Raw genomic sequence first — 55069 nt, forward strand, 5'->3', positions numbered from 1 at the left:
GTGCTGCCGGTTGCCGGCGCCCCGGCCCTGCGGGGCCGGGGTACCGCGCGGTAACATCGCTCCGCCATGGAAATGAATGCCTCTTACACCAGGTTCGTCGCGGTCGGCGACTCCTTCACCGAAGGCATGTCCGACCTGCTGCCCGACGGCTCTTACCGGGGCTGGGCCGATCTGCTGGCCGCCCGCCTCGCGGCGCGCGAGCCGGGGTTCCGGTACGCGAACCTCGCGGTCCGCGGGAAGCTGATCGGGCAGATAGCCGAGGACCAGGTCCCGGCCGCGGCGGCGATGCGCGCCGATGTGGTGACCCTGGTGGGAGGCCTCAACGACGCGCTGCGTCCGAAGGTCGACATGGGCCGGGTGCGCGGGCACCTCGAGGAGGCCGTGGGGCTGCTGGCGCCCACCTGCAAGACGCTGGTGCTGATGCGCTCCCCGGGGCGCAACGGGCCGGTGATGGACCGTTTCCGGCCGCGCATGGAGGAGCTCTTCGCCCTCATCGAGGAGCTCGCCGCCCGGCACGGAGCCCTGGTGGTGGACCTGTACGGGGCCGCCGTACTCGCCGACCCCCGCATGTGGGACGTCGACCGGCTGCACCTGACGCCCGAGGGCCACCGCCGGGTGGCCGAGGCGGTCTGGCAGACGCTGGGCCTGCCGCCCGAGCAGGACTGGCGCGCCGCCCTCCCGCCCGCGGTGCCCCCGGGCTGGGCCGTGCGCCGCTCGCAGGACCTGAGCTTCGCGCGGCAGCACCTGCTGCCCTGGGTAGGCCGCCGGCTGACGGGCCGCTCCTCGGGGGACGGCCGCCCGGCCAAGCGCCCGGAGCTGCTGCCGTACGAGGCCGTCGCGGGCGAGCGGCTCTCGTAGCAAGACACAATCCGGGGCGGGGTCCCTACCTGCGTAAACGCACAGCTGCGGCCCAAGTAGAATCCCTACACGTGACAGCCAAGCCCCGCATCCCCAATGTCCTGGCCGGCCGCTACGCCTCCGCGGAGCTCGCCGTCCTGTGGTCCCCCGAGTACAAGGTGACGCTGGAGCGGCGGCTGTGGCTCGCCGTCCTCCGCGCCCAGAAGGACCTCGGCATCGACGTCCCGGACGCCGCCCTCGCCGACTACGAGCGTGTCCTGGAGACGGTCGACCTCGCCTCCATCGCCGAGCGCGAGAAGGTCACCCGGCACGACGTGAAGGCCCGCATCGAGGAGTTCAACGCCCTCGCCGGCCACGAGCACGTCCACAAGGGCATGACTTCCCGCGACCTCACCGAGAACGTCGAGCAGCTGCAGATCCGGCTCTCGCTGGAGCTGGCCCGCGACCGCACGGTCGCCGTCCTGGCGCGTCTCGGCAAGCTGGCCGGCGAGCACGCCGAGCTGGTCATGGCCGGCCGCTCCCACAACGTCGCCGCGCAGGCGACGACCCTGGGCAAGCGCTTCGCCACCGCGGCCGACGAGCTGCTGGTCGCCTACGACCGCCTGGAGGACCTGCTCGGCCGCTACCCGCTGCGCGGGATCAAGGGCCCGGTCGGCACCGCCCAGGACATGCTCGACTTGCTCGGCGGCGACGCCGCCAAGCTCGCCGACCTGGAGCAGCGGATCGCCGCCCACCTCGGCTTCGCCCAGGCCTTCACCTCGGTCGGCCAGGTCTACCCCCGCTCGCTCGACTACGACGTGGTCACCGCGCTGGTGCAGCTGGCCGCCGCCCCCTCGTCGATCGCGAAGACGATCCGCCTGATGGCCGGCCACGAGCTGGTCACCGAGGGCTTCAAGCCCGGCCAGGTCGGCTCCTCCGCGATGCCGCACAAGATGAACACCCGCTCCTGCGAGCGCGTCAACGGCCTGATGGTCATCCTGCGCGGCTACGCCTCGATGACCGGCGAGCTGGCGGGCGACCAGTGGAACGAGGGCGACGTCTCCTGCTCCGTGGTCCGCCGGGTGGCCCTGCCCGACGCGTTCTTCGCGTTCGACGGCCTGCTCGAGACCTTCCTGACCGTCCTCGACGAATTCGGCGCCTTCCCGGCGGTCGTGGCCCGCGAGCTGGACCGCTACCTGCCGTTCCTCGCGACCACCAAGGTCCTGATGGGCGCGGTGCGGGCGGGTGTCGGCCGCGAGGCCGCGCACGAGGTCATCAAGGAGCACGCGGTGGCCTCCGCGCTCGCCATGCGCGAGCAGGGCGCCGAGCGCAACGAGTTGCTGGACAAGCTGGCCGCCGACGAGCGCATGCCGCTCGACCGGGCCCAGCTCGACGCCCTGATGGCCGACAAGCTGTCCTTCACGGGCGCCGCCGGTGACCAGGTCGCCGCGGTGGTCTCCCGTATCGAGGCGATCGCCAAGCAGCACCCGGAGGCAGCCGGGTACACGCCGGGGTCGATCCTCTGACCCCCGAGGAGCTGAGCGCCGCCCGTGACCGCGTCATCCCGGACGTGGTCGCGGGCGGTCTGCGCGTGCTGTTCTGCGGGATCAACCCGGGTCTCCTCTCCGCCGCGACGGGCCATCACTTCGCCCGCCCCGGCAATCGTTTCTGGCCCGTCCTGCACCTGTCCGGTTTCACTCCGCGACGCTTCGCCCCCGCGGAGCAGGAGGAGCTGCTGGCCTACCGACTCGGCATCACCAACGTCGTGGCCCGCGCCACGGCCCGGGCCGACGAGCTGAGCGCCGAGGAGTTCCGCGAGGGCGGCCGCATCCTGACCGCCAAGGTGGAACAGCTGCGCCCGCAATGGCTGGCGGTCGTCGGTGTCACCGCGTACCGCACGGCTTTTGGCGAGCGCAAGGCCCAGATCGGCCCCCAGGACCGGACCATCGGCTCCACCCGCATCTGGGCGCTCCCCAACCCCAGCGGCCTCAACGCCCACTGGACGGCAGAATCCATGGCCCAGGAGTACGCCCGCCTCCGCGCGGCCGCCGAGGCAACCCCCTAGGGCGGGTCGATCACCGTCACCGCGGCCATGAGCTGCGGTGAGTGGTCGGCCCCCCACCGGGCCTCGTAGATGGCGACCCAGCGGTCCCCGGCCCGCCACAGGTGCAGGTGGTCGCTCGTGTCGCCGATCTCCTGCCACGGCTGCGCCACCTCCCCGGACTCCGCCCGCAGCTTCAGGCTGCCGAGCGTGAACCGGTCGGGCTTGCCCCACCGCTCCTCGAGCCGCTGGGTCAGGGCCTCGTACTCTGCGGACACCTGGTCCTCGTGCGCCAGGCGGTCGGCCGCGTCCTCGTCCCCGTACCACCGGCTCCCGCCCAGCTCGGCGAGGTGGTAGCCGGGCCCGCTGATGCCCACTTCGGACCTGCTCCGGACATCAGGGAAGTCACGTGTCCGGAGCCGGTCGATCGTGTCGAGATGCTCTGCCGTGGTCATGCCGTCAGTATCCAGGGATGCACTGACAACTGGCTCCGCGTCACGCGTCCCGTCGGCGTACCGCCGTCCAGCCGCCGGCGAGCGCGGCCAGCGCCCACAGCGCCAGCACCCCGAGGCCGCTCCAGGGACCGAGCCGACCGGTGGAGTCCAGGTGCATGACGAGCTGCCCGGCCTGGTCCGGCAGGAACTCGGCCGCACCGCCGGCAGCCTGGCCGATGATGAACGGAACCATGACGACGAAGGGTATGAGCACACTCAGCACGACCGCAGCACTGCGCAGCACCGCCGTCAGCCCGGCCGCGAACAGGGCCATGAGCGTGAGGTACGCACCGCTGCCGAACACGGCGCGGAGAGACCCCGGGTCCCCCAGCGAGAGCGCGTGCCCACCCATCGGCACCTGGCCCAGGACGAAGGTGAGAAGGCCGGTGACCTCGCCGACCACGAAGGCGAGTGCACCCACCACGGCGATCTTCGACAGGTAGAAGCGGGTACGGTTCGGCACCGCGGTCAGCGAGGTACCGAGGGCGCCGTTGTGGAATTCGGCGGACAGCGCGCTCGCCCCGAAGGCGAAGGCCGCTATCTGGCCGAAGTTGATGCCGTAGAAGGCCCCGAGGAGCGGATCGTCCCCCATGGTGCCGGCTCCGGCCTCGCCTATCGCCGCGGCCGCGAGCACCTGGATCCCCACCGTCGCGACGAGGACGGCGATCAGCGCCCCGAAGGTGCCGCGAAGGGACCGTATCTTGATCCATTCCGAGTGCAGGACGGGGACGGTGGGCAGGGCAGAGCTCATGGCGAAGCCTCCTGAGTGAGAGGGATGGTCAGTGGGTGGCGGCGAACTGGGCGTGGTCGGCGGTGAGGTCGAGATAGGCCTGCTCCAGCGAGGCGCGTTCGTCGGAGAGTTCCAGTACGGGGATGCCCTCGCGGGCTGCCATGCCGCCGAGCTGCTCGGCCCGTATGCCGTCCACGGTCCAGCGCCCGTCGTCGGCGCTCGCCATTTCGAAACCGTCCCGGGCCAGGGCGGCCCGGAGCCGGACCGGGTCGGAGGTGCGCAGGCGTACCTTCGGGGTGCTGCGGGCTTCGATGAACTCCTCCATCGAGGAGTCGGCCAGCAGCCGACCCCGCCCGAGCACGACCAAGTGGTCGGCGAGCGCCGCGGTCTCGGACATCAGATGGCTGGAGACGAGCACCGTGCGGCCCTCGGCGGCGAGGCTCCGCATCAGCTCCCGGATCCAGATGATGCCTTCGGGGTCGAGGCCGTTGGTCGGCTCGTCCAGCAGCAGCACCGCGGGATCACCCAGCAGCGCGGCCGCGATGCCGAGACGTTGCCGCATGCCGAGCGAGAAGGTCTTGATCCGGCGCCTGCCCGCCGAGGCGATTCCGGCCTGCTCCAGTACTTCTTCGACCCGGCGCACCGGGATGCGATGGGCGGCGGCGAGGAGGCACAGGTGGTCCCGCGCGGTGCGCCCGCCGTGGGCCGCCTGTGCGTCCAGGAGCGCGCCCACCCGGTGGAGCGGGTCGGGGAGGTCGGTGAACCGCGCGCCACCGATGGTGGCCGTCCCGGAGGTGACCCGGTCCAGGCCCAGCAGCAGGCGCATCGTGGTGGACTTCCCGGCGCCGTTGGGCCCGAGGAATCCGGTGACCCGCCCGGGCATTACGTCGAAGGTGAGGTGGTCCACGGCCCGGGTCCGGCCGTATTCCTTGGTCAGTTCTCGGATCTCGATGCTGTTCATGACTCAAGACTCGCCGCCCGTCCCACACCCTTCCCTCCCCCATGCGAGGGTGCCGTCTCCCCCACGTGGGGGAGACGCGGCCAGGTCGCACACTGCAACGATGGGGGCATGTACCGACTGCTCCGTGCCCCGCTCCAACCGGTGACCTACTCACGCTGGTTGCATCTGTGCGTGCCCGTGCTGCTGCTGGCCCTGTGGATGTTCATAGAGCCTGCGTGGCCGTGGATGCCGTTGGTCATCGTCATACCGTTCGGCCTGGTGCCGTGGGTGCGGCTGGCGGAAGGACTGCAGGCGCAGTTCCTGCTCACGCCGCACGACCGCGACACCCCTGACAGCGGCATCAGTGCTGCGCCGTCGGCGCGGTGGGGTGACCGGTGGCGGACGCTGTTGTGGCTCGAGGCACGGCTCGTCATCGCGCTCGCCGCCATGGCCGCGACCGTATGGCTCCCGACGGTGACGGTCGAACTGATCGCGGCGGCGCTCGGACACCCGCTCGGCTCGGACCTCATGATCCCCTTCGCTCCGCCGCGTTGGGCCGCCGCGCTCCTCGTTCCGGTGCCGTTGGTCCTTCTCATCGTCATAGTGGTGCTGCTCGGCGAGCTGGTCACCGCGGTCGCGCGCCGGCTGCTGGGGCCTTCGGCCGCCGAGCGGCTCACCGCTCTGGAGGCCCGCACCGAGCAGCTGTTGGAGCGCACTCGCATCGCGCGGGAGCTGCACGATTCGATCGGGCACGCTCTGACGGTGGCCGTGGTGCAGGCGGGGGCGGCCCGGGCAGCCGGCGACCCGGAGTTCACCGACCGGGCGCTGAGTGCGATCGAGGAGACGGGCCGGACCGCGCTGGAGGACCTGGAACGGGTGCTGCTGGTCCTGCGGGAGTCGGCGCAGCCCGTCTCGCAGCGGCCGACGCTGGCGGAGGCCGACCGGCTGCTGGAGTCGGCCCGGGCCTCAGGGGCGGAGGTGGACGCTCAACTGACGGGACAACTGGAGCAGTTGCCGGGCCCGGTCACCCGGGAGGGCTATCGGATCCTGCAGGAGGCGCTCACGAACGTGTTGCGGCACTGCGGTCCGGTGCCGGTCCGGGTCCGGGTGGAGATGGCCGTCGGCAGGCTGGACATGGAGGTCACGAACCCGCTGCCGGACGGGCCCGCCTTCATCCCCGGCAGGGGGAGCGGGCTGCGCGGGATGCGGGAGCGGGCCGCACTGCTCGGCGGCGAGGCCGAGACCGGGCCGTTCGAGGGCGGTTGGAGAGTGCGCGCCCGACTACCGCTGGAGCGAATACGCTGACCGGATGCCGGTCACCGTTCTGCTCGTCGATGACGAACCCCTGGTGCGCGCGGGTCTGCGTGCCGTCCTGGATGCCCAGCCCGACATCGAAGTGGTGGGTGAGGCGGCCGACGGAGCCTCCGTCGTCCCGCTCGTGCGGCAGCTGAGGCCGGACGTGGTGGCCATGGACGTGCGGATGCCGCTGCTCGACGGGATCGAGGCGACGCGGGCCGTGCTGCGGACCGTGGACTCCCCTCCGAAGATCCTCGTGGTGACCACGTTCGAGAACGACGAGTACGTGTACCAGGCGCTGCGGGCCGGGGCGGACGGGTTCCTGCTGAAGCGGGCCCGCCCCTCCGAGATCGTGCACGCGGTACGGCTGGTGGCTGAGGGCGAGACGCTGCTGTTCCCGGCGGCCGTGCGGGCGCTGGCCGCCGAGTACGGGAACCGGCAGGCGCGGGCGGTGCTGGAGCGGGCCGCGCTGACCGAGCGGGAGGAGGCGGTGCTGCGGCTGATGGCACGCGGGCTGACGAACGTCGAGATCGCCAAGGAGCTGATCGTCGGCACGGAAACGGTGAAGTCCCATGTGAGCGCGATTCTGGGCAAGCTGGGGGCGCGGGACCGGACCCAGGCCGTGATCGCGGCGTACGAGTCGGGATTCGTCGCCCCGGCTTGAGCCGCCGCGGCCTGAGTCGCGCCGACCAGGGGGAAAAGCGGTTCCGGCCGATGGGGGGGGCTGGTTCTCGCCCCGGCCCCGGGGGCGCAGTACCATCCGGCAGACAAGCTCGCTAGCTGGGAGGACACACGTTGGGGCAGCTGACCGGCGGGGATCCCTCTCTGCTCCGGCGGATCAATTCGGCCGTGGTGCTGCGTGCACTGCGGGCGGCGGAATCGCCGACGCTCACCGACCTCACCCGGGTGACCGGGCTGTCCCGGCCGACCGTCGAAGGCGTGGTGGAAGGGCTGATCGGGACCGGGCTCGTCGTCGAGGCGGGCGCGGAGGAGGGTGCACGGCGCCAGGGGCGGCCGGCCAGGCGCTACCGGTTCCGGGCCGAGGCGGGGCACCTCCTCGGCATCGAGATCGGCTCGCACCGGGTCGCGGTGCTGCTGTCCGGGCTGGACGGGCGGGTGATCGGCGCCGGCACCAAGGAGGTCGCCGAGACGGCGTCCGCCGACGAGCGGCTGGAGCGGGTGCGGGCCGCGGTGGCCGATCTGCTGCGGCGGGCCGGCGTACCGCGCGATTCCCTGCGGGCGGTCGGCGTCGGCAGCCCCGGCATCGTGGAGGCGGACGGCACCGTACGCCTCGGCACGGCTCTGCCCGGCTGGACGGGACTGCCGCTCGGCGAGCGGCTGCGGCGCTCGTTCCGCTGCCCGGTGCAGGTGGAGAACGACGCCAATGCGGCCGCGGTCGCCGAGCACTGGAAGGGCGCGGCGCGGGACACCGACGACATGGTGTTCGTGATGGCGGGGCTCAGCCCCGGGGCGGGTTCGCTGATCGGAGGCCGCCTGCACCGGGGGTTCGGCGGGGCGGCCGGAGAGATCGGTGCGCTGCACCTGCTGGGCCGTGACGTCACGCCCGAGAAGCTGCTGTCGACGACCGGCGAGCCGCTTCATCCGCTGGACGAACAGGCAGTGGCCGAGGTGTTCGCCATGGCCAAGCGGGGCGACGAGCAGGCCGTGGCCGCGGTGGAGCGCTTCATCCAGCGGCTGGTCCACGATGTGGCGGCGCTGGTCCTGGCCATGGATCCGGAGCTGGTTGTGGTCGGTGGCTGGGCGGCCGGCCTCAACGGGGTGCTGGATCCCCTGCGCCGGGAGCTGGAGCGCTACTGCCTGCGCCCCCCGCGCGTGGCGCAGTCCCTGCTCGGCGAGGCCGCGGTGGCCACCGGAGCCCTGCGCCTGGCGCTGGACCATGTCGAGGAAGAGCTCTTCGCGGTGGAAAAAACGGTCACCACCCGCCGCCGCTGACGGCATCCCGGCGGCCACCTGCGATCCGTCTTCGGCCCGAGCTCGCCGCGGACGCGGTCCCAGCCCGTCTCGGCCACCACCGCCGAAAGGTTCTGGGCTCCGGCCCGGTGCCGGTCGGCGGGCTCGGGGCCCGGAGCCACCGTCGGGAGAGCCCGGCTCCCCCCGGCCCGGCCTGCCGCGGGGCGACCGGCCCTCGGGCGTCGGCCCGCCGGGGGTCGGAGAACGCGGTGAGCCCCGGGAACGCCGAACGGCCCTGGTCCGGAGGTGCCGGAGTCGGGCCGTTCAGGGGCAGGGGGTTACGAGGCGACGCGGGCCTGGTGCGAGATCTCCACCTCTCCCGTGTCTCCGAAGGTCAGGCGGCAGGTGTCCGCGCGGTATGTGGCAACCGAGACGGCTGCGGTTCCCGCGGCGGTGAAGTAGCGGGTCGTGACCACCAGCACCGGAGCGCCCGGCAGCCGGTCCAGCTCCTTGGCGTCGTCGGCACGCGCCGAGCCGAGTTCCACCGAGCGGTCCTGGCCCTCCAGGGCGAGCCGCTGGAGCTCGCGCAGCACGGCGCGGGCCCGGGCGGGTCCGGCCGGGGAATCGATGGCGGAGAGGCCGGGCACGGAGGAGGCCGGCACGTACAGCAGCTCGGCGGCAACGGCCTGGCCGTGGGAGACCCGGGTCCGGCGCACGGTGTGCACGGGCTGGCCGGGGGCGCCACCGAGGAGCTTCAGGACGGCCGCGGACGGCAGGGCGGCCTCGGCCGCGTCCACGATCTCCCAGCCGTCGGCGCTCTCGCCGGGCCAGCTGTGCCCGGTGCTGCCGACGGCCACGCCGACCCGCGGCGGGGCGACGGTGGTGCCGACGCCACGGCGGCGCTGCAGGCGGCCTTCGAGTTCGAGCTGTTCCAGGGCCTGCCGCAGGGTCGCGCGGGCGACTCCGAACCGGGCGGCGAGCTCACGCTCGTTCGGCAGGACCTCGCCCACGGAGAAGTCGCGGTCGAGCGCCTCGCTGAGGACGGTCTTGAGGTGCCAGTACTTCGGCTCCGGCACCGTTTCGAGCTGCGTGGTCCCCACCCTGACTCCTCCTGCCATCGCTGCAATCGCCGTGTTCCAGCGGCAGTTCCGCGCCTTTGTTTATTAAAGGTTCTTGCACTATCCCTGCCGACCATAGGACGGCACACCCCCTTGGTCAAGACCAATCCTCACCCCTTTACCGGGCAGATCGGGCATACGTATCAAGCCGTTCACGCGATGTTCTCGCTCACCGACGGCTCACTTTGACCGCCCACTCCGACGGCCCGCCCCGACACGCGCCGGAGGCTTGTCCCGCCGGGCTACCGGGCGGTAATCATGGCCTTAGTCATTACTGACAGCCTGTCTCACACGCGTCCACCCGACGAGGAGCAGCATGACCGCAACGGTCTCCTTCCCGATCGAATCGCCGCTGGGCCCCCGCACCGCCACCGTCGCCTACGAACGCAAGGGCGCCGGCGCGCCGCTTCTCCTGCTCCACGGCATCGGCCACCACCTCCAGGCCTGGCACCCGGTGACCGACATCCTGGCCGCCGAGCACGACGTCATCGCCGTCGACCTGCCCGGCTTCGGCGCCTCGGGGCCCCTGCCCCAGGGGGTTCCGTACGACCTCGGAACCTTCGTCCCCGCGCTCGGCGCGCTCTGTTCGGCCCTCGGGGTCGAACGCCCGCACGTCGTCGGCAACTCCCTCGGCGGGCTCCTCGCCCTCGAGATGGGCCGGAGCAACCTGGTCCGCTCGGTCACCGCGCTCTCCCCCGCCGGCTTCTGGACCGAGGCCGAGCGCAAGTACGCCTTCGCCACCCTCCGCGCGATGCGCGTCGGCGCCCTCACGCTGCCCCACTCCACTCTGGAGCGGCTCTCGCGCAGCGCCGCAGGCCGGGCCGCGCTGACCGGCACCATCTACGCCCGTCCGGCCCGGCGTTCGCCGGAGGCCGTGGTCGCCGAGACGCTCGCCCTGCGCGAGGCCACCGGCTTCGACGAGACCCTGGCCGCGGGCCGCTCCGTACGGTTCACCTCGGACGTGCCCGGCCTGCCGGTCACCATCGCCTGGGGCTCCCGCGACCGGCTGCTCCTGCCGCGCCAGGGCGTCCGCGCCAAGCGCACGGTCCCCGACGCCCGGCTGATCCGGCTCCGCGGATGCGGTCACGTCCCGATGAACGACGACCCGGCGCTGGTCTCCCGTGTGGTACTGGACACGGTGCGCGCCACAACCGGCCAGGTCGGCTGAGCGGCTGACGGCTGTTCATCCGCGGTTCGGTTGCGCGACGCGGGCGGGCCGGTGTGCGGCGGCACACTGGTCCGACCCGTCCCCGCCGGCCCCTGGAGACGCTCCGATGGCACCGATTCCGCACACCCGACGGTCCCTGCTCGGCGGTTCGCTCGCCGTGCCGGTGGGCCTCGCCCTGTCCGGCGCGCCGGCCGCGCCCGCGCTCGCCGCGCCCGTCAGCGCCCCGGCGTTCACCCGCTCCGGGCGTCCGAGCGCGCCATGGGGCGTCCAGTCCGGTGAGATCACCGCGCACTCGGCCACCGTCTGGACGCGCTCCGACCGGCCGGCGCGGATGTACGTCGAGACGTCCCCGAGCGAGTCGTTCCGCTACGGCGTCCGGCGGCACGGCGGTCCGTTCCTCGGCCCCGCCACCGACTTCACAGGCACCACCACCCTGCGCGACCTCCCACCCGGGCAGCAGATCCACTACCGGGTGCTCCTGGCCGACCCGGACGACCCGCGCCGCACCGGCGAGCCGGTCCGCGGCACGTTCCGGACCACCCCCGTCTCCCGCCGCCAGTACGTGCGCTTCGTGTGGTCGGGGGACCTCGCGGGCCAGGGCTGGGGCATCAACCCGGACCTCGGCGGCTACCGCGTCTTCGACGAGATGCGGCAGCGCGACCCCGACTTCTTCCTCTTCAGCGGGGACACGATCTACGCCGACGGGCCGATCCAGGCCTCCGTCCCCCTGCGCGACGGCAGCCTCTGGCGCAACATCACGACCGAGGAGAAGGCGAAGGTCGCCGAAACCCTCGACGAGTTCCGCGGGAACTTCCGCTACAACCTGCTCGATCGCAACCTGCGCGATTTCAACGCCCAGGTGCCGGTCCTCGCCCAGTGGGACGACCACGAGGTGCGCAACAACTGGTACCCCGGCCAGGTGATCGACGACCCCCGCTACACCGTGCGGGACGTCGACACGCTCGCCGGCCGCGCCCGCCGGGCCTTCGGCGAGTACTTCCCCGTCACCGACCTCCGCGGCGGCCGCGCCGAGGGCCGGATGTACCGGGTGATGCGGTACGGGCCGCTGCTCGACGTCTTCGTCCTCGACATGCGCACCTACCGCGACGCCAACTCCCCCGGCCGCCGGACCGTGGACCCGATCGGCATCCTCGGCCAGGAGCAGCTGGCCTGGGCCAAGCGCGAGCTGTCGCGCTCGCGCGCCACGTGGAAGGTCATCGCCGCCGACATGCCGCTGGGCATCGTCGTACCCGACGGGGCCGCGAACTTCGAAGCCGTCGCCCAGGGCGACCCGGGTGCCCCGCTCGGCCGCGAGCTGCAGATCGCCGAACTCCTGCGCCACATCAAGCACCAGCGCATCACGGGCACCCTCTGGCTCACCGCCGACGTCCACTACACCGCCGCGAACCACTACGCCCCCGAACGGGCCGCCTTCACCGACTTCGCGCCGTTCTGGGAGTTCGTCTCGGGTCCCGTCGGCGCGGGCGGGTTCCCCGCAGGGAAGCTGGACGCCACGTTCGGGCCCGGGACCGCGTACGTCCAGTCGGCCCCGTCTGCCAACATGTCGCCGTCCGAGAACCCCCCGTACTACGGGGAGGTCGACATCGACGGCGAGTGCGGGGAGCTCACCGTCCGGCTGCGGCGCCAGGGCGGCGGCGTACTCTTCACCACGACGCTCCAGCCCGGCCGGGTGGGCCAGTAGGGCTGCGGGCAGGACCGCTCCGGCGTCGGCGGGATCCCGGGTCTCAGATCCGGAGCCCGGAGTCCCGCCCGGAAAACAGGGCGAAATCGGCCAGACGGACACTTAACCAGTCGGTCACAGACCGTTCGTGATCACGCAACACCCCTGCGCCACAGTGACATGCATGACTGAACGCATCCACACCCCCGCACACCGCCACCACCGCCACCACTGGCGCCGCGACATCGTCGAACTGGCAGCGCTGTTCTGCGCCGTCGCGGTCGCCGACGGCATCGCCAATCTCGTCGTGCACGGCCCGAAGGGCCCGGCCCTGCTCGTCGCCTCGGCCGTCGCACTCCTGGTCACGGCGGCGTTCCACACCTGGTGGGCACGCCGCCACAGCCATGCACCGCCGCCGCTGAGCACGGCTCCCTCCGATACGGCCCCCGGCGCGGTCCGGGCCGGGTCGCCGCCCGGGGGCGCGCCCGGGTCCACGTCCGAGTCCGCAGCGGAGACCCCCGCCACCTGCTCCCTGTGGCGGATGCGGACGACCGTGCGGGACGAGCCCGGCAGCCTCGCCGCCGTGTGCACCGCGCTCGCCCGCCACGGCGTCGACATCCTGACCCTGCAGACCCACCCGCTCCCCGAGGGCGGCACCGTCGACGAGTTCCTGCTGCGCTCCCCGCAGCAGCTGGCCTCCACCGACCTCACCCGCGCCATCGCCGGCGCCGGCGGCCACAGCACGTGGATCGAGCGCGCCGACGCGCACGACCTGGTCGACACCCCGACCCGCGTCCTGGGCCTGGCCACCCGCACCGCCCTGGACGCCGCCGAGCTGCCCCTGGCGCTGCGCCAGCTGCTCGGCCGCTGCACCATCCACTCGATCCCGGCCACCACCCTCTCCGGCCGCCCCAACGCGGCCGCCGACGCCCCGGTCGAGGGCGTCCTGGAAGCGACCGTGATGCGGCTGCGCGACCCCTCGGGCGGTGCCATCACCGTGGAGCGCCCCTACCTGCCCTTCACCCCGACCGAGTTCGCCCGGGCCCGCGCCCTCGTCGAGCTCGACACCCGGCTCGGCCCGCGCGTCCCGCGCAGCCAGGACGTGCTGACCCTGCCCGAGGGCAACGAGATCACCGTGCGCCGCGCCGACCCCTCCGACCTCCCCGCCGCCCGCGCGATGCACGACCGCTGCTCCGAGCGCACCCTGGGCCTGCGCTACCACGGGCCCGTCTCCGACGCCGACCGCTACCTCGGCCACCTGCTGAGCCCCCGCTTCGGCCGCACCCTCGCCGCCACCACGGCCTCGGGCAAGCTCGTCGCCCTCGGCCACCTGCTGTGGGACGGGGACGAGACCGAGGTCGCGCTCCTGATCGAGGACGACTGGCAGCGCCGCGGCATCGGCTCCGAGCTGCTGCGCCGCCTGATCGCGATGGCCGTCGAGACCGGCTGCGACAGCGTGTACGCCGTCACCCAGGCCGCCAACACCGGCATGGTCGCGGCCATGCGCGGCCTCGGCCTCCCGCTCGACTACCAGATCGAGGAGGGCACCCTCGTGATCACGGCCCGGCTGGACGCCACGCCGGTCGTCTCCCGCGTCCCGTACGAGCTGCCCCGCGCGCAGCACCCGTACGGGCAGCAGAGCCACCCGCACTGAACCCGGCCCGGCGGGCGGGATACGGCCGGGCGGCGTGAAATCGCCCCCGGGCGGACCCGCTTGACGGTGCGGGAGCGGCGGCCCGGTCCACCGCTCCCGCGCACGTCAGGAGGCTGACAGCGAACGGTGATGACGCGGGGCGGTCCGCCGTACGAAGATGGCCGCATGTCAGAGACCCTTCGCAGCGACAGCGCCTCCCGGCTGCCCCGCCAGGTCGCCGACGCATATGTCGACGACCTCATCGCCATCGATCCGATCACGGGCACCTATCTCGGTGTCGCCGCGAGCTCCAGCCGGCTCCCGGACTTCTCCCCGGCCGGCCGCGCGGCCGCCGCCGACCTGTCCCGCTCCACCCTCGCCCGCCTCGACGCCGCCGAGCGGCTGCCCGGCGCGGACAGCGACGCCGAGCGCCGCTGCGCCCGCCTGCTGCGCGAGCGCCTCACCGCCGAACTCGCCGTGTACGAGGCCGACGAGGGCCTGCGGGCCGTCAGCAACATCCACTCGCCCGCGCACTCCGTCCGCGACGTCTTCACCTTGACCCCGGCCGACACGGACGAGGACTGGGCGGCGATCACCGAGCGGCTGCGGGCGGTCCCCGCCGCCCTCGCCGGCTACCGCGAGAGCCTCGGACTCGGCCTGGACCGCGGCCTGTACGGGGGCCCGCGCGCCACCGGGACCTTCATCGGCCAGCTCACCACCTGGGTGGGCGAGGACGGCGACGGCGAGGCATTCTTCGGCGAATTCGCGTCCCGCGGCCCGGAGTCGCTGCGCTCCGGGCTGGAGGAGGCGGCCGCCGGGGCGACCGCGGCCCTCGCCGAGCTCCGCGACTGGATGCGCGACGTGTACGCACCCGCCGTCGCCGGCGCCTGCGACCCGGTGGGCCGCGAGCGTTACGCCCGCTGGTCGCGGTACTTCAACGGCACGGACCTGGACCTGGACGAGGCGTACGCCTACGGCTGGTCGGAGTACCACCGCCTGCTCGCCGAGATGAAGGCCGAGGCGGCCAAGATCCTGCCGGGCGCGGGCCCTTGGGAGGCGCTGAAGCACCTCGACGAGCAAGGCACCCACATCGAGGGCGTCGAGGAGGTCCAGGCCTGGCTGCAGGGCATCATGGACGAGGCCATCCGGAACCTCGACGGCACGCACTTCGAGCTCGCCGAGCGCGTGAAGCGGGTGGAGTCCATGATCGCCCCGCCGGGTGGCGCGGCGGCCCCGTACTACACCAACCCGTCGGAGGACTTCTCCCGCCCGGGGCGCACCTGGCTGCCGACGATGGGCCAGACCCGCTTCCCGGTGTACGACCTGGTCTCCACCTGGTACCACGAGGGCGTTCCGGGCCACCACCTCCAGCTCGCGCAGTGGACGCACGTCGCGGACCGGCTCTCCCGCTACCAGGCCAGCGTCGGCCTCGTCAGCGCCAACGTCGAGGGCTGGGCGCTGTACGCGGAGCGCCTGATGGACGAACTGGGCTACCTCAAGGACGCCGAGCAGCGCCTGGGCTACCTGGACTGCCAGATGATGCGCGCCGCGCGGGTCATCGTGGACATCGGCATGCACCTGGGCCTGGAGATCCCGGCGGATTCGCCGTTCCACCCGGGCGAGCGCTGGACGGTGGAGCTGGCGCAGGAGTTCTTCGGCCTGCACAGCGGCCGGCCTGCGGACTTCATCGAGAGCGAGGTCACCCGCTACCTGTCGATGCCGGGACAGGCGATCGGCTACAAGCTGGGCGAGCGGGCCTGGCTGCTCGGCCGGGACAACGCCCGCGCCGCGCACGGCGCCTCCTTCGACCTGAAGGCGTGGCACATGGCGGCGCTGTCGCAGGGCTCGCTGGGCCTGGACGACCTGGTGGACGAGCTGTCGAAGCTCTGACACCGGCGCCGGAACGCCGTACGGGCCGCCCGCTCCCCCGGTGAGGGAGCGGGCGGCCCGTACGGCGTTCCGGCGAGGAACAGCAGGCTCAGCAGCCGCAGTCGTCGGAGTCGGTCGGCGCGGTCAGGGGGTCCGCCTCGGCGCGCTGCTGGCCGCCCTGCCAGGTCTCGACCTCGAAGCCCTCACGGATCCAGTACTCGATGCCGCCGAGCATCTCCTTGACCTGGAAGCCGAGCTGGGCCAGGGCGAGGGCGGAGCGGGTGCCTCCGTTGCAGCCGGGGCCCCAGCAGTACGTGACCACGGGAAGGCTCTTGTCGAGGAGCTGCTCCGCCTGCTCGGGGATCAGGGCGGTCGGCAGGTGGACCGCGCCGGGCACGTGGGCCTGGTCCCAGGCGGGGGTGGAGCGGGAGTCGACCAGCTGGAAGCCGAGCTCGGCGCCCTGCTCGCGGTGGGCCTTGAAGGCGGCGGCGACATCGGACACGTCCGCGTGGAAGGCGAGGCTCGCGGCGAAGTACGCGGCCGCCGCGGCCGGGGTCGCCGGGGGCACCCGGAGCACGGGGTTGGTGGCGGGAGCGGGGGCGGCGGCCGGGGCGGCGGTGTTCTGTGTCGTCGTCATGGCTCAGAATCTACGAGCCGCTGATCATCTCGGGAAGTTCCTTTCCCCGGCCTTCCCCTTGTTCGGCCGGGGATTCCCCTGCTACATCTCCTTCATGACCGACTATTCCCCTGACGCCACCGACTGGCGCATCCTGACCGCCCTCCAGGAGGACGGCCGGGCCAGCTTCGCCGAGCTCGCGCGCGCCGTCTCCATGTCCGCGAGTGCGGTCACCGAGCGGGTGCGCCGCCTCGAGGAGGCGGGAGTGATCACCGGGTACACCGCCGTGGTGGACCCGGAGAAGCTGGGCAAGTCCATCCTGGCGCTGGTCCGGCTGCGCTATCCGCACGGCAACTACAAGCCGTTCCATGACCTGTTGGAGGCCACGCCGGAGATCCTGGAGGCCCACCACGTCACGGGCGACGACTGTTTCGTGCTCAAGGTCGCCGCCCGCTCGATGGGGAATCTGGAGGAGGTCGCGGGCCGGATCGCGGGCCTCGGAGCCGTCACCACCAGCATCGTGTACTCCTCGCCGTTGTCCCGCCGCCCGCTCAGCCCGTGAGAACTGCTGTGCAGAGGCGGCGCTCAGTCCGTGAGCGACGCCGTGCGGTGGCGCACCGCGGAGCCGCCGCGCTGTTTGACGATCTCCAGCTGTGCCTGCACCCGGGTCCGCAGGTCGGCGACGTGGCTCACGATGCCGACGCTGCGGTCCCGTTCGCGCAGCGAGTCCAGGACGTCGAGCACCTCGTCCAGCGCCTGGTCGTCCAGGCTGCCGAAGCCCTCGTCGATGAAGAGGGTGTCCAGGCGCATGCCGCCCGCCTCGTCGGTGACCACGTCGGCCAGGCCGAGGGCCAGGGCGAGCGAGGCGAAGAAGGTCTCGCCGCCCGACAGCGTGGCGGTGTCCCGCTCGCTGCCGGTCCAGGCGTCCACCACGTGCAGCCCGAGGCCGGAGCGCCCGCGGCCGCTCGCCTTGGCGTCGGAGTGGACGAGCGTGTAGCGGCCGCCTGACATCCGCAGCAGCCTTACCGTCGCGGCGGCAGCGACCTGCTCCAGCCGGGCGGCCAGGACGTACGCCTCCAGCCGCATCTTGCGCTCGTTGTCGGCGGAGGTGCCGGCGGTGAGCCCGGCCAGCCGGGCCACCCGTTCGTACGCCTCGCGCAGCGGGCCGAGCGCCCGCAGTTCCTGCTCCGCCTGCCGGGAGAGCCGGTCCAGCTCCGCGCAGCGCACCCGGGCCGCGTCCACGGCAGACCCTGCCGTACGAAGCTTCGCCGCGGCCCGGGCTTCGTACGCCTCGGCGGCATCCGGCGCGGCCGGGGGCAGCGTCGCGGCGGCGACGGTGTCGGTCTCGCCGCGCCGGTCCGCGAGCATGGCCTCCTCCGCCTGCCAGGCGTCCAGCCTCCTTTGGAGCGCGGTGCGTTCGTAGTCCGGAAGGACCGCGTCGGCGGCGGCCTCGACGGTGTCGAACCCGGCCTTGAAGGCGGCGTCGGCGAGTTGCGCGTCGGCCTCCTTCAGCCGGGCCGCGGTGTCCTCGGCCCGGCGCAGCGTGGCGGCCGCCCGGGTGACCATCCGTACCCGCTCCTCCAGGAGCCTGGCGCGTGCGGCGACCGTGGGCGCATCCCCCCGGACGAGGGCCAGTTCGGCCTCCAGCTTGGCCCGTTCCTGGTCCAGGGAGTCGCGCAGGGTGGCCCGGGCGGCGGAACGGCGCTCTGCGTCGAGCCGGTCGGAGCTGCGCACGGCGTGCTCGCGCTCTGCGCGGGCCAGCCGCTCCCGGGCGGAGTGCAGTCCGGCGGCCGCGGCATGGGCGGCGGCGTGCCGGGAGCTGAGGTCGGAGGTCAGCGCGAGGAGTTCCCCGGTGGTGGCCTCCCCGGCGGCGGCCGCGGCCTCGGCCCGGGCTTCCCGGACGGCGGCAAGGTTCCGCTCGACGGCGGCCCTGCGCTCCTCGGCCTGCTCGTAGCGGGCGTGGGCGGCGTCCTCGGCGGCCCGGTCCACGTGCCCGGGGGCCGGGCGCGCCGGAGCGGGATGCTCCGCCGATCCGCACACCGCGCACGCCTCCCCCGCCACCAGCGCCTCGGCGAGCTCGGCTGCGATACCGCGCAGCCGGGTCTCCTTGAGCTCCAGCCAGCGCTCCCGGGCGGCGGTCGACTCCTCGCGCACGGAGAGCAGTTCGCCCTCGAAGCGCTGCGCATCACCGTCCAGCGCGTCCCGGCGCTGGGACGCCGTCAGCTGCATCCGGGCCGGCTCCAGCCGTCCCGCGAGCTGCTCTGCCAGCGTCGCGGCCTGTTGTGCGGCGTCCACCCGCTCCACCAGCGCGGTCCGGGTGGCCTCCCAGCGGGCCAGCCAGTCCGCGGACTCCCGCAGCTGCTCCTCGGCGTCGCGGGCCTCGCGTTCCAGGGTGGCCCGCTCGCGGCCGATCTCGGCGCTGCGCTGCTCGGACCGCTGGGCGGCGCCGAGCGCGCCGAGGTCCTCGCGCAGCCGCTGCTCGACGGCGGACAGCTGCTCCGTGCCCGCCTCGGCGAGGGCCGCCGGCAGCTCCGCCCGGGCGGCCGCCTCCGCGTGGGCGGCGGACAGGTGGGCTGCGGACGCGGCTCCGCGCAGCTCCAGGGCTGGGGCCACCAGGGCGCCCCGGCGGGCCCGGTCCAGCAGGGCGCGGACCCGGTCCCGCTCGGGCTCCGCCTCGGCGAGCAGGGCGGCGCGGCGGGCCGTCTCGGCGTGCCGGCGCTGGAGGCGGTCGAGCTCCCGCGCCTCCTCGGCGGCCCGCCGGGCGGCGGCGTGCCGGCCTTCGACGGCGGCCAGCGCGTACTCGGCGACGGTCAGCCGCTCCCGGGCCGCGCAGCGGGCGACGGCCGCCCAGGCCCGGATCGCCCCGGCCAGCCCGGGGTCACCGGGCTGGTGCCCGGGCAGCGGCCAGGCCCGCAGGTCGGCGCTGTCCCCGGCGGCCTGGGCGAGGCGCTGGGCGGTGCCGAGCACCTTCTCGTCGCCGGCGCGCACCTTGGCCTCGGCGGCGCGGCGGCGCTCGGCGAGCAGCTGCTCGACGGCGGCGAAGCGGCGGGTGTCGAAGAGCCGGCCCAGCAGCCGGCCCCGCGCCACCTCGTCGGCCCGCAGGAACTTGGCGAACTCGCCCTGCGGCAACAGCACGACCTGGCAGAACTGCTCGCGGCTCATGCCGAGCAGCTGCTCGATCTCCTCGCCGATCTCCTGATGGGAACGGCTCAGCGCCTGCCACCGTTCCCCGTCGTACTCGCGCAGCCAGCTCTGCGCCTTGTCCTTGGTGGTGCCGGTGCCGCGCTTCTTCGGCCGGTCCTGCTCGGGACGCCGGGTGATCTCCAGGCGCCGCCCGCCCGCGGTGAGTTCGAGGGTGACCTCGGTCGGCGTCCCGGCGTCGGCGTGGTCGCTGCGCAGGCTGGTGCCCGGGGCCTGGCGGGGGCCGGGCACCGATCCGTACAGGGCGTAGCAGACGGCGTCGAGGACGGAGGTCTTGCCAGCGCCGGTGGGACCGTGCAGCAGGAAGATCCCGGCGCCGGAGAGCGCGTCGAAGTCGATCTCCTGGGGTTCGGCAAAGGGCCCGAAGGCGGTGATCCTGAGCCGGTGCAGCCTCATCGGTGGGTCTCCTGCCGGCCGTCGCCCGCCCGTACGTCCTCGAAGGCGTCCTGCAGCACGGCCCGTTCCGCCTCGTCGGCGACACCCCCGCGCACGTGGGCGACGAAGTCCTCGGCGATCTCCTGGTCGCTGCGCCCCTTGAGGCGCTGGGCGTACGAGGTCCCGCCGTCCTCCTCGCGGCCCTCGGGGTCGAAGGCGAGGCTGAGGGTGTGCGGGAAGCGGGCGGCGAGCCGGGCCATGGGGTCCTCGGGCCGGACCGGGTCGGTGAGGGTGGCCTCGATCCAGGAGTCCTCGTACGCGGCGTACGACACCTCCTCGAGCAGCTCGTCGAGTCGCCCCCGGATCCGGGCGAGCGGCCGCGGCACGGGGGTGTCGATGCGCTCGGCGGTGATCTCTCCGGCCGCGCCGAGTTCGACCAGCCACATGCTCTTGCGGTGGTCGGCCTCGGAGAAGGAGTAGGCGAGCGGGGAACCGGAGTAGCGCACCCGTTCGTTGATCGTCTGGCAGCCGTGGAGGTGGCCGAGGGCTGCGTAGTCGACGCCGTCGAAGACGGCGGCGGGCACGGCCTCGACCCCGCCGACGGCGATGTCGCGCTCGCTGTCACTGGCCTGCCCGCCGGTGACGAACGCATGGGCGAGGACGACGGAGCGGGTGCCGGGGGCGCGCGCGGCGAGATCGGCCCGGACCAGGTCCATGGCCGCGCCCAGCACGGCCTCGTGGCTCACCTTCTCCGCGCCGAACCGGTCCTTCACCAGGGCGGGCTCCAGGTACGGCAGTCCGTACAGCGCCACCTCACCGTGTACGTCGGCCAGCACCACGGGATCGGCGCAGCCCCCGGGGTCGGTCCGCAGGTGGATCCCGGCCCGGCCGATGAGCCCTGCGCCGACGCCGAGCCGGCGGGCGGAGTCGTGGTTCCCGGAGATCATCACCGTGGGCACGCCCAGGTCGGCGAGCCGGTGCAGGGCCCGGTCGTACAGCTCGACGGCGGGCAGCGGGGGCACGGCCCGGTCGTAGACGTCACCGGCGACGAGGACGGCGTCGACCTCGTGCTCGCGGACGGTCTCGACCAGGTGGTCGATGAAGTGGGCCTGGGCCCCGAGCAGGTTCACGCGGTGGAAGGACCGGCCGAGATGCCAGTCGGAGGTGTGCAGGAGCCTCACTCGCCGGTCCCGCCGGACGTCTCGCCGCACATGTTTCTTCCGTCCCCCTGGTCGTCCCGGTCGTCTCCCGCTCGCTGAGCCCCTCTACGCTAACGCGTCGCCGGAGCCCCCAGGACTCGTCCGCGCAGGCTCGTCCTCAGGACGCGTACGTCTCCCCGCCGAGGGTGAGGGTGGCGCTGCCCGCCGTACTGTCGGCGAGCCAGGCCTCGAAGGCGGGCAGGTCCGCCTCCGGGAGGGCGACCTCGATCTCGACCGCGGCCCCGTAGCGCAGGTCCACCACGGTCCGGCCGGTGGAGCGCAGGTCGTTCTGGGTCTTGCCGGCCCGCTGGTGGTCCACGGTGACGGTGGCCAGCCGGTAGCGCCGGCGGGTGAGGGTGCCGAGCTCGTCGAGGGCCTCGCCGACGACGCCGCCGTAGGCCCGGATCAGGCCGCCGGCGCCGAGCTTGACGCCGCCGTAGTAGCGGGTGACGACGGCCACCGCGTACCGGATGTCGCGGCGCATCAGCATCTGCAGCATGGGCACCCCGGCGGTGCCGCCGGGCTCGCCGTCGTCGCTGGCCTTCTGGACGGAGGCGTCGGCCCCGATGACGTACGCGAAGCAGTTGTGCGTGGCGGTGGCGTGCTCCTTGCGGATGCGCGCGATGAACTCCTGCGCCTCCTGCTCGGTCGCGGCGGGCGCGAGCGAGCACAGGAAGCGCGAGCGGTTGATCTCCGACTCGTGCACGCCCTCACGGGCCACCGTCACGTACTGGTCCGACTTCACCGCTCCACCCTACGGGGAATCGGACACGTGTCCTTTCGGTTGATCACGAGTGCGGCCCGGAGCACCGGACTGCGCCCGGAAGGCAACAGGAGGCGGCACCCGTGTACGGCGACCCGGCAACCATCCGCAAGATCCTCACCGAGCTCGGCGACACCTGGGCCGTGGTGGGCCTGTCCAACAACCGGGACCGGGCGGCCTACGGAGTGGCGCGCACGCTCCAGCGGTTCGGCAAGCGGGTGGTCCCCGTGCACCCGAAGGCGGAGACGGTCCACGGCGAGCAGGGCTACGCGTCGCTCGAGGAGATCCCGTTCAAGGTGGACGTGGTGGACGTCTTCGTGAACAGCTCGCTCGCCGGGGCGGTCGCCGACGAGGCCGTGGCCGTCGGCGCGCAGGCCGTCTGGTTCCAGCTGGGCGTGATCGACGAAGAGGCGTTCGCGCGCACCCGCGAGGCCGGCCTGGACATGGTGATGGACCGCTGCCCGGCCATCGAGATCCCGGCGCTGTAGCCGGCCGCTGCGCGCCGTCGAAGGGCGGGACCGGGACGGCCGGGGTGGGCTCGGCAGCGTGGTGATGCTCACAGCCGGGGCATCGCCCGGTGGTGATGCTCACAGCCGGGGCGTCGCCCGGGCTTGAACCACCGTGCGCGGTGCTCCACGCTGCACTCCACCGTTCACTGCACCGTACTGCGAGGCCCTGCCGTCATGACCGCCCTCTTCGCCTTGGCCTCGGCCGCGCTGTGGGGTCTCGCCGATTTCCGGGGCGGGCTGCTGACCCGCCGGCTGCCGGCGCTCACGGTGGTCGTGGTCTCGCAGTTCCTCGCCGCCGTCGCGCTCGGCGCGGTCGTCGCGGGCACCGGGGCCTGGCGGGAGGCGGGGCCGCAGCTGTGGTTCGCGGCCGCCGCGGGTCTGGTCGGCCCGGTCGCCATGCTCAGCTTCTACAAGGCGCTGGCCCTCGGGCCGATGGGCGTGGTGTCGCCGCTCGGCTCGCTCGGGGTGGTCGTGCCCGTCGCGGCGGGGCTGGCCCTGGGTGAACGGCCCGGGCTCGGCCAGTTCGCGGGGATCGCGGTGGCCGTCGTGGGCATCGTCCTCGCGGGCGGCCCGGAGCTGCGCGGTGCGCCCGTACAGCGGCAGGCGGTGGTGCTCACCCTGGTCGCGGCGTTCGGGTTCGGCTCGGTGATGGCGCTGATCGCGCACGCCTCCGGCAGCATCGCCGGGCTGTTCCTCGCCCTGTTCGTCCAACGGGTCACCAACGTGGCCGCGGGCGGTACCGCCCTGTGGGTGCAGACCCGGCACGGCGCCCCGGCCCTCCCGGCCGGCGTGGGCCCGCGGATCCTGTGGGGGCTGGTGCCGGTGCTGGCCTTCGTCGGCCTCGCGGACGTCGCGGCGAACGGCACGTACTCCCTCGCCGCCCGGCACGGTCCGGTGACCGTGGCCGCCGTGCTCTCCTCCCTCTACCCCGTGATCACGGCGCTCGCCGCCTTCGTCGTGCTGAAGGAACGGCTGCGGACCGTCCAGGCGGCAGGCGCCGGCCTGGCCCTTGCCGGAGCGGTCCTGCTGGCCGCCGGCTAGCCGTTTGCGGCTCGGGGCCGGGGGACAGGATCAGGCGGGTTCCGCGGCCGCGTCGGCGGAGCGCTGTTCCGCCTCCGCCAGCTGCGCCACTGCGCGCAGCTGCTCCGGCGTCACCCCGTCCGGGATCGGTACGGGCGCCGGGGTCCGCAGCGGCGGCTGCCAGCCCGTCTCCGGCTGCCACCGGCGGACGATCCGCGCGGGCGCCCCGGCCACCACGGCGTGGTCCGGCACCTCTCCCCGTACGACGGCCCCCGCGGCCACCACCACGTTGCGGCCCAGCCGCGCCCCCGGGAGGATCACCGCGCCCGTGCCGAGCCAGCAGCCGGGCCCTATCTCCACCGGTGCGCTGCGCGGCCACTGCTTGCCGACGGGCTCGTGCGGATCGTCGTAGCTGTGGTTGGTGGAGGTGATGTAGACCCCGGGCCCGCAGAAGGTGTCGTCCCCGATGGTGATCCGGGTGTCCGCGATGACGTGCGTGTCCCGGCCGAGCACCACGCCGTTGCCGAGGACCAGTACCGGCTCGGTGCCGAGGTCCAGGCCGGGCATCATCCCGGCGGTCAGCGTGACCTGCTCGGCGATGATGCAGTGCTCGCCGAGCCGGATCCACGGCTCGCCGAAGACCGTGCCCTGGGGGAAGGCGAGGCGCGTGCCGTGCCCGATCGCGCCGAAGCGCAGCCGCCCGGGGGTCTGCGCGGTGACCGCACCGGCCTGCTGCATCCAGCGCCAGCCGGCGTGGACCGCGCGGTTGGCGAGTCTGCGGCGCAGGGCCGTCAGGGATGAGAACGTGTTCTGGTTCTTCGGCACCGGGCCACCGTAACGCGCCGGGCACCCGGAGCGCGCCGTGATCTTCACCCCATCGCCGGTCGGGCCGGGCCCGTGCCCTACCGTGCCGGTAGCGCGACACGCAGGGCACTCCAGCACACAGGACTGAGGAAGAGAACATGACGTATCAGGCGGACCGGGGCCGGGCACTCGTCGCGGGCGTGGGCGGCAAGAGCCCGCAGATCGACCCCACGGCCTTCACCGCGCCCACCTCGGTCGTGATCGGCGACGTCACGATGGCCCCGGGGGCGAGCATCTGGTACTCGGCGGTGCTGCGCGCCGATTGCGGCCCGATCACGCTCGGCGCGGACAGCAACGTGCAGGACAACTGCACGCTGCACGTCGACCCCGGGTTCCCGGTCTCGATCGGCGAGCGCGTCTCCATCGGCCACAACGCCGTGGTGCACGGCTGCACCGTCGAGGACGACTGCCTCATCGGCATGGGCGCCACCGTCCTCAACGGTGCCGTGATCGGTGCCGGTTCACTGGTGGCCGCGCAGGCGCTGGTCCCGCAGGGCATGGTGGTCCCGCCCGGTTCGCTGGTCGCGGGCGTGCCGGCCAAGGTGCGGCGCGAGCTGACCGACGAGGAGCGCGAGGGCATCAAGGTCAACGCCCTGATGTACGCGGACCTGGCCGAGCAGCACCGCGCCGCCGTCCAGCCCCCGCAGTAGCCGTACGCCCGTACCTGCGCCCCGCGGCCGGCTACTCGGCCGCGGCGGCCGCCGTCTCCGAGGCGGCCGCAGCCGCCTTCTTCATGCGGCTGCGGAGCACCAGCGTCACGGTGAGGCCGATGACCAGCGCCAACACCAGCGCGACCCAGGAGAAACCCTTCAGCCAGGGCTCCGCGACGATGCCGATCGAGTAGATGACGGCCGTGGTGCCGCCCGCCCAGAGGATGCCGCCGAGGATGTTCGCCACCAGGAACCGCCAGTAGGGCATGTGCAGCACGCCGGCCAGCGGACCGGCGAAGATCCGCAGAAGCGCGACGAACCGCCCGAAGAAGACGGCCCACATCCCCCACCTGTCGAAGGCGCGCTCCGCCTGGGCCACGTGGTCCGGGCCGAAGTGCCTGGGGAAGCGCCGGCCGAGCCGGTCCAGCAGCGGCTTGCCGCCCCTGCGCCCGATCGCGTAGCCGATCGAGTCGCCGACGATCGCCCCGGTGGACGCGCAGATCCCCAGGACCACGGGGTCGATCTCGCCGTGCTGCGAGGCCAGCAGGGCCGAGCTGACCAGGATGATCTCCCCCGGCAGCGGGATGCCGAGGCTCTCGAGCCCGATGACCAGACCCACCAGGAGATAGATGCTGACCGCCGGAATCGTCTCCAGCCATTCCTGGATGTGCACCGGTACGTCCTCCCGTATCGCGGCGGCGCGTCCCCTGTGACACGCCGAACGGGCAGCCTATCTGCTCTTGACCACAGCCTTTGCCGTCAGGTGGAGTTCGCGGGAGGAACGGCCCGCGAACACTTCACGACGGCCTGAACCCAGCACCCAGGCGTGCCGTTCGGGATCCCAGGACGACAGCGTGCGGGCGTCGACGTCGAGGACCACCTGCTGCGCCTCGCCCGGCCCCAGGGTGAGCCGCCGGTAGCCGGCCAGCGCGCGCACCGGCTGGTCGAGCTTCAGCTCCGCGGAGGGGCCGACGTACACCTGGGCCACCTCGGTGCCCTTGCGGCGCCCGGTGTTGCGGACCGTGAACGCCACGCGCAGCCCGTCGCGCCCCGGCCGGACGCTCAGCTTCTCGTACTCCCACGTCGTGTACGAGAGCCCGTGCCCGAAGGGGAACAGCGGGACCACCTGCTGCGCGTCGTACCAGCGGTGGCCGACGTGGATGCCCTCGGTGTACTCCTGCCGGCCGCCCACCCCCGGGTAGCGCAGCGGGTCGCCTGCGACCGGGGTCGCGTGCTCGTCGGCCGGGAAGGTCTGGGTGAGCCGGCCGCCCGGGTCCACGTCCCCGAAGAGGATGTCGGCGGTGGCCGCGGCCCCCTCCTGGCCCGGGTAGTACATCTGGAGGACCGCTCCGGTACGGGAGAGCCACGGCATGGTCGTACTGGAGGAGGTGTTGAGCACGACCGTGGTACGGGGGTTCGCGGCGGCGACCGCCTCGATCAGCCGCGCCTGCCCGCCCGGCAGGCCCAGCGAGGTCCGGTCGCTGCCCTCGGTGGCGTCCTCGTAGGCGAACAGCACGACGCTGCGCGCCGCCGCGGCGGTCTTCACGGCCTCGGCGAGATCGGCGGCCCGGGTCGCCTTCGTGGTGTGCCGCAGCCGGAACCGCCCGCCCTTGTCCCCGCCCTCGGCGAAGACGGCGAGCCGGTGGGTGCCCGCCGTCAGGGCGAGGGTGCGGCGGCGGACGGCAAGCCCGTCGGGTGACCTGCCGAGGAGTCCGCCCGCGAAGTTCTCGGCCACGCCCTGCCGGACGGGGAACAACTCCTCGCCGTCGAGACGCACGCCCGGCCGCTTCCCGGTGTAGTGGACGAGCAGCGTCCACTCGTCGTCCGCGGCGAGCGTGAACTCGCCCTCGTGGCTCCAGTTCCGCCCGGCCTCCACCCGCCGGTCGTCGAGCTCGGCCGCCGGGGTGAGCAGGTTCGCCGGGAGCGGGCGGCCGTACACGTCCTCGCCGAGGGCGTGGCGCACCGTACTGCCGTTCCCGGCGCGCTGCCGGATCGCGTCGAGCGGGGAGAGCGCCTTGGCGGGGACCACGTGCGCGCTGCCGCCGCCGCTGACGAAGGGCACCTGCCCGGTGGGTCCGATCACGGCGATGGAGCGGGCCGCGGCGCCGGTCAGCGGCAGGGTGGCGTGCTCGTTGTACAGCAGCACCGCGCCCGCGGTGGCGACCCGGCGGGCGAACCGGGCCCCGGCGGCTGCGTCCCGGGCGGGCCGGGCCGGCTGATGCGCCGCCAGCAGCCCGAAGCGGTCCATGGTGGCCAGGATCCGGCGTACCGCCAGGTCCACGGCGTCCACGCGGACGGAGCCGCCGCGCACGGCCTCCTGCAGCGGGCCGCCGAAGTGCGTGCCGCCGGGCATCTCCATGTCGAGGCCCGCGCCGATGGCGGCGACGGTGCTGTGGGCCGCGTTCCAGTCGGACATCACCCAGCCGCCGAACCCCCAGCTCCCGCGCAGCAGTTCGTCGAGCAGCGGCTTGTTCTCGCAGGCGTACGTGCCGTTGACCTTGTTGTACGCGCCCATCACCGCGCCCGCGCCGGCGCCGACGGCCGCCTCGAAGCCGCGCAGCTCCGTCTCGTGCAGGGTCTGTTCGGCGGCCACGACGTCGACGGTGTCGCGGCCCTGCTCCTGGTTGCCCAGGGCGAAGTGCTTGACGGTGGCGATGAGCCCTTCGTCCTGGATGCCGCGGACCATCTCCGCGACGAGGTCCGCCGTGAGGCGCGGGTCCTCTGCGAAGGTCTCGAAGTTCCGCCCGGCGTAGGGGGTGCGGATCAGGTTGGCCATGGGGGACAGCAGCACGTCCTGGCCGAGCGCCCGGCCCTCGCGGCCGACGACCCTGCCGTACTCGCGGGCCAGCGCCGGGTCGAAGGCGGAGGCCAGCATCACGGGCGCGGGCAGTGCGGTGGCCGGCTCGGCGACCCGTACCCCGGCGGGCCCGTGGGCGAGCCGCAGCGCCGGGATGCCGAGGCGCGGTACGCCGGGCAGGTAACCGGCCTGGCCGAGCGGGGCCGGATCCCGGCCGCCGTGCAGCAGCGTGGTCTTCTCCTCGAGGGTGAGCCGCTCCAGGAGGGCGTCGATCCGGGCGGCGGCGCCGGGCGGGGCCTCGGCCGGGCCGGCTGCTGCGGCCGCCGGGGCCGTACGGGGCACCCCGCCGGGCGGCACCGCGGCCATGCAGCCGCCCGTTCCCAGGGCGACCCCCATGGCCCCGAGCAGCCGCATCGCGCAGCGTCTGGACACGGCCTCGCTCATGGCGCTCCCTGCGGCTCCGGTCGGCGGGAGCGGCCCGCGCCGGACCGCTCCCGCGCCCACTGTGCGCCGCCGCCCCGCCCGCGTCCGCCCAGACGCGCCAGCGCTGCGCCGAGGTTCAGCCCTGCGGCGGCGGCTCCAGGGCGTCGGCTTCGCGGCGGGGCCCGTCGTGCGCCTGGACGCGCGCCTCGGTGCGGTGCCCGCGCGCGATGTAGTCCCGTACGACGGCTTCCACGGCGTCCTGGGGCGAACCGATCCCGGCGAGGACCATCACCTCCACCACGAGCTCGGCGTCGAGACTGATGTCGACCTTGGCCACGGGCACCTCCTGATCGTCGGACGGGGACTCTAGCCTCCCCCGCCCCCGACCGCAGCCGCGGCCGCGGCCGCGGCCGCGGCCGGAGGCAACTTCCCGTGTCCGCCCCGATGTCGGCGGCCCACCCGGCCGCCCAGGAACACCGCGACGCACCGCCCACCGCACCCGGCGCCGCCGGAAAACGCGGAACCCGCCCGGGACGAGGGTTCTCCCTCGTCCCGGGCGGGTCCACGACCGGCGGCTCGGCCACACGGGCGGCTCGGGCGCGCACCGGCCGCCGGCGTGACCGGGGGGCGGCGTCGCCCGGCTACGCGGCCCGGCTACGCGTTCGGGCGCAGTGTCCAGACGACCGTCATCTCGCCCGTCACGGCCTCGTCCTCGCGCTGGATGGCGATGGTGACGGGGAACTCCGGGCGGCCGCCCGCGTCGAGTTCGGCGACGACCTCGGCGGCCGGGCGGCCGAGGGTGGCGGTGGCCGTCACGACGCCCTTGGCGAGCTTCTTGTAGCCGATCTCGGCCTTGACCGCGAGGGGCACGGCGCGCGAGAGCTGGTCGCCGAAGGCGGCCAGGACGATCGCGCCGCTCGCGGACTCGGCGAGGGTGAACATGGCTCCGGCGTGCGGGCCGCCCACGTGGTTGTGGTAGTCGGGCTGGTCCGGCAGCCGGACGACCGCACGCTCGGGGGTGGTCTCCAGGAACTGGAGGTTCAGGGTCCGGGCCATCGGCACCGTAGCGGCGAGCAGTTCGCCCACGTTCATCTGGTCTGCGCTCATGGAACGCGATGTTACCCGCGAGTAGACACCCTTGGCCAGACCTTCACACGGGGCGGACGTGCCTCCCGACACCGACTCCCACTATCGTTACTGGCCATGTGGCCAGGACAGCAGCAGCCGCCCGGGGGAGAGCAGAACCCTCAGGACGCGCATCAGAACCCGTACCAGCAGCAGCCGGGACAGCCGGGGCAGCAGCAGAACCCCTACCAGCAGCAGCCCGGCTACGGATACCCGCAGGCGGGCTACCAGACGCCCCCGCCGGTCCAGCCGTGGGGCCAGCCCCAGCAGGCCGTGCCGCCGCAGAGCGGCGGCAGCCCGTACGCGACCAAGACCGTGGCCATCGTCGCGGCGGCCGCGGTCGTCGTGGTGGCGGCCGCCACCGGCGCGTTCGTCCTGACCCGGGACGACAAGAAGAACGACGAGGCCGACAACAAGCCCGCCACCGCCTCCTCGGCCCCCGCCACCTCCGAGGCCCCCGCCTCGCCCGGCGCCAACCCGCGCGCGGGCGGCGACGTCAAGCCGGTGATCCCGGGCTGGAAGGTCGTCGTCAACCCCAAGTACGGCACCGCCTTCGACGTCCCGCCGGAGTGGGAGGTGTCGAGCGCCGGCGTCATCGCCGGCTTCGAGGACTCGGTCAAGAACGACGGCAAGCCGATCGTCAGCTTCTCGGCGCCCGCCTTCCTCAAGCCGGACTGGTGCAAGATCGACTCCAACAAGGACGGCCATGAGGAGTCGAGCGAGCTCGCCGGCACCGGCACCAAGGGCGGCCAGGGCGCCAAGGACACTGCCGAGGCCGTGAAGAACGAGGCCGGCAACTGGGCGTTCGCGGCGTTCGCACAGAAGGCGCCGAAGGGCACCGTCAAGGTCTCGGACCCCAAGGAGTACACCACCTCCTCCGGCCTCAAGGGCCACATGGCGACCGCCACGGCCACCGGCGTGCCCAAGGAGAACAAGTGCTCCTCGGACGGAAAGTCGATCGCGTTCAGCTTCAAGACCGCGAACGGTGACTTCTCCAGCTGGGTCCTCTTCGCCGCCGCGGGCGTCCAGGGAGAGGTCCCCCAGGAGACGATGGACAAGATCCTCAGCTCGGTGCGCCTGAACGGCACCGCAAGCAACAGCTGACGCACAGGTCCCACGTCACGGATCCGCCCGACCGCGATCCGCCTGTTCGCACCATCCGTTCCACCCCGCGCCCCGGGCCGTAATCCGTTTGGATTCCCGGCCCGGGGCGTGGATAGTCCGGGGGTGAGTCCTCCCCCCACCGCCCCGTCCCGTACGACCGCACACCGCCGCCGGCCCGCCTGGGCCGGCCGCAACTACACCCTGCTGACGGGTGCCGCGGTCGTGACGAACCTCGGCAGCCACGGAGCGCTCATCGCGTCGGCCTTCGCCGTCCTGGAGGCGGGTGGATCCGGCGGCGACGTCGGCCTGGTGGCCGCGGCCCGCACGCTCCCGCTCGTCCTCTTCCTGCTCATCGGCGGCGCCCTCGCCGACCGGCTGCCCCGGCACCGCGTGATGGTGGCGGCCAACGCCCTCAACTGCGTCTCGCAGGCGGCCTTCGCCGTGCTCGTCCTGACCGGGCATCCGCAGCTGTGGCAGATGATGCTGCTCACCGCGCTCTGCGGCACCGGTACGGCCTTCTTCAACCCGGCCGCCGAGGGCATGCTGCTCTCCAGCGTCTCCGGCGAGCACGCCAACCGCGCCTTCGCGCTCTTCCGGATGGCCATGAACGGCGCCGGCATCGGCGGGGCGGCCCTCGGCGGGGCCATGATCGCCGCGATCGGCCCCGGCTGGGTCCTGGCCGTGGACGCCGCCGCGTTCGCACTGGCCGGAGCCCTCCGCGCCTTCCTGGACGTCGGCCACGTCCCCGACCGGGCTCCCGGGGGCGGCCTGCTGGCCGACCTGCGCGAGGGCTGGGTGGAGTTCCGGACCCGGCCCTGGCTGTGGAGCATCGTGCTCCAGTTCTCCGTGGTCGTCGCCGTCGTCGGTGCGGCCGAGGCGGTCTACGGTCCGCTCGTCGCCCGCGACCAGCTGGGCGGGCCCGCCCCCTGGGGGCTGGCGCTGGCCTTCTTCGGCATCGGCACCATCGCCGGAGCCCTCCTGATGATGGTGTGGAAACCGCGCCGGCTGCTGCTGGTCGGCACCCTGTGCGTGTTCCCGCTGGCGCTGCCGTCGGCAGGGCTGGCGGTCCCGCTGCCGGTGTGGGGCCTGTGCGCGGTGATGTTCGTCAGCGGCACGGCCATCGAGGTGTTCGGCGTGAACTGGATGACGACCATGCACCAGGAGATCCCGGAGGAGAAGTTCTCCCGGGTCTCCGCGTACGACTGGTTCGGCTCGGTGTCGATGCTCCCGGTGGCCACCGCCGTCGCGGGCCCGGCCGAGTCGGCCTTCGGCCGCACCAACGCCCTGTGGGGCTGCGCCACGCTGGTCGTACTGGGCACCGCGGCGGTCCTCTTCGTCCCGGACGTGCGCCGGCTGACCCGCAAGCCCTCGCCCCCGAAGGCCTCCTCGGTCCCGGCCGCCGCCACTCCCGACCCGGCGGCCGCGTCCACCAAGGTCAGCCCAGGCTGAACGCGCCCTCCGGCGGCTCCGGCGAGGCAACGGCGTCCGCGTCCCCGACCGGCACCGCCCCCTTCATGAGCCGGGCCAGCGCCGCCCCCTCCTCGACCCGCGCGGGGAACGCGTCCGCCGCGCACAGCCGCGACAGCGCGGCCACCGGCAGCTCAGCGTCCGAAGCCAGCAGCACCGCGTTCCCGAACCGCCGCCCGCGCAGCACACCCGGCTCCGCGACGAGCGCGAGCTGCCCGAACGCGGCACCGAAGTTGGCGAGCTGGGACCGCAGGAAACCGAACGGCGCCCCGTCGGCCAGATTCGCCGCGTAGACCCCGCCCGGCCGCAGCACCCGGGCCGCCTCCCGCGCGTACTCCACGGAGGTCAGGTGCGCCGGTACCCGCGAGCCGCCGAACACGTCGGCGACCAGGACGTCCGCACTGTCGGCGGCCGCGCCCTCCAACCAGGCCCGCGCATCGGCGGCGTGCACCGTGACACCCGACCCGGCCGGCAGCGGCAGGTGCTCCGCGACCAGCTCCGCCAGCCCTGCGTCGAACTCCACGACCGCCTGCCGGGAGCCCGGCCGGGTCGCCGCCACGTACCGGGGCAGCGTCAGCGCGCCCCCGCCGAGGTGCAGCGCGTCCAGCGCGGTCCCGGGCTGCGCCACGCAGTCCAGGACGTGCGCGAGCCGGCGTACGTACTCGAATTCCAGGTGCTCGGGATCGTCGAGGTCCACGTACGACTGCGGTGCGCCGTCGACGGTCAGCAGCCAGGCCCGCTCCCGGTCCACGTCCGGCATCAGCTTGGCGGTGCCCTGGCCCACGACCCGGACGACCGGGATCTGTTCGTCGCTCACCGCACCATTGTCCGGCAAGCAGTACGTCAGGCCGCCCAGACGGCGGCCGCCTCGGCGGCGTGCTCCGCCGCCTGCGCGAGCCCGGCCCGCGCCGCCGGGGCCCGCCGCGCCGGGTCCAGGACGTTGCGCCCGAAGGCCTTGCGGGCCTGCGCGGACGGGGTGATCAGCAGGACCCGCGCCCCCGCCTGCCGCAGCCGCGCCGCCTGGGCGGCCGGTGAGGGGACGAGCCCGGATCCGAGCGCCAGCGGCGCGAGGATCACCACCCGTGCGCAGCCGGAGGCCAGGTCGGCGTTGGTCGCCGACCTGACCCCGCCGTCGATGAACCGGCGTCCCCCCACGGTGACCGGCGGCCACACCCCGGGCACCGCGCAGCTCGCCGAGACCGCGTCGACCAGCCCCGCCCCGCCCTTCCGGTCAAAGGCCGCGAGCTCGCCGGTGAGCGCGTCGACGGCGGTGACGACGAGCCTGCGCTCGGGCCACTCGTGCGAGACGAGCCGGGCCTCCAGCACCTTGCGCCGCTCCGCCTCCCCGCCGGTGTCGGCGGCCAGCGCGAGGGCGCCGACCCGCTTGCGGTAGCTCTCCGGGTCCCGCGAGCGCGCCATCGCTACGGCGTAGCGGGCGAAGAGCCCCGCCCCGAACCGGGCCACGGCCTCGCCGGCGGGGTCGCCGAGCTGGCGCTCGTACAGCTCCTGCGGGGTGAGCAGGCCGGAGGTGAGCTGGGCGCCCACCACCGAGCCCGCCGAGGTGCCGACGACGAGGTCGGCGGCGGTCAGGTCCACGCCCGCCTGCGCGAGCCCGTACAGGATCCCGGACTCCCAGCCGATGCCGGTGAGTCCTCCGCCGCCCAGCACCAGTGCCGTACCGTCGCCGCCCATCCCGGCCCACCCCTTCTTCGCACGCCCGTGGTGACGGCAGTCTGGCGCAACCGGACCGCCGCCACCACGGCAGGGTCGCCGCCGCGGGCGGCGGTTCAGTCGAGGACGGCCGTGACCGTCCCCGCGCCGACGGTCCGCCCGCCCTCACGGATCGCGAAGCCGAGCCCCGCCTCCAGCGGCACGTCGCGGCCGAGCTCGACGGTCATCACGACCGTCTGGCCCGGCCGGGCGAGCCCCGCCTCGCCCAGGTCCACGTCCCCCACCACGTCGGCGGTGCGGATGTAGAACTGCGGCCGGTACCCCGACGCCACCGGTGTCGTACGCCCGCCCTCCCGCGCGGACAGCACGTACACCTGCGCGGTGAAGCGGCGCCTGGGCACGACGCTCCCGGGCGCGGCGACCACCTGCCCGCGGCGTACGCCGTCCCGCGGCACCCCGCGCAGCAGCAGTGCGACGTTGTCCCCGGCCTCGGCGGAGTCCATCGGCTTCCCGAAGGTCTCCAGGCCGGTCACCACGGTCTCGACGGACTCGCCGTCGCCGCCGAGGACGCTCACGCGGTCGCCCGTGCGGACGCTCCCGCGCTCGACGGCGCCGGTCACGACCGTCCCGCGTCCGGTGATGGTCAGGACGTTCTCCACCGGCAGCAGGAACGGCGCGTCCGTGTACCGCACCGGCATCGGCACGTACGTGTCCACGGCGTCGAGCAGCGCCTCGATCGCTCCGGTCCAGCGCGGGTCGCCCTCCAGCGCGCCGAGTCCGGAGACCCGTACGACCGGAGCGGCGTCCCCGCCGTATCCGTTGGCGGTGAGCAGCTCGCGGACCTCGAGCTCGACCAGGTCGGTGAGCTCGGGGTCCCCGGCGTCGGCCTTGTTGAGCGCGACGACGATGTGGTCGACGCCGACTTGCCGGGCGAGGAGCACGTGCTCGGCGGTCTGTGGCATGACCCCGTCGAGCGCGGAGACGACGAGGATCGCCCCGTCGAGCTGCGCGGCGCCGGTGACCATGTTCTTGACGTAGTCGGCGTGCCCGGGCATGTCCACGTGGGCGTAGTGGCGGGTGTCGGTCTCGTACTCGACGTGCGTGAGGTTGATGGTGATGCCGCGCCGGGCCTCCTCGGGGGCCCGGTCGATGCGGTCGAAGGGCACGAAGGAGGCGCCGCCGCGCTCGGCCAGGACCTTGGTGATGGCAGCGGTGAGGGTGGTCTTGCCGTGGTCGACGTGACCCATGGTGCCGATGTTGAGGTGCGGCTTGGTACGCACGAAGGCCGTCTTGGCCATGATGTCTTCCCGAGTGCTTCCGAAGCTGGAGACGGGACCCCTGGAACGAACCGACCCTCCCCCTGTGGGGTCCGCCGGACGATCCGGGAAGGGTCAGCTTCGTGCGCCGTCGAATGCGGCGAAGGTGGTTGCCTCGAAGAGGAAAGCGGCAGCCTTCGGCGCGTCCGCGACTGCGGACGGCGCTGCGGGGAAGGCGTACCGGGACATGCCCCTGATCCTGCCGGACCGCTCCGGCCGCGTCGAACGAATTACCGCGCTCCTAAGGGCTGTCCCGCAATCCCCGGCGGGCGCACGACGCCGGCTACGCCGCCTCGCCGCGTTGTCGGAGCGCCCGAATACGCCCAGTATGCGGACGCTGTCCGGGTGGCCGCACTGGCGGCGGCAGTAGCCGAAGAGGCGCTCGGTGTCCGTCGCGGCCTTGTAGCGCAGCTGGTGGAGGAGGGCCGTGCGGGCGAGCCAGAGGTCCTCGTCCGCGATCCACTCGTCCATCACGGCCGTGAGTTCCGGACCGGCGGCCACGAGCGGGCCGGCCGCGTGCGCCGCGAGGTGGTCGACGGTGTCCCACCACGGGACGGTGACGATCAGCTGCCGGACCACCGGCAGGAAGCCGGGGGAGCACACCCGGACGTGGCGGCGCAGATAATCCACCGCGAAGTAGTGGTACTCACGCTCCCGGAGCTCCCAGCACCGCAGCACGAGCGCCGCCACGTCCGCCTCCGCCGGCTCCGGGGTCTGCGCGGTCACGGCTTTCGACAGCTCGCGGCGCAGCGGGGTGCGGATGCCGAGGAAGGGCGCCACGTCCTTCATGTACGCGGCCATGACCCGGGCCTGCACCGGGTCGGCGGCCGCCCCGTACGTCGTGGTGAGGCGGTCGAGGAGGGTGTCCGCGAGGGCGCTGCGCGGGACCTTCGGGGGTCGCTGGTCGTCCGGCCGCATGAGGCCCAGATTACGGCGCGACGCCGCATCGGTCGGCTAGTCTCCCGGGATGTCCCTCCTCCTCGCGCCGTGGACCCGGCTGTCGCTGCTCGTCGTGCTGCTGCTGGCCGCCGGCGTGTGCGTCGTGCTGTACGAGCCGCAGCGCATCCTGTCGGAGGGCTGGCCCCCGGGTCTGCCGGTGGGCGCGGCGGCCTTGCTGTTCGCGGCTGCGTACGGGGTGGCCACGGCCGCCCTCGTGCCGCGCCCGCTGCTCAACCTGGCGGCAGGGGCCGTCTTCGGCATCCCGTTCGGCCTGCTCGCGGCGGTCGGCGGCTCCGTCATCGGCGCAGGGATCTCCTTCGGGCTGGGCCGGATGATGGGCCGGGACGCCGTACGGCCGCTGCTGCGCGGCCGCTGGCTCCGGGCGGCCGACGACCAGCTGGCCCGGCACGGCTTCCGCTCGATGCTGGCTGTCCGCATCTTCCCCGGCCTGCCCTTCGCGGTCGCCAACTACTGCGCCGCCGTGTCCCGCTGCGGCTGGCTGCCCTTCCTCCTCGCGACGGCGATCGGCGTCGTCCCGAACACCGCCGCGTACGTGATCGCGGGCGCGAGCGCCTCCTCGCCGGACTCGCCCGCCTTCCTCGCGTCCTTCGGCTTCATCGCCGTCTCCGCGGTGGCGGCCGCAGTCGTCGGGTGGCGGGGGCGGCACCGGCTGGCGCCGGCACCGGTATGTGAAACGTACGATCATGCACCTCAGCACCCCCCTGTGGTCAGCGCCGCTCCCCACGGGCCCTAGCATCGGACCCGAACTGCCCGACGATCACAAGGACGAGCGCACCCCGACATGAGCTGGTTCGAATCCCTAATCCTCGGTCTCGTCCAGGGGCTTACGGAGTTCCTCCCGATCTCCTCCAGCGCCCACCTCCGGCTGACCGCGGCATTCGCCGGCTGGCAGGACCCGGGCGCGGCCTTCACCGCGATCACGCAGATCGGCACCGAGGCCGCCGTGCTGATCTACTTCCGCAAGGACATCGCGCGGATCATCTCCACCTGGTTCCGCTCGCTGTTCACGAAGGCGCTGCGCTCGGAGCAGGACGCCAAGATGGGATGGCTGGTGATCGTCGGGTCGATCCCGATCGGTGTCCTCGGCGTCGCGTTCAAGGACCAGATCACGGGCCCGGCCCGTGATCTTCGACTGACCGCCACCACCCTGATCGTGATGGGCGTCGTCCTCGGCATCGCGGACCGGCTCGCCGCCCGCGACGAGGAAGGGGGCCGGCACCGCGCCATCCGCGAGCGCAAGACGCTCAAGGAACTGGGCGTCAAGGACGGCCTGATCTTCGGCCTCTGCCAGGCGATGGCCCTGATCCCCGGCGTCTCCCGCTCGGGCGCGACGATCTCCGGCGGTCTGCTGCTGGGCTTCACGCGCGAGGCGGCCGCCCGCTACTCGTTCCTCCTCGCCATCCCGGCCGTGCTGGCCTCGGGCGCGTTCGAGATCAAGGATGTCGCCGAGAACCCGGGGCACATCTCCTGGGGGCCGACGATCTTCGCCACGGTCATCGCGTTCTTCGTGGGCTACGCCGTCATCGCGTGGTTCATGAAGTTCATCTCCAGCAAGAGCTTCATGCCCTTCGTGTTCTACCGGATCGCCCTGGGCATCGCACTGTTCGTACTGATCGGCATGGGTGTGCTCAGCCCCTTCGCCGCCGAGTCGGCCGGCTGACACGGCTGCCGCTCACCGCTTCGCGTGAACCGGAGGCCGCTCGGGAACGTTCCCGGGCGGCCTCCGCGTCGTTGTGCCTGAAGAGACCTGAAGAGACCGGAAGGCAAGCAGCAGGGGGTGTCCCATGGGTCGAGTGGTGCTGGAGCGGTTTCCGGCCGGAAGTCCGAGGGGAAGCTGGCCCGCCGAGGAGTACGCCGCCGAGCGGATGCGCGAGGGCGTGCCGGCCGAAGTGGTGATGGACCTGGCCACCGACGCGTTCCTCGTCGTGGTCCGGCAGCGGGAGGCGCATTCCGGTCACTGATCAGATCCGGTGCGCGCACGCCCCTTGGCCTCGCCGCCCCCCACCCCCACACTGACCCGATGACGCAGCGTGTGGACCTCGCCACGGTCATGGACCGGCTGGCGATCGACGAGGTGGTCACGGGGTACGCGGTGGCCGTGGACGACGGCGACTGGGCGGCGTACCGCGCGCTGTTCACGCCCGCCGGACGGGCCGACTACAGCTCGGCGGGCGGGATCGAGGGCCCGGCCGCCGAGGTCGCGGACTGGCTCGCGGAGACCATGAAGCTGTTCCCGGTGCGCCAGCACCTCATCGTCAACCGGCTGATCCGGCTGGAGGACCTCGGCGGCTCCCCCGGCGACCGTGCCGAGGTGCGCGCCGACTTCCTCAACCCGATGCGGCTGACCGGCGAGGAGTTCGACGGGACGGTGACCGCACCGAACTTCGTCGCCGCCGGCCGCTACGGCTTCGGTCTCGCCCGCACCGCCCGCGACGGCTGGCGGCTCACCCGGGTCACCGTGCACGAGAAATGGCGGCACACGTCCGCCTAGACCGTCTCCGGACCCTGCTCGAACGGCCGCCCGGCCGGCCCTGTTCCACACTGGAAGCGGAGGCGCGCCATGCTCTCGAAGCGGACCCGGTGCTGGCGTGCGGCGGCCGCGGCCGCCGCCGGGGCGCTGGCGTGCCTCGCCTTCCCGGCCCCCGCCCTCTGGTGGTTCGCGTACGTCGCCCTCGTGCCCTGGATGCTGCTGCTGAGGTCGGCGCCGACCGGGCGGCGCGCCGCCCTGGAGGGCTGGCTCGGCGGCGCCGGCTTCATCGTGGCCGTCCACCACTGGCTGCTGCCCAGCCTGCACGTGTTCCTGCTGCCGATGGCGGCCCTGCTGGGACTGCTCTGGATCCCCTGGGCCCTGCTGGTGCGGGAGTTCCTCGGCGGGCTCCCTGAGCCCGGCAGGGCGACGGCCGCGCTGTTCCTCGTACCGGCGGGCTGGCTGCTGTCGGAGCTGGCCCGGTCCTGGCAGGGGCTGGGCGGGCCGTGGGGGCTCTTGGGGGCGAGCCAGTGGCAGGTGGCGCCCGCAATGCGGCTCGCGTCGGTGGGCGGGGTGTGGCTGGTGAGCCTCCTGGTGGTGGCGGTGAACTGCGGGCTGGTACTGCTGATCGCGGTGCCGGGCGCCCGGGTCCCGGCGGTGGCCGGGGTGACGGGGTGCGCGGTACTGACGGGGGTGGTGTGGCTGTGGGTGCCGCGGCCCGAGGTGTCGGGCACGCTGCGCGTGGCCGTCGTACAGCCGGGCCTGGTGGCGGACGGCCCGGACAGTACGGACCAGCGGTTCGCGGCCGGGGAACGGCTGACGCGGACACTGGCCGGGCAGCCGGTGGACCTGGTGGTCTGGGGCGAGAGCAGCGTCGGGGCCGACCTGGCGGCGCGCCCGGACCTGGCCCGGCGGCTGGCTTCGCTGTCCGCCGAGGTCGGGGCGCCGCTGCTGGTCAACGTCGACGCCCGGCGCCCGCCCGGCCCGGCTGCAGCCCCGGCTGCGGCGCCGGTCCCGACGGCAGCCGCGCTGCCCGACGGCGGCATCTACAAGAGCTCCGTCCTCGTCGGCCCCCGCGGGCCGACCGGCGACCGGTACGACAAGATGCGCCTGGTCCCCTTCGGCGAGTACATACCGGCCCGGTCCCTGCTCGGCTGGGCCACCTCGGTCGGCAGAGCCGCCGGCGAGGACCGCCGGCGCGGCGAGGACCCGGTGCTGATGGACCTGCCGGGACGGCCCGGTGTGCGGTTCGGCCCGCTGGTCTGCTTCGAGTCGGCCTTCCCCGACATGAGCCGCCGCCTGACCCGCGACGGGGCCGCCCTGCTGATCGCCCAGTCGGCCACCTCGAGCTTCCAGCACAGCTGGGCCCCGGCGCAGCACGCCTCGCTCGCCGCCGTGCGCGCCGCCGAGAACGGCCGCCCCGTGGTGCACGCCACCCTCACCGGAATCAGCGAGGTGCACGGCCCCTCCGGCGAGCGGATCGGCCCGGCGCTGGCGACCTCCGCGCGTGCGTCGCAGGTGTACGAGGTCCCGCTCGCCGACGGCACGACGTTCTACGTCCTCTTCGGGGACTGGCCCGTGGGGGCCGCCCTCGCGCTGCTGGCGGCGTACTGCACGCTCGAGGGCGCCCGCTCGCTCGGGCTCAGGAAGCCTGCTCCAGAGCCGACGACACCACCTGCTCGCACAGCTCGTGGGTGAGCAGCGCGTCGCGGGCGCTGACCGTCCTGCCCGCCGCGACGGACAACAGGAACGCGTCCACGGCCTGCTCGATGCCGCGCTGGCGGGCGACCGGCACCCAGTCCCCGCGGCGCCGCACGGTCGGCTGGCCCCGGTGGTCGATGATCTCGGCGAGGTTGACGACCTGCCGCTTGGTCTCCTGCCCGGACACCTCGAGGATCTCCTCGGTGGAGCCGGACAGCCGGTTCATGATGCCGAGCGCGGTGAAGCCGGCGCCCGACAGCTGGAGGACGACCTGGTGCATCAGCCCGCCGCGCACCTGCGCCCGGACGTCGATGTGGTCGGTCTCGCCGGGCAGCAGGAAGCGCAGGGTGTCGACGACGTGGATGAAGTCGTCGAGGACGAAGGTCCGGGGGTCCTCGGGCAGCCCGATCCGGTTCTTCTGCATGACGATCAGGTCGCGCGGGTGGTCGGCGCACTGCGCGTAGCTCGGCGCGTGGCGGCGGTTGAAGCCGACGGCGAGCGACACCCCGCGCTGCTCGGCGAGTTCCACCAGCCGCCGCGATTCCGCGAGCTCGTAGGCGAGCGGCTTGTCCACATACGTCGGCACGTCCGCTTCGAGCAGCCGTGTCACGATCTCGGGGTGAACGGCCGTCGGGGCGTGCACGAATGCCGCGTCGAGGCCTTCGGCCAGCAGTCCGTCGAGGTCGCCGTGCCGGCGCGCGGCCGGGATGTGGTGCATCTCCCCGATCCGCGCCAGCGTGGCGGGAGTACGGGTCTGCAGGTGCAGCTCGACGCCCGGGCGGGCGGTGAGGACGGGCAGGTACGCCTTCTGGGCGATGTCGCCGAGTCCGATGACGCCGACCTTCACCGGGAACCTCCAGGTTGATCCATGCTGGACTTCCGAGCTTAATCCCTGGTGGCGGGGCCCGCGTTCGCCGAGGATGTCGACCATGACCACCACCACCGGATCCCACCGCACCGAGCCCTCCACCACCGCGAACGAGCGGGAGATGCTGGACGGCTGGCTCGACTACCACCGCGCCACGCTCGCCTGGAAGTGCGAGGGCCTCGGGGACGAGCAGCTGGGCCGCGCCGCGCTCGCCCCGTCCGAACTGAGCCTGCTGGGCCTCGTACGGCACATGGCAGAGGTGGAGCGGTACTGGTTCCGGGAGATCATGCTGGGCGAGGACCTCCCCGAGCTGTACTGCACGCGCGAGGACCCGGACGGGGACTTCCACTTCGGCGCGGACGACACGTGGGCCGAGGCCGAGCAGACCTGGCAGACCGAGGTCGAGCTGGCGCGGCAGGCCGCGGCGGGCCGTTCGCTGGACCTGCTCTCGGATCCCGGGATCCACCACCGCGGCGAGACGTTCAGCCTCCGGTGGGTCTACACCCACATGATCGAGGAGTACGCGCGCCACAACGGGCACGCGGACTTGCTGCGCGAGCAGATCGACGGCGCCACGGGCGACTGACGCGCACCGGCGGCGCGCGGGTGCCGGGCCGGTGTCCGGCGGATGTCCGTCACCCGTGCGGGGTCAATATCGGCTCCGGGTTTTCACAACGGGGTCCTCGCACAGCAGAGTTGCGCGAGTGCATCCAACGCGAACCACGACAAAGCTGCTGCTCGGAGTCGCCTGTGCCGTCTCGGCCGTCTCGGGCTGCGTGCATGTGACCCCCGCCCCGATGCAGCCGGCGGCCGCCCCCGGCACCACGGGGGCGCCGCCGCAGTACGAGCCGCGCGGCGGACCGGTGGCCGCGCCGGTGGCGGTCCGGGCGCCCGCCCTGGAGGCGCTGAAGGCCGTACCGGGGCAGTCCGCGCAGCCGGCCGCCTCCGCCGCGAGCCGGCAGGCCGCGCCCGGCACGGCGGCGGTCCCGGCAGGCGCGGCGGGCACGGCGCCCGAGGCGTCCCCTCAGGCCGTTCCGCCGGTGCCGGACATCCCGGAGCCGCACCGGCCCGGCGCACGCCGCTCAGCGGGCAAGGGAGGCCGTACGGACCCGTCGGGGCGGGACGTGGAGGTGCCGCGCGAGCTGGTGAAGGAGCTGCCGGTCCGGCCCGCCGACGTGTGTGCGTTGGGCCGCCGGCACGGCGGCTGGCACCCGGACAGCCCGGAGGCCCGCATCTGCGCGGGCGTCCACGGCGGCTGAGCGCGCTACGGGGACTGCTCCGGGAACGGCCGGGGCCGCCTGCCCGGCTCCGCGGCGAGGCGCCGCTCCAGCCGGGCGATGGCGGCCCGTACGCCGTTCCCGTACCCGTCGTCGGCCAGGGCGCCGGTGGCGGCCCGGGCCCGGGCCAGGTGCACCCGCGCCGCCTCGGGCCGCTGCAGTTTGACGTAGTCGGCGGCCAGGCTGAGGTGCAGGGACGGATAGAACACCCGCACGGCGGGATGCGGCTCATGCTGCGCGGGCAGCCCGTCACGCAGCCCCCCGCCCAGCCCGTCGGCGGCGGTCAGGGCCCGCAGGTCCCAGGCCAGTTCGTCGGCGGGATCGTCCTGGGCGTCGGCCATGTAGTGCGCGAGCGTGCACCGGTGGAGGCCGTCACCGTCCTCGCCGATCTCGTTCCAGATCTCGCCGAGGCGGTTGCGGGCCTCTTCGCGGTCACCGGCGTGCAGCAGGATGACGGCCTGGCCGATCCTGGTCATGACGGCGTCCTCCGACGCCTCCTGCTGCTCCGTCACGGCGGCCTCCGTCTTGCTCTGCCCGACCTGCTCCGGTCTGGTTCGTCACGACGCTAACGGCAGGCACCGGCAATGGCGCCGAGGCGCGGTGGGGCGTCAGCCCAGGTCCGGGATCGTCCAGTCGATCGGCGCATGGCCCTGGGCCGCGACGGCCTCGTTGATCTGCGTGAAGGGCCGGGAGCCGAAGAACTTCTTGGCCGACAGCGGGGAGGGGTGGGCGCCCTTGACGACCGCGTGCCGCTCCTCGTCGATCAGCGGGAGCTTCTTCTGGGCGTAGGCACCCCACAGCACGAAGACGGCCGGGTCGGGCCGGCCGGCCACCGCGCGGATCACCGCGTCGGTGAACTTCTCCCAGCCCTTGCCCTTGTGCGAGTTGGGCTCGGCCTCGCGGACGGTGAGCACCGCGTTGAGCAGCAGGACGCCCTGCTCGGCCCACGGCATCAGGTACCCGTTGTCCGGGACGGGCGTGCCCAGCTCCGCGTGCATCTCCTTGTAGATGTTGCGCAGCGAGGGCGGGGTCTTGACCCCGGGCCGCACGGAGAAGCACAGGCCGTGCCCCTGGCCGGCGCCGTGGTAGGGGTCCTGGCCGAGGACGAGGACCTTCACCTTGTCGAAGGGAGTGGCCTCCAGGGCGGCGAAGACCTGCTCTCGGGGCGGGTAGACCGGCCCGTTCGCCCGCTCCTTCTCGACGAACTCGGTGAGCTCTTTGAAGTAGGGCTGGTCCAGCTCGTCGCCGAGGACGGGGAGCCAGGACTCGGGCAGCATCTGGGTCACGTCTACAACCTCCGGTACAAGTTCGTGCAACTGCGTGGTGCAACAGCTCAGAACCTACCGGGGGCCACTGACAACGCCTCGTCCGCGGGCGCCCGAAGGCGTCCGCGGACGAGGCGGGCCGGCTACCAGCTGGTCTTGCGGTACAGCTCCCACATCTGGAAGACGGTCTGCGGGTCGAGCGCCCGCTCGCCGCCCGCGATGTCCTCGCGGGCAGCTACGTACAGCTTGCCCTGCCACAGGGGCAGGAGGCGGACGTCCTCGGCGAAGATCTGCTGGGCCTGCTCGAACTCGCGGACGCCGGCGGCGCGGTCGCTCTCGCGGCGGGACTTGGGCAGCAGGTCGGTGAGGATCTGGGCGGGCTCGTACGGGGTGCCGACCGCGTTCTCCTTGCCGACGAACGGCGCGATGAAGTTGTCCGGGTCCGGGAAGTCGGGGAACCAGCCGCGGCCGAAGACCGGGTACTCGCCGTTCTTGTAGCCGACCTGGAAGACCTTCCAGGGCTGGCCGCGCAGGGTGACCTTGAAGAGCCCGCTCTCGTCCAGCTGGCGCTTGAGCTCGGTGAACTCGTCGGCGGTGGAGGCGCCGTAGCGGTCGGTGGTGTACCAGAAGGTCAGCTCCACCGGCTGGGTGATCCCGGCGTCCTTGAGGATCTTCTGGGCCTTCTTGACGTCGGCCTGGCCGTATTTGTCGTAGAAGGGCGTCTTGTGGCCCACGACCCCCTTGGGGACCATCGAGTACAGCGGCTCGGCGGTGCCCTGGTAGACCTTGGAGACGATCGCGCCGCGGTCGATGACCTGGGCGATGGCCTGGCGCACCGGCAGCTTGGCGACCTGCGGGTCCTTGGGGTTGAAGACCAGGTAGCGGATCTCGGCGCCGACGTTCTCGACGACCTGGACGCCCTGCGAGTGCGAGGCGGGGGTCTGCAGGTCCTTGATCTCGGGAGCCGACAGACCGCGGTAGGTCGCGTCGATCTCCTTGTCCTTGAGCGCCGCGATCATCTTGGTGGAGTCCGCGAAGTAGCGGATGGTCACCCCGTCGTTACGCCGGTTCGCGAAGCCGTTGTACGTCCCGTTCTTGCCGAGGACCGCCTCGCTGCCCTCCTTGTACGAGTCGAGCACGAACGGGCCGGAGCCGGTGACCTTGCCGTCCTCCCGCACCTTGTCGGCCGGGTAGTCCTTGGGGGCGACCAGCGAGGCGGCCGGCGAGCCGAGGACGAAGGGGAAGGTGGCGTCCGGCGTCTTCAGGTGGAAGACGACCGTCTGCGCGTCCGGGGTCTCGATCTTGTCCAGGCTGCCGAACAGGCCCTGCGGACCGGTCTGGGAGTTGATCGTCCGGATCCGGTCGAGCGAGTGCTTGACGGCCTTGGCGTCGAGCGCCTCGCCGTTGGAGAACTTCAGGCCCTTCTTCAGCGTGCACCGGTACGACTCGTTCGCCGCGTCGGTGAACTCGCAGTTCTGGGCGGCGTCGGGCTGGGGCTTGGTGGAGCCCGTGGGGAACGCCAGCAGGGTCTGGTAGACGTTCCGGTACAGCTCCCAGGAGCCGTCCCAGGCGGCGGCGGGATCGAGGGTGCTCGGGGCGCTCGTCGTGCCGACGACGATCCTCTTCGCGGCGTCACTGCCGTCGTCCGAAAGCAGACCGCATCCGGCGAGCAGGGATATGGACGCAAGGGCCGCAGTGATCTGCAGGCATCTGGTCCGGATGAACACGTGCACGCTCCTCGATCAGCCAGGGGTGCGGCAGACCCTACCGCAGTGCCTCACAAATCCAATGGGCAGGTTTCATGTGACACTTGACCGATTTCGTGCATATTAGGTACGCATTTGCCTCCCCTCGGGAGGCAAATGCGTCCGATTATCGATCAGTGCACTCCGGCATTGAGGAACATTCCCCCGTCGACGACCAGTGTTTGGCCGGTGATCCATTCCGCTTGTGCAGATGTAAGAAAAGCCGCCGCGCCGCCGATGTCCTCCGGCAGCCCGAGCCGGCCGAGCGGGTACGCGGCCGCGGCCTCCTGCTCGCGGCCCTCGTAGAGCGCCTGGGCGAACTTCGTCTTGACCACGGCGGGGGCGATCGCGTTCACGCGGACCCCGGGCGCCATCTCGTGGGCGAGCTGGAGGGTGAGGTTGACCATGGCGGCCTTGCTCATCCCGTACGCGCCGATGAAGGGCGAGGCGGAGACGCCGGCGATGGACGCGATGTTCACGATCGCGCCGCCGTTGTCCTTCTGCCAGGCGTGCCAGGTCCGCTGGGCGAACCCGAGCGCCGAGATCACATTCGTCTCGAAGACCTTGCGCGCGACGCCGAGGTCCAGGTCCGCGATCGGACCGAAGACGGGATTGGTGCCGGCGTTGTTGATCAGGAAGTCGACCCGTCCGAAGGCCTCCATCGTCCGCTCGACGGCGACCGCCTGGTGGGCCTCGTCGTGCGCCTTCCCCGCGACCCCGATCACCCGGTCCGCACCGAGCGCCTCGACGGCCTCCTTGAGGGCGTCCTCGCTGCGCCCGGTGATGCACACCCGGTCGCCACGGGCGACGAGCGCCTCGGCGATGCCGTAGCCGATGCCCCGGCTCGCACCGGTGATCAGCGCGACCTTGCCGCTGTCCGCCGCGTTCGTGCTGCTGTTCGTCATGAGCTGCGCCCTGCCTCTCGTCAGTTGAGCGGGCCGCCGGCCACGTACATGACCTGGCCCGAGACGAAGCCGGCGGCCTCGCCCGTGAAGAACGCGATCGCGTTGGCGATGTCGTCCGGGCGGCCGACGCGCTGGACGGGGATCTGGGTGGCCGCGGCGGCCTGGAAGTCCTCGAAGCCCATGCCCACGCGTGCGGCCGTCTGGGCGGTCATCTCCGTGACGATGAAGCCGGGGGCGACGGCGTTGGCGGTGACGCCGAACTTGCCGAGCTCGATGGCCAGGGTCTTGGTGAAGCCCTGCAGGCCGGCCTTGGCGGCGGAGTAGTTGACCTGGCCGCGGTTGCCCAGCGCCGAGCTGCTGGAGAGGTTGACGATGCGGCCGAACTTGGCCTCCACCATGTACTTCTGACAGGCCTTCGACATCAGGAACGCACCGCGCAGGTGGACGTTCATGACGGTGTCCCAGTCGTTCTCGCTCATCTTGAAGAGCAGGTTGTCGCGCAGCACACCCGCGTTGTTGACCAGGATGGTCGGGGCGCCCAGGGCGCTCGCGACTCGCTCGACGGCCGCCTCCACCTGCGCCGCGTCGGAGACGTCGCAGCCGACCGCCAGGGCCTTGCCGCCGGCCGCCGTGATCGCCTCGACGGTGTCCTTGCAGGCCGCCTCGTCGAGATCGAGGACGGCGACGGCCCGGCCTTCGGCAGCCAGACGCACGGCGGTGGCCGCGCCGATGCCCCGGGCCGCCCCGGTCACGATCGCGACGCGCTGCTCGGTGGTGGACATGGTGGATCTCCTCGCGCTCGGAATCCTCATCAGCGGTTCCTCATCGGTGAGCAACCGCTTAGTAGCTTCAGCTGAGGAGACGCTAGGAGCCCTGGCACCCGGTGTCAACGGCACCCGGCCCCAGGGCTCCCCACGTCACGACGGCCGCCGTACGGATCGCCGTACGGCCGCCTTGCGGATCAGCGCACCAGCAGGTCCAGCAGCCGTTCCACCTCGGCCTCCGGGTCGGTCGTCAGACCGGTGTGCACCGGCCCGGGCTGCACCACCGTGCTGCGCGGGGCGATCAGCCAGCGGAACCGGCGGCCCGCATCGTCGCCCGCCGCCTGGCCGGCCCACTCGCCGCCGGTGCACACGCCCTCGACCCCGTGCAGGGCGGCGCGTACGCCGGCCACGTCGGCCTCCGGGTCCAGGACGAGGAGCTTGGCCTCGTCCAGGTGGGTGCGCGCGGCCACGTAGGAGCGCGCCCGGCAGTAGACGATCACGCCGGCGTTGAAGCACTCGCCGCGCTCCATCCGGGGCACCACGCGCACCAGCGCGTACTCGAACACGTCCCGCTTGGTCACTCGCCGTCGCTCTTCTTCTTGGTCTTGTCGGTCTTGTGGGGCCATTCGGTCAGATGGTCGGTCAGCCACCCCGGCGGCTTGGAGGGCGCCTTCACCTCGGCCTCCATCGAGATCCTCTCGTGGATCGTGGCCGCGCGCGGCAGCAGCACCTCCACGTAGGCGCGGCGCACCGCGTCGGTGGAGTCGAAGCCCGGCTCGTCGACCAGCCACTCGTCGGGCACGTCGGCGACGACCTCATCGAGCAGGTCCCGGGTCACCAGGGGCGCGAGCGCGGCGGCGGCCGCCGCTACGTCCGGGCCGACGGGGGCCAGGACGTGGTCGGAGGCGTTGTACGGCTTGGCGGCGGCGCTCTCGGCGGTGGGCCAGTTGTGGTGCCAGATCATGGTGGCGCCGTGGTCGATGAGCCACAGGTCCCCGTGCCAGACCAGCATGTTCGGGTTGCGCCAGGACCGGTCGACGTTGTTGATCAGCGCGTCGAACCAGACCACGCGCCCCGCCTCGGCGGGGTCCACCTGGTACGCGAGCGGGTCGAAGCCGATCGACCCGGGCAGGTAGTCCATCCCGAGGTTGAGTCCGCCGCTGGCCTTCAGCAGCTCCTGGACCTCCTGGTCGGGTTCGCCGAGCCCGATGACGGGGTCGAGCTGCATCTGCACCAGCCGCGGGACCCGCAGGCCGAGGCGCTGCGCCAGGCGCCCGCAGACGACTTCGGCGACCAGGGTCTTGCGGCCCTGGCCGGCTCCGGTGAATTTCATGACGTAGGTACCGAGGTCGTCGGCCTCGACGATCCCCGGGAGCGAGCCGCCCTCACGCAGAGGCGTGACGTAACGGGTCGCGATCACTTCGGACAGCATCCGCCCAGGTTACGGGGGTCAGTGCGCGGGAGCCCACTGCGCGAGGAGGGCTTCGGCCGTGGTGACGGTCGCGACGAGCGCCAGGCAGTTGCGGATCACCTCGGCGGTGTACGCGGCGGGCACCCCCGCGATGGCATCGGACGGCACCACCACCCGGTAGCCGAGGTTCACGGCATCGAAGACCGTGTTCGGGATCGCGATGTTCGAGGAGACCCCGGCGACGACGAGGGTGCGGATGCCGAGGTTGCGCAGGAGGGCGTCCACGTCGGTGCCCGCGATCGGCGAGAGCCCGTGCAGCCGGCGGACCACCAGGTCGTTCCCGGCCACCTCGATCGGCGCCGCCACCTGCACCGCCCGGCTCCCCGACAGCTGCCGGACGGGCAGCTTCCCGGCAGCCCGGAACAGCCGCGCGTTGTCGTTGGCCGCGAGCCCGTCCGGCCGCCGCTCGGCGATCGCGTGCAGCACCTGTACGCCGGCCCTGTGCGCGGCGTCGACCAGCGCGGCCACCCGCCCCAGCATCCCGGAGTCCCTGGCCTCCTTCGCCAGCTCGGGCAGGGCGCTCTCCTCGCCGACGACGCCGCTCTGGCACTCGACGATGAGCAGGGCGGTGGTGGCGGGATCGAGTTCCGGCATGGCTCCCCCTGGCGTGACGACCATCGATCCCGCATGATTCCTGACACACAGTCAGATGTGAAGGGGTGCGGGACGGATGGACGGGACACAGCGGCGGGGCCGCCGCATCATGATGACCGACGCCGAAGTGGACGCCTTCCTGCGCGAGCAGCGCACCTGCCGGGTGGCGACCGTCTCCCCGGACGGCCGCCCGCACGTGGGCGCCCTGTGGTTCGCATGGGACGGCAGCTCCCTGTGGCTGTACTCGATCACGCGCAGCCGCCGCTGGTCCGACCTGCGGAAGGACCCGCGGATCTCGGCGGTCGTGGACGCGGGCGAGGCGTACGACGAACTGCGCGGGGTCGAACTCTCCGGCAGCGCCGTCTTCGTGGGCGAGGCCCCGCGCACGGGCGAGCCCTGCCCGGAGCTGGCCGAGGCGGAACGGCTGTTCCCGGCCAAGAACTTCGGCATCGAGGAGATGCCGCACGACGGCCGCCACGCATGGATCCGGCTCACCCCGGAGTCGATCGTCTCGTGGGACTTCCGCAAGCTCTGATGCCCTTGGCGCTCCGGCCTCCTAGAGCACCGCGGCGGCCTCCTGCAGGGCCTCGACGGCGGCCCGGATCGAGGGCCGCCGGTCGGCGTCCGCCCGCCAGACGACGTACACGTGACGGCGGACCGCGTCGCTCACGGGCAGCAGCCGGACCCCGGGCGGCACCGGGCCGCGCCCGAGCCGGGGCGCCACGCACACCCCCAGTCCGGCCTCCACGAAGGCCAGCTGGGTGTGGTGCTCCTCGGCGATGTGCGCGATGCGCGGCTCGATGCCGGTGCCTCGCAGCGTGTACACGAGCCACTCGTGGCAGAACTGGCCCTCGTTCCATGAGATCCAGTCGTCGTCGGCGAACTCGGAGAGGGAGATCCGGTCGCGGTCGGCCAGCCGGTGCCCGGCCGGTACGGCGATGTCGCAGGAGTCGTCGAGCAGGTGCGCCCGGGTGAGCTCGGCAGGCACCGGCATGCGCTTGTTGTGCCAGTCGATGGCCAGGGCCAGGTCGAGATCGCCGCGGACGACGGCCGCCATGCTGTCCTCGGGCTCCTGCTCCCGTACCAGGGGCCGCAGTTCTGGGTGCCCGGCGCGCAGGGCGGTGAGCGCCTGGGGCAGCAGTCCGCGCATGGCGGTCGGGAAGGCGCCGATCCGCAGCTCGCCGACGGCGCAGCCCCGCTGGGCCTCCACGTCGGCCTGGGCGAGCTCCACCTGGGAGATGATCCGGGCCGCGTGATCGGCCAGCAGCCGGCCCGCGTCCGTGAGCCGGACTCCGCGGCCGTTCTTGGCCAGCAGCGGCTGGCCGACCTCCCGCTCCAGCTTGGCCATCTGCTGGGAGACGGCGGAGGTGGTGACGTGGAGCCCGTCGGCCGCGCCGCTGACCGAGCCGTGGCGGGCGAGGGCGTCCAGGGTACGCAGGCGCTCCAGGTTCAACATGTAAGCAATGCTACGCCGTCGCCCCGAAGAAGTCTCGCTTGTCCTACGCAGTCGACCGGAGCAGAGTGCTCCTCATGAGCGCACCCGCCACCCCTCGCCCCACTTTCTTGCCGCCGGTCGCCCCCGTCCGGGCCAGGCGGGTGGACTGGCGGCTCCGCTTCGCGGTCCTCTCGGTGATCTGGGGCTTCAGCTTCCTCCTGATCAAGGTGGGCACGGATGCGTACGCGCCGTTCCAGGTCGCGCTCGGCCGGGTGCTGTCCGGTGCGCTGGCGCTGCTGGCCGTGCTCGTCGTCCGCCGCGAGCCGCTCCCCCGGGGCCGCCGCACCTGGGTCCACCTGTTCGTGGCGGCGCTCCTGCTCAACACCGCCCCCTTCTCGCTCTTCTCGTACGCCGAGCTGAGCATCCCGTCGAGCCTGGCCGGGATCTGCAACGCCACCTCGCCGCTGTGGGGCATGGCGCTGTCGCTGGTGGCCCTGTCCGAGGACCGCCCGACACGCCGCCGCTTCGCCGGCCTGGGCCTGGGCTTCCTCGGCGTCCTGACGGTCCTCGGCGTCTGGCAGGGCTTCGAGGGCATCGACGCCGAGGGCACTGCGCTCGCCCTGCTCGCCTCGCTCTGCTATCCGGTCGGCTGGATCTACGTCCGGCGCACGCTGGCCTCGGTCCCGGGTTCGCCGGTGGCGCTGACCGGCGCCCAGCTGATGCTCTCCACACTCCAGCTGCTGGCGGTCAGCGCCGTGTTCACCCCGGCCCCCGCCTCGTTCCCGCTCTGGCCGACCCTGTCGGTGATCGCGCTCGGCGCCCTGGGCACGGGGATGGCCCTGCAGATGCAGTACGGCCTGGTTGCGGAGATCGGCCCGACCACGGCCCAGATGGTCACGTACTTCATCCCGGTCATCGCCACCACGGCGGGCGTCCTGCTCCTGGGCGAGCAGCTCCACTGGAACACCCCGGTGGGCGCGGCGATCGTCCTGGCCGGGGCGGCCCTGACCCAGACCCGCCGCCGCTAGGGGGCGTCTTCGGCCCTGGAGTCCCAGGAGCCGGTCAGTCGAAGCGGCCGCCCGTCGCGGGCCGGACCGATGCCGCCACCGCGGCTGCGAGCCCCGGCACTTCGCGGAGCTGCACGCCCGACACCGTGATCCGTACGCCCGGCCCCGACTCCACCCGGAACCGGCTGCCCGGGGCCGCCGCCCAGCCCGCGGCCAGCAGCCGCGTCACCGCCCCCGTCTCGTCGGCGACGGGCACCCATACGTTCATCCCGCTGCGCCCGTGGGCCCGTACGCCCCGCTCCCGCAGGGCCGCGACCAGCCCGTCCCGCCGCTCCCCGTAGGACCTCGCGACCGCTGCCCGGTCCACCGCAGCCGAGGTCCACAGCTCGACCACCGCGTACTGGAGCAGCCGGCTCACCCACCCCGGGCCCAGCCGCTGCCGTCCGCGTACGCGGTCCAAGGTCACGGCGTCGCCGGTCAGCACCGCGAGGCGCAGGTCGGGCCCGTACGCCTTCGCCGTGGACCGCACGAGCGCCCAGTGCCGGGTCACCCCGCCCAGCGAGTGCAGCGGCAGGTCCACGATGGCGTGCCCGTGGTCGTCGTCGACCACCAGCACCTCCGGGTACCGCGCCAGCACGCCGCGCAGCTGCGCCGCCCGGTCCGCGCCGACCGCCGCCCCGGTCGGGTTCTGCGCCCGCGCCGTCACGAGCAGCGCCCGCGCGCCCTCCGCGAGCACCCGCTCCACCGACGAGACGACGGGCCCGTCGTCGTCCACCGCCACCGGCACCACGCGCAGCCCCAGCGCCGCCGCCAGGTCCAGCACGCTCCCCCACCCCGGGTCCTCGATCGCCACCGCGTCCCCCGGCCGCAGGTGCGCGGCCAGGACCCGCTCGATCCCGTCCAGCGCGCCCGAGGTCACCCCCACCGGCCCGGCCGGCACCCCGTCCGCGTCGAGGTCGGCCCGGGCCAGCCGCTGCAGCTCCGGCACCACCGGGTCGTCCCCGTACAGCGTCGGCGCCCGTGCGTACCGGCGCGCGGCCTCGGCCAGGGCCCCGTCCAGCGGGGGCAGCAGCCGTACGTCCGGATTCCCCGAGGCGACGTCCCGCGCGCCCGGCGGCACCGCCATCCGCAGCTCGTCGCGCGGCGCACTCGCCGGCCGCCCGCGTACGCGGCTGCCACGCCGCCCGTCGGTCTCGATGACCCCGCGCTCGCGCAGCGTCCGGTACGCGGCGGCCACGGTGTTCGGGTTCACCCCGAGCACTCCCGCGAGCTCCCGCATCGGCGGCAGCAACGTTCCCGGCGCGAGCGCGCCCGATCCGACGCCCGCTTCGACACTGGCCGCGATATCCGATGCGCGGCGCCCTGCAATCCGATACTCTCCTAGCACAAAGCCAAGTATGCACTAGTACAACGGAGCGCGCATCATGACCGCCCAGACCGACACGCAAGAGATGCCCGAGACGAACGGGACGACCGGCGGCTACGAGCCCACCGACCGCACCGTCCCGAGCCGCTCCCGCGAGCGGGCGCGCTACGACCGCGAGACGGTCCACTCGATACTCGACCAGGCCTACGTCTGCCACCTCGGCTTCGTCCGCGACGGCGCACCGGTGGTCCTGCCGACGCTCTACGGCCGGGTCGGCGAGACCCTGTACGTCCACGGCTCGACCGGCTCGCGCCCGCTGCTCGCCGCCGGCCAGACCGACCCGGGGCTGCCCGTATGCCTGACCGTGACGCACGTGGACGGCCTGGTGCTGGCCCGGTCGGCCTTCCACCACTCGATCAACTACCGCTCGGTGATCGTGCACGGCACCGCGTACCAGGTGACCGACGAGGACGAGCGCCGGATGGCTCTGGACGCCCTCGTCGACCACGTGGTGCCGGGCCGCTCGGCCGACTCCCGGCCCGCCAACGCGAAGGAGCTCGCCGCGACCGCGGTGATCCGTCTGGACCTGAACGAGGTGTCGGCGAAGCTCCGCACCGGCGGCCCCAACGACGAGCCCGAGGACATGGACCTGCCCTACTGGTCGGGCGTGGTCCCGGTCACGCCGGTGCACGGAACCCCGATCCCGGCCGACGACCTGGCCCCCGGGATCGCCACCCCGGACTACCTCGCCGCCCTCTGAGCCTCACGGGGCTCATGGGGCTCGCGGGCCTCGGGAGTCTCGCGGGTCCCCCGAGCGGGCCGGACCACCGGCCCGCCCGCCGGCCTGCGCGCCTCGGCCGCGATCAGCGCGCCCACCGCCGTCAGCAGCAGTACGGTGCCCAGCACCACGGCGCCGGTCAGCCGCTCGCCGAGCACCAGTACGGCGATCACCGCCGCGCTGACCGGCTCGATCAGCATGATCACGGACACCGTCGCGGCCCGCACCGCCGCGGCCCCGGTGAAGTACAGCGCGTACGCCAGGGCCGTCGGCACGGTGGCCACGTACACCAGCAGCCAGAGCACCCGCCCGAGTTCGGCGGTGTGCGGCACCAGCCCCTCCGCCGCGGCGAGCGGCAGCAGGCACACCGTGCCCACCGCGACCGACCAGGCGGTGGTGACCAGCGGCTCCCCGCCCGCCCCGCGCCGCCCCAGCGAGCGGGCCCGCAGGGTCATCGCGGCGTACCCGGCGGCCGACAGCAGGGCCCAGCCGACGCCGGCCGGCCGCACCTCCCCGCCCCCGCCGCCCAGGACCAGCACGGCGAGCCCGGCGAGCGCCCCCACGACGGCGGCCACCCCGCCCCGGCCGAGCCGCTCGCCCATCCAGTGGCGCGCCCCGAGAGCGATCAGCACCGGCCCGGCGCCCAGGGTCACCACGGTCCCGACCGCGAGGCCGGTGTCCCGTACGGCGGCGAAGTACGCGGCCTGGAACAGGGTGAACATCAGCCCCGTCCCGATCAGAGAGGCCGCCGACGGCCGCGCCGCCGGCCGCGGGCCCCGGAGCCGGCGTACGGCGAGCACCCCCAGCAGCACCACCAGCCCGCCGGCGCACCGCCAGAACGACAGGGCGAGCGGGCCGAGGTCACTGGCCAGGAAGAGGAGGGAGGCGGCCGCCCCGGCGGTGCCCCAGGCGGCTCCGGCGACGACGAGGTACAGCAGACTGCGCCCTGAAGCGGGCGAAGGATTCGACACGAGTGTGCTCCGCGCATGCGTGAAGGATGAAAGAGGAAGGTCATCGCTTCGCGGGCAGCACGAACCCGCCCGGGAACTGCCCGGGCCGGGTCCTCGTCACAAGGGGCAGCTGCCCGCGGCTACGCGGCCGGAGGCGGAAGCACGGTCGAATGCATGATCGCCACCTTAGGCCGTCATCGCCTCGCGGTCCAGAACAGCCGATTCCGGATCCGCCGCCCCCGGCGGGGTGGGCCGCGAGGACTGGGCGATGAAGGCCCCGCCGAGCACCAGCGCTCCGCCGGCGATCTGCGGGGTGGAGAGGTGCTCGCCCAGCAGGATCCAGGCGAAGACGGTGGCCACGACCGCCTCCAGGCAGGCCACGACACCGGCCACCTGCGGCGAGAGCTTGCGCACCGAGACCACGCCGGTCAGGTACGCGAAGACCGTCGCGATCAGCACCACCCAGCCGAGCAGCACCCACGCGGGCACCGTCGTGTCACCCATCGCGGCCTGCCCGCCCAGCAGCTGCCAGTCGATCTCCCACGGCCGGGAGATCACCGTCATCACCAGCGCGCCGACGAGCATGCCGTACGCGATCACCCCGAGCGGGTCGGGCACGTCGTCGGCGGCGCCGTCGGCACCGTGGTCCGCGAACACGAAGTAGAAGGCCTGGCAGCAGGCGGCGGCGAGGCCGAGCA

The 55069-nt window shown here is 73.3% G+C and carries 56 protein-coding genes (1 of these 56 only partly in view); 26 read left to right on the forward strand and 30 right to left on the reverse strand.

Translation table 11 applies throughout. The annotated features are described in order from the left end of the window. Nucleotides 1-66: 66 nt before the first annotated feature. From IF09_RS0127965 to mug, 3 genes are all read left to right on the forward strand, one after another. Complete coding sequence (locus IF09_RS0127965) at nucleotides 67-858, forward strand: SGNH/GDSL hydrolase family protein (protein WP_030300187.1); 792 nt, start codon at nucleotides 67-69, stop codon at nucleotides 856-858. Nucleotides 859-929: 71 nt separating this feature from the next. After that, nucleotides 930-2363, forward strand: a complete 1434-nt coding sequence (purB, locus tag IF09_RS0127970) for an adenylosuccinate lyase (protein WP_030300188.1) — start codon at nucleotides 930-932, stop codon at nucleotides 2361-2363. After that, nucleotides 2360-2902, forward strand: coding sequence for a G/U mismatch-specific DNA glycosylase (mug, locus tag IF09_RS0127975; protein ID WP_037636174.1), 543 nt, complete (start codon nucleotides 2360-2362; stop codon nucleotides 2900-2902). Before purB ends, mug begins: the two co-directional genes overlap by 4 nt. Here mug and IF09_RS0127980 read toward each other — a convergent pair. The 3 genes from IF09_RS0127980 to IF09_RS0127990 are packed head-to-tail and all read right to left on the reverse strand — an operon-like array spanning nucleotide 2899 to nucleotide 5063. Next, nucleotides 2899-3333, reverse strand: coding sequence for a hypothetical protein (locus IF09_RS0127980; protein WP_030300193.1), 435 nt, complete (start codon nucleotides 3331-3333; stop codon nucleotides 2899-2901). The two genes, mug and IF09_RS0127980, sit on opposite strands and share 4 nt — an antisense overlap. A 40-nt stretch (nucleotides 3334-3373) precedes the next feature. Then, entirely contained in the window at nucleotides 3374-4123 is a 750-nt protein-coding gene (locus IF09_RS0127985; protein WP_030300195.1) for an ABC transporter permease, read from the reverse strand. Between the two features lie 28 nt (nucleotides 4124-4151). Next, on the reverse strand, nucleotides 4152-5063 hold the full coding sequence (locus IF09_RS0127990; RefSeq protein ID WP_030300196.1) for an ABC transporter ATP-binding protein: 912 nt from the start codon (nucleotides 5061-5063) through the stop codon (nucleotides 4152-4154). 108 nt (nucleotides 5064-5171) lie between these two features. Here IF09_RS0127990 and IF09_RS0127995 point away from each other — a divergent pair, with 108 nt between their 5' ends. The 3 genes from IF09_RS0127995 (at nucleotide 5172) to IF09_RS0128005 (ending at nucleotide 8291) form a co-directional block, all read left to right on the forward strand. Further along, on the forward strand, nucleotides 5172-6347 hold the full coding sequence (locus tag IF09_RS0127995) for a sensor histidine kinase (RefSeq protein ID WP_030300197.1): 1176 nt from the start codon (nucleotides 5172-5174) through the stop codon (nucleotides 6345-6347). Nucleotides 6348-6351: 4 nt separating this feature from the next. Beyond that, entirely contained in the window at nucleotides 6352-7002 is a 651-nt protein-coding gene (locus IF09_RS0128000) for a response regulator (protein WP_030300198.1), read from the forward strand. Nucleotides 7003-7133: 131 nt separating this feature from the next. Further along, complete coding sequence (locus tag IF09_RS0128005) at nucleotides 7134-8291, forward strand: ROK family transcriptional regulator (RefSeq protein ID WP_030300200.1); 1158 nt, start codon at nucleotides 7134-7136, stop codon at nucleotides 8289-8291. 296 nt (nucleotides 8292-8587) lie between these two features. On the opposite strand, the gene IF09_RS0128010 is transcribed toward IF09_RS0128005, so the two are convergent. Further along, a complete protein-coding gene (locus IF09_RS0128010) occupies nucleotides 8588-9349 on the reverse strand; it encodes a GntR family transcriptional regulator (RefSeq protein WP_030300202.1) in 762 nt (253 codons plus the stop codon). A 334-nt stretch (nucleotides 9350-9683) separates the two neighbouring features. Between IF09_RS0128010 and IF09_RS0128015 the strand changes: the two genes are divergently transcribed. From IF09_RS0128015 to IF09_RS0128030, 4 genes are all read left to right on the forward strand, one after another. Beyond that, the gene (locus IF09_RS0128015; RefSeq protein WP_030300203.1) at nucleotides 9684-10535 is read left to right on the forward strand and encodes an alpha/beta fold hydrolase; all 852 of its coding nucleotides are present in this window, start codon (nucleotides 9684-9686) and stop codon (nucleotides 10533-10535) included. Nucleotides 10536-10641: 106 nt separating this feature from the next. Next, nucleotides 10642-12237: an alkaline phosphatase D family protein gene (locus tag IF09_RS0128020; protein ID WP_030300205.1), complete on the forward strand. Its 1596-nt coding sequence runs from the start codon at nucleotides 10642-10644 to the stop codon at nucleotides 12235-12237. Between the two features lie 163 nt (nucleotides 12238-12400). Continuing rightward, entirely contained in the window at nucleotides 12401-13870 is a 1470-nt protein-coding gene (locus IF09_RS0128025; protein WP_051832979.1) for a GNAT family N-acetyltransferase, read from the forward strand. 165 nt (nucleotides 13871-14035) lie between these two features. Then, nucleotides 14036-15739 carry a DUF885 domain-containing protein gene (locus IF09_RS0128030; RefSeq protein WP_030300209.1) on the forward strand — a complete coding sequence of 568 codons (1704 nt, stop codon included), beginning with the start codon at nucleotides 14036-14038 and terminating at the stop codon, nucleotides 15737-15739. Nucleotides 15740-15827: 88 nt separating this feature from the next. Here IF09_RS0128030 and IF09_RS0128035 read toward each other — a convergent pair whose 3' ends face one another. Then, complete coding sequence (locus IF09_RS0128035; RefSeq protein ID WP_030300210.1) at nucleotides 15828-16355, reverse strand: rhodanese-like domain-containing protein; 528 nt, start codon at nucleotides 16353-16355, stop codon at nucleotides 15828-15830. Between the two features lie 94 nt (nucleotides 16356-16449). Here IF09_RS0128035 and IF09_RS0128040 point away from each other — a divergent pair, with 94 nt between their 5' ends. Next, complete coding sequence (locus IF09_RS0128040; protein WP_030300211.1) at nucleotides 16450-16896, forward strand: Lrp/AsnC family transcriptional regulator; 447 nt, start codon at nucleotides 16450-16452, stop codon at nucleotides 16894-16896. A 23-nt stretch (nucleotides 16897-16919) separates the two neighbouring features. On the opposite strand, the gene IF09_RS0128045 is transcribed toward IF09_RS0128040, so the two are convergent. From IF09_RS0128045 to IF09_RS0128055, 3 genes are all read right to left on the reverse strand, one after another. After that, a complete protein-coding gene (locus IF09_RS0128045) occupies nucleotides 16920-19931 on the reverse strand; it encodes an AAA family ATPase (protein WP_030300212.1) in 3012 nt (1003 codons plus the stop codon). Then, the gene (locus IF09_RS0128050; protein WP_030300215.1) at nucleotides 19928-21091 is read right to left on the reverse strand and encodes an exonuclease SbcCD subunit D; all 1164 of its coding nucleotides are present in this window, start codon (nucleotides 21089-21091) and stop codon (nucleotides 19928-19930) included. Before IF09_RS0128050 ends, IF09_RS0128045 begins: the two co-directional genes overlap by 4 nt. Nucleotides 21092-21227: 136 nt before the next feature. Continuing rightward, the gene (locus IF09_RS0128055) at nucleotides 21228-21854 is read right to left on the reverse strand and encodes a YigZ family protein (RefSeq protein ID WP_030300218.1); all 627 of its coding nucleotides are present in this window, start codon (nucleotides 21852-21854) and stop codon (nucleotides 21228-21230) included. A 101-nt stretch (nucleotides 21855-21955) separates the two neighbouring features. Here IF09_RS0128055 and IF09_RS0128060 point away from each other — a divergent pair, with 101 nt between their 5' ends. Both IF09_RS0128060 and IF09_RS0128065 read left to right on the forward strand, forming a co-directional pair. Beyond that, complete coding sequence (locus IF09_RS0128060; protein ID WP_030300220.1) at nucleotides 21956-22360, forward strand: CoA-binding protein; 405 nt, start codon at nucleotides 21956-21958, stop codon at nucleotides 22358-22360. Nucleotides 22361-22555: 195 nt separating this feature from the next. Further along, entirely contained in the window at nucleotides 22556-23422 is an 867-nt protein-coding gene (locus tag IF09_RS0128065) for a DMT family transporter (protein WP_030300222.1), read from the forward strand. A gap of 30 nt (nucleotides 23423-23452) precedes the next feature. Here IF09_RS0128065 and IF09_RS0128070 read toward each other — a convergent pair whose 3' ends face one another. Continuing rightward, complete coding sequence (locus IF09_RS0128070; RefSeq protein ID WP_030300226.1) at nucleotides 23453-24226, reverse strand: acyltransferase; 774 nt, start codon at nucleotides 24224-24226, stop codon at nucleotides 23453-23455. Between the two features lie 137 nt (nucleotides 24227-24363). On the opposite strand from IF09_RS0128070, the gene IF09_RS0128075 reads away from it, so the two are divergent. Next, the gene (locus IF09_RS0128075; protein WP_030300228.1) at nucleotides 24364-24915 is read left to right on the forward strand and encodes a gamma carbonic anhydrase family protein; all 552 of its coding nucleotides are present in this window, start codon (nucleotides 24364-24366) and stop codon (nucleotides 24913-24915) included. Nucleotides 24916-24946: 31 nt separating this feature from the next. Here IF09_RS0128075 and IF09_RS0128080 read toward each other — a convergent pair whose 3' ends face one another. The 4 genes from IF09_RS0128080 to IF09_RS0128095 form a co-directional block, all read right to left on the reverse strand. Continuing rightward, nucleotides 24947-25588 carry a DedA family protein gene (locus IF09_RS0128080; protein ID WP_030300230.1) on the reverse strand — a complete coding sequence of 214 codons (642 nt, stop codon included), beginning with the start codon at nucleotides 25586-25588 and terminating at the stop codon, nucleotides 24947-24949. Between the two features lie 57 nt (nucleotides 25589-25645). Beyond that, nucleotides 25646-28156 (reverse strand): beta-glucosidase family protein, encoded by a 2511-nt coding sequence (locus IF09_RS0128085; protein ID WP_030300232.1) that lies wholly within the window; start codon nucleotides 28154-28156, stop codon nucleotides 25646-25648. A 115-nt stretch (nucleotides 28157-28271) separates the two neighbouring features. After that, nucleotides 28272-28472 (reverse strand): hypothetical protein, encoded by a 201-nt coding sequence (locus IF09_RS0128090; RefSeq protein WP_030300234.1) that lies wholly within the window; start codon nucleotides 28470-28472, stop codon nucleotides 28272-28274. A gap of 317 nt (nucleotides 28473-28789) precedes the next feature. Further along, on the reverse strand, nucleotides 28790-29242 hold the full coding sequence (locus tag IF09_RS0128095) for a DUF4442 domain-containing protein (RefSeq protein ID WP_189973593.1): 453 nt from the start codon (nucleotides 29240-29242) through the stop codon (nucleotides 28790-28792). A 96-nt stretch (nucleotides 29243-29338) separates the two neighbouring features. Here IF09_RS0128095 and IF09_RS0128100 point away from each other — a divergent pair, with 96 nt between their 5' ends. Together IF09_RS0128100 and IF09_RS0128105 are read left to right on the forward strand one after the other, a co-directional pair. Further along, complete coding sequence (locus tag IF09_RS0128100) at nucleotides 29339-30364, forward strand: hypothetical protein (protein ID WP_030300238.1); 1026 nt, start codon at nucleotides 29339-29341, stop codon at nucleotides 30362-30364. A gap of 123 nt (nucleotides 30365-30487) precedes the next feature. Continuing rightward, entirely contained in the window at nucleotides 30488-31813 is a 1326-nt protein-coding gene (locus tag IF09_RS0128105) for an MFS transporter (protein WP_037636181.1), read from the forward strand. Here IF09_RS0128105 and IF09_RS0128110 read toward each other — a convergent pair. The 4 genes from IF09_RS0128110 to IF09_RS0128125 form a co-directional block, all read right to left on the reverse strand. After that, complete coding sequence (locus IF09_RS0128110; protein WP_051832985.1) at nucleotides 31800-32591, reverse strand: spermidine synthase; 792 nt, start codon at nucleotides 32589-32591, stop codon at nucleotides 31800-31802. The genes IF09_RS0128105 and IF09_RS0128110 overlap by 14 nt on opposite strands. Before the next feature lie 83 nt (nucleotides 32592-32674). Next, complete coding sequence (locus IF09_RS0128115; RefSeq protein ID WP_030300244.1) at nucleotides 32675-33523, reverse strand: patatin-like phospholipase family protein; 849 nt, start codon at nucleotides 33521-33523, stop codon at nucleotides 32675-32677. Between the two features lie 95 nt (nucleotides 33524-33618). Next, entirely contained in the window at nucleotides 33619-34800 is a 1182-nt protein-coding gene (gene tuf / locus IF09_RS0128120; protein ID WP_030300246.1) for an elongation factor Tu, read from the reverse strand. Between the two features lie 93 nt (nucleotides 34801-34893). After that, nucleotides 34894-35736 carry a DNA alkylation repair protein gene (locus tag IF09_RS0128125; protein WP_234321177.1) on the reverse strand — a complete coding sequence of 281 codons (843 nt, stop codon included), beginning with the start codon at nucleotides 35734-35736 and terminating at the stop codon, nucleotides 34894-34896. A 49-nt stretch (nucleotides 35737-35785) separates the two neighbouring features. Between IF09_RS0128125 and IF09_RS0128130 the strand changes: the two genes are divergently transcribed. The 5 genes from IF09_RS0128130 (at nucleotide 35786) to lnt (ending at nucleotide 39943) form a co-directional block, all read left to right on the forward strand. Next, nucleotides 35786-36511 (forward strand): TVP38/TMEM64 family protein, encoded by a 726-nt coding sequence (locus tag IF09_RS0128130; RefSeq protein ID WP_037636183.1) that lies wholly within the window; start codon nucleotides 35786-35788, stop codon nucleotides 36509-36511. Nucleotides 36512-36559: 48 nt separating this feature from the next. Next, nucleotides 36560-37438: an undecaprenyl-diphosphate phosphatase gene (locus IF09_RS0128135; RefSeq protein WP_030300251.1), complete on the forward strand. Its 879-nt coding sequence runs from the start codon at nucleotides 36560-36562 to the stop codon at nucleotides 37436-37438. 124 nt (nucleotides 37439-37562) lie between these two features. Further along, entirely contained in the window at nucleotides 37563-37739 is a 177-nt protein-coding gene (locus tag IF09_RS44970; RefSeq protein WP_099893904.1) for a hypothetical protein, read from the forward strand. A 59-nt stretch (nucleotides 37740-37798) separates the two neighbouring features. Continuing rightward, complete coding sequence (locus tag IF09_RS0128145) at nucleotides 37799-38269, forward strand: nuclear transport factor 2 family protein (RefSeq protein WP_030300253.1); 471 nt, start codon at nucleotides 37799-37801, stop codon at nucleotides 38267-38269. A 69-nt stretch (nucleotides 38270-38338) separates the two neighbouring features. Further along, on the forward strand, nucleotides 38339-39943 hold the full coding sequence (gene lnt / locus IF09_RS0128150) for an apolipoprotein N-acyltransferase (protein ID WP_030300255.1): 1605 nt from the start codon (nucleotides 38339-38341) through the stop codon (nucleotides 39941-39943). Here the strand turns inward: lnt and IF09_RS0128155 are convergent. Then, nucleotides 39888-40793, reverse strand: a complete 906-nt coding sequence (locus tag IF09_RS0128155) for a Gfo/Idh/MocA family protein (RefSeq protein WP_030300257.1) — start codon at nucleotides 40791-40793, stop codon at nucleotides 39888-39890. The genes lnt and IF09_RS0128155 overlap by 56 nt on opposite strands. A gap of 82 nt (nucleotides 40794-40875) precedes the next feature. Here IF09_RS0128155 and IF09_RS0128160 point away from each other — a divergent pair, with 82 nt between their 5' ends. Then, entirely contained in the window at nucleotides 40876-41400 is a 525-nt protein-coding gene (locus IF09_RS0128160) for a DinB family protein (protein ID WP_030300259.1), read from the forward strand. A gap of 118 nt (nucleotides 41401-41518) precedes the next feature. Beyond that, nucleotides 41519-42073: a hypothetical protein gene (locus tag IF09_RS0128165; protein WP_063607442.1), complete on the forward strand. Its 555-nt coding sequence runs from the start codon at nucleotides 41519-41521 to the stop codon at nucleotides 42071-42073. Between the two features lie 5 nt (nucleotides 42074-42078). On the opposite strand, the gene IF09_RS0128170 is transcribed toward IF09_RS0128165, so the two are convergent. From IF09_RS0128170 to IF09_RS0128205, 8 genes are all read right to left on the reverse strand, one after another. Further along, nucleotides 42079-42603, reverse strand: a complete 525-nt coding sequence (locus tag IF09_RS0128170; protein WP_051832980.1) for a hypothetical protein — start codon at nucleotides 42601-42603, stop codon at nucleotides 42079-42081. Nucleotides 42604-42699: 96 nt separating this feature from the next. Continuing rightward, on the reverse strand, nucleotides 42700-43368 hold the full coding sequence (locus IF09_RS0128175; protein WP_030300265.1) for a uracil-DNA glycosylase: 669 nt from the start codon (nucleotides 43366-43368) through the stop codon (nucleotides 42700-42702). Between the two features lie 131 nt (nucleotides 43369-43499). Continuing rightward, nucleotides 43500-45083 (reverse strand): ABC transporter substrate-binding protein, encoded by a 1584-nt coding sequence (locus IF09_RS0128180; RefSeq protein WP_030300267.1) that lies wholly within the window; start codon nucleotides 45081-45083, stop codon nucleotides 43500-43502. Between the two features lie 152 nt (nucleotides 45084-45235). Then, nucleotides 45236-46006: an SDR family oxidoreductase gene (locus IF09_RS0128185; RefSeq protein WP_030300268.1), complete on the reverse strand. Its 771-nt coding sequence runs from the start codon at nucleotides 46004-46006 to the stop codon at nucleotides 45236-45238. 20 nt (nucleotides 46007-46026) lie between these two features. Beyond that, nucleotides 46027-46788, reverse strand: coding sequence for a 3-oxoacyl-ACP reductase FabG (fabG, locus tag IF09_RS0128190; protein WP_030300269.1), 762 nt, complete (start codon nucleotides 46786-46788; stop codon nucleotides 46027-46029). A gap of 179 nt (nucleotides 46789-46967) precedes the next feature. Further along, entirely contained in the window at nucleotides 46968-47351 is a 384-nt protein-coding gene (locus IF09_RS0128195) for a DUF3037 domain-containing protein (RefSeq protein ID WP_030300271.1), read from the reverse strand. Next, nucleotides 47348-48202, reverse strand: coding sequence for a HipA family kinase (locus IF09_RS0128200; protein ID WP_030300273.1), 855 nt, complete (start codon nucleotides 48200-48202; stop codon nucleotides 47348-47350). The genes IF09_RS0128195 and IF09_RS0128200 overlap by 4 nt, the downstream gene beginning before the upstream one ends. A gap of 18 nt (nucleotides 48203-48220) precedes the next feature. Continuing rightward, entirely contained in the window at nucleotides 48221-48835 is a 615-nt protein-coding gene (locus IF09_RS0128205; protein WP_051832986.1) for a cysteine hydrolase, read from the reverse strand. 76 nt (nucleotides 48836-48911) lie between these two features. On the opposite strand from IF09_RS0128205, the gene IF09_RS0128210 reads away from it, so the two are divergent. Next, complete coding sequence (locus IF09_RS0128210; protein ID WP_030300277.1) at nucleotides 48912-49370, forward strand: pyridoxamine 5'-phosphate oxidase family protein; 459 nt, start codon at nucleotides 48912-48914, stop codon at nucleotides 49368-49370. A gap of 21 nt (nucleotides 49371-49391) precedes the next feature. Here IF09_RS0128210 and IF09_RS0128215 read toward each other — a convergent pair whose 3' ends face one another. Then, nucleotides 49392-50291 (reverse strand): LysR family transcriptional regulator, encoded by a 900-nt coding sequence (locus tag IF09_RS0128215; RefSeq protein ID WP_030300280.1) that lies wholly within the window; start codon nucleotides 50289-50291, stop codon nucleotides 49392-49394. 74 nt (nucleotides 50292-50365) lie between these two features. On the opposite strand from IF09_RS0128215, the gene IF09_RS0128220 reads away from it, so the two are divergent. After that, nucleotides 50366-51298 carry a DMT family transporter gene (locus IF09_RS0128220; protein ID WP_199920492.1) on the forward strand — a complete coding sequence of 311 codons (933 nt, stop codon included), beginning with the start codon at nucleotides 50366-50368 and terminating at the stop codon, nucleotides 51296-51298. Between the two features lie 34 nt (nucleotides 51299-51332). Here the strand turns inward: IF09_RS0128220 and IF09_RS0128225 are convergent, their stop codons facing one another. Then, nucleotides 51333-52664: an aminotransferase class I/II-fold pyridoxal phosphate-dependent enzyme gene (locus IF09_RS0128225; protein WP_030300283.1), complete on the reverse strand. Its 1332-nt coding sequence runs from the start codon at nucleotides 52662-52664 to the stop codon at nucleotides 51333-51335. 37 nt (nucleotides 52665-52701) lie between these two features. Here IF09_RS0128225 and IF09_RS0128230 point away from each other — a divergent pair, with 37 nt between their 5' ends. Next, on the forward strand, nucleotides 52702-53403 hold the full coding sequence (locus tag IF09_RS0128230; protein WP_418953078.1) for a pyridoxamine 5'-phosphate oxidase family protein: 702 nt from the start codon (nucleotides 52702-52704) through the stop codon (nucleotides 53401-53403). Here the strand turns inward: IF09_RS0128230 and IF09_RS0128235 are convergent. Together IF09_RS0128235 and IF09_RS0128240 are read right to left on the reverse strand one after the other, a co-directional pair. Further along, complete coding sequence (locus IF09_RS0128235; protein WP_078613500.1) at nucleotides 53385-54392, reverse strand: DMT family transporter; 1008 nt, start codon at nucleotides 54390-54392, stop codon at nucleotides 53385-53387. The two genes, IF09_RS0128230 and IF09_RS0128235, sit on opposite strands and share 19 nt — an antisense overlap. Before the next feature lie 165 nt (nucleotides 54393-54557). Then, a protein-coding gene (locus IF09_RS0128240; protein ID WP_051832982.1) for an EamA family transporter crosses the window boundary here: on the reverse strand, nucleotides 54558-55069 show its 3' portion. Its footprint extends 457 nt past the window's final position; the window shows 512 of its 969 coding nt (coding positions 458-969); its start codon lies off the right edge, out of view; it ends in the stop codon at nucleotides 54558-54560.

Source organism: Streptomyces katrae, from assembly GCF_000717655.1.
Taxonomy (GTDB): Bacteria; Actinomycetota; Actinomycetes; order Streptomycetales; family Streptomycetaceae; genus Streptomyces; species Streptomyces katrae_B.

Bases quoted from the DNA above. Each gene is read 5' to 3' on its own strand.
- IF09_RS0127965 (WP_030300187.1), top strand. From the start codon at position 67: ATGGAAATGAATGCCTCTTACACCAGGTTCGTCGCGGTCGGCGACTCC.
- IF09_RS0127980 (WP_030300193.1), bottom strand. From the start codon at position 3,333: ATGACCACGGCAGAGCATCTCGACACGATCGACCGGCTCCGGACACGT.
- IF09_RS0127985 (WP_030300195.1), bottom strand. From the start codon at position 4,123: ATGAGCTCTGCCCTGCCCACCGTCCCCGTCCTGCACTCGGAATGGATC.
- IF09_RS0127990 (WP_030300196.1), bottom strand. From the start codon at position 5,063: ATGAACAGCATCGAGATCCGAGAACTGACCAAGGAATACGGCCGGACC.
- IF09_RS0127995 (WP_030300197.1), top strand. From the start codon at position 5,172: ATGTACCGACTGCTCCGTGCCCCGCTCCAACCGGTGACCTACTCACGC.
- IF09_RS0128000 (WP_030300198.1), top strand. From the start codon at position 6,352: ATGCCGGTCACCGTTCTGCTCGTCGATGACGAACCCCTGGTGCGCGCG.
- IF09_RS0128015 (WP_030300203.1), top strand. From the start codon at position 9,684: ATGACCGCAACGGTCTCCTTCCCGATCGAATCGCCGCTGGGCCCCCGC.
- IF09_RS0128020 (WP_030300205.1), top strand. From the start codon at position 10,642: ATGGCACCGATTCCGCACACCCGACGGTCCCTGCTCGGCGGTTCGCTC.
- IF09_RS0128025 (WP_051832979.1), top strand. From the start codon at position 12,401: ATGACTGAACGCATCCACACCCCCGCACACCGCCACCACCGCCACCAC.
- IF09_RS0128030 (WP_030300209.1), top strand. From the start codon at position 14,036: ATGTCAGAGACCCTTCGCAGCGACAGCGCCTCCCGGCTGCCCCGCCAG.
- IF09_RS0128035 (WP_030300210.1), bottom strand. From the start codon at position 16,355: ATGACGACGACACAGAACACCGCCGCCCCGGCCGCCGCCCCCGCTCCC.
- IF09_RS0128040 (WP_030300211.1), top strand. From the start codon at position 16,450: ATGACCGACTATTCCCCTGACGCCACCGACTGGCGCATCCTGACCGCC.
- IF09_RS0128045 (WP_030300212.1), bottom strand. From the start codon at position 19,931: ATGAGGCTGCACCGGCTCAGGATCACCGCCTTCGGGCCCTTTGCCGAA.
- IF09_RS0128065 (WP_030300222.1), top strand. From the start codon at position 22,556: ATGACCGCCCTCTTCGCCTTGGCCTCGGCCGCGCTGTGGGGTCTCGCC.
- IF09_RS0128075 (WP_030300228.1), top strand. From the start codon at position 24,364: ATGACGTATCAGGCGGACCGGGGCCGGGCACTCGTCGCGGGCGTGGGC.
- IF09_RS0128085 (WP_030300232.1), bottom strand. From the start codon at position 28,156: ATGAGCGAGGCCGTGTCCAGACGCTGCGCGATGCGGCTGCTCGGGGCC.
- IF09_RS0128095 (WP_189973593.1), bottom strand. From the start codon at position 29,242: ATGAGCGCAGACCAGATGAACGTGGGCGAACTGCTCGCCGCTACGGTG.
- IF09_RS0128100 (WP_030300238.1), top strand. From the start codon at position 29,339: ATGTGGCCAGGACAGCAGCAGCCGCCCGGGGGAGAGCAGAACCCTCAG.
- IF09_RS0128110 (WP_051832985.1), bottom strand. From the start codon at position 32,591: ATGCCGGACGTGGACCGGGAGCGGGCCTGGCTGCTGACCGTCGACGGC.
- IF09_RS0128115 (WP_030300244.1), bottom strand. From the start codon at position 33,523: ATGGGCGGCGACGGTACGGCACTGGTGCTGGGCGGCGGAGGACTCACC.
- tuf (WP_030300246.1), bottom strand. From the start codon at position 34,800: ATGGCCAAGACGGCCTTCGTGCGTACCAAGCCGCACCTCAACATCGGC.
- IF09_RS0128125 (WP_234321177.1), bottom strand. From the start codon at position 35,736: ATGCGGCCGGACGACCAGCGACCCCCGAAGGTCCCGCGCAGCGCCCTC.
- IF09_RS0128130 (WP_037636183.1), top strand. From the start codon at position 35,786: ATGTCCCTCCTCCTCGCGCCGTGGACCCGGCTGTCGCTGCTCGTCGTG.
- IF09_RS0128135 (WP_030300251.1), top strand. From the start codon at position 36,560: ATGAGCTGGTTCGAATCCCTAATCCTCGGTCTCGTCCAGGGGCTTACG.
- IF09_RS44970 (WP_099893904.1), top strand. From the start codon at position 37,563: ATGGGTCGAGTGGTGCTGGAGCGGTTTCCGGCCGGAAGTCCGAGGGGA.
- IF09_RS0128145 (WP_030300253.1), top strand. From the start codon at position 37,799: ATGACGCAGCGTGTGGACCTCGCCACGGTCATGGACCGGCTGGCGATC.
- lnt (WP_030300255.1), top strand. From the start codon at position 38,339: ATGCTCTCGAAGCGGACCCGGTGCTGGCGTGCGGCGGCCGCGGCCGCC.
- IF09_RS0128160 (WP_030300259.1), top strand. From the start codon at position 40,876: ATGACCACCACCACCGGATCCCACCGCACCGAGCCCTCCACCACCGCG.
- IF09_RS0128175 (WP_030300265.1), bottom strand. From the start codon at position 43,368: ATGCTGCCCGAGTCCTGGCTCCCCGTCCTCGGCGACGAGCTGGACCAG.
- IF09_RS0128185 (WP_030300268.1), bottom strand. From the start codon at position 46,006: ATGACGAACAGCAGCACGAACGCGGCGGACAGCGGCAAGGTCGCGCTG.
- fabG (WP_030300269.1), bottom strand. From the start codon at position 46,788: ATGTCCACCACCGAGCAGCGCGTCGCGATCGTGACCGGGGCGGCCCGG.
- IF09_RS0128200 (WP_030300273.1), bottom strand. From the start codon at position 48,202: ATGCTGTCCGAAGTGATCGCGACCCGTTACGTCACGCCTCTGCGTGAG.
- IF09_RS0128205 (WP_051832986.1), bottom strand. From the start codon at position 48,835: ATGCCGGAACTCGATCCCGCCACCACCGCCCTGCTCATCGTCGAGTGC.
- IF09_RS0128210 (WP_030300277.1), top strand. From the start codon at position 48,912: ATGGACGGGACACAGCGGCGGGGCCGCCGCATCATGATGACCGACGCC.
- IF09_RS0128215 (WP_030300280.1), bottom strand. From the start codon at position 50,291: ATGTTGAACCTGGAGCGCCTGCGTACCCTGGACGCCCTCGCCCGCCAC.
- IF09_RS0128220 (WP_199920492.1), top strand. From the start codon at position 50,366: ATGAGCGCACCCGCCACCCCTCGCCCCACTTTCTTGCCGCCGGTCGCC.
- IF09_RS0128230 (WP_418953078.1), top strand. From the start codon at position 52,702: ATGACCGCCCAGACCGACACGCAAGAGATGCCCGAGACGAACGGGACG.